Raw genomic sequence first — 54,292 nt, forward strand, 5'->3', positions numbered from 1 at the left:
TGTTATCAGGTTGTACCCCCCTCTTTAGAAAAGAGGGAAGGAGGGAGATTTGATAACGATATTGAATTTCTCACGAGGTTGAAATTACTTCTGCCAAATCTCCCCTACCCCTCTTTGCTAAAGAGGGGAACTGTAAGAGGGAAGTATACTTATAAGGAACAAAAAATGGGATTTAAATGTGGTATCGTGGGTTTACCAAACGTTGGTAAATCAACTCTTTTTAATGCATTAACCAAAGCAGGTATTGAAGCGGCAAACTATCCGTTCTGTACCATTGAACCCAATACAGGCGTGGTGCCAATGCCTGATCCACGTTTAGATGCATTAGCAGAAATCGTCAAACCTGAACGCGTATTACCTACCACAATGGAATTTGTGGACATCGCAGGCTTAGTAGCAGGTGCGAGCAAAGGCGAGGGCTTGGGTAACAAATTCTTGGCAAACATTCGTGAAACGGATGCAATTGGCCACGTGGTGCGTTGTTTCGAGAACGATGACATCGTGCACGTTGCAGGCAAAATTGACCCGCTTGATGACATCGAAACCATCAACACCGAATTAGCGTTAGCCGATTTAGATAGCTGCGAACGTGCAATCCAACGTTTACAAAAACGTGCAAAAGGTGGTGATAAAGAAGCGAAATTCGAGCTTTCTGTAATGGAAAAAATCTTACCGGTGCTTGAAAACGCAGGAATGATTCGCTCAGTCGATTTAGACAAAGACGAATTGTTGGCAATCAAAGGCTACAATTTCTTAACCTTAAAACCAACAATGTACATCGCCAACGTGAACGAAGATGGTTTTGAAAATAATCCATACTTAGACAAAGTGCGTGAATTTGCGGCAAAAGAGGGGTCGGTGGTTGTGCCTGTGTGTGCAGCGATTGAAGCGGAAATTGCAGAATTAGACGACGATGAAAAAACCGAATTCCTGCAAGACTTAGGTATTGAAGAACCTGGTTTGAACCGTGTCATCCATGCAGGCTATGCGTTGTTAAATCTGCAAACTTACTTCACCGCAGGCGTGAAAGAAGTGCGTGCATGGACGGTTTCTGGTGGAGCAACAGCCCCTAAAGCGGCTGCTGTTATTCACACCGATTTCGAAAAAGGCTTTATTCGTGCGGAAGTGATTGCTTACGATGATTTCATTCAATTCAAAGGCGAAAATGGTGCGAAAGATGCGGGTAAATGGCGTTTAGAAGGGAAAGATTACATCGTGCAAGATGGCGATGTGATGCACTTCCGCTTTAACGTGTAATTGCAAAAAATCTAAGAAAAACAGCCGCTTGTAGCAATGCAAACGGCTGTTTTACATCATATAAAATGTAGGGTGGGATTTATCCCACCGTTAAACCTTAATATCATTAAATGGTGGGATAAATCCCATCCTATAGACAAAAAATGAAACTCAATTATCTATTAGGCACACCACAACAAACAGGCAGATTAAAAGCTGAATTTGCAGATTTTATCGTGCGAGAAGAACTTGGCTATCCACTCGCAGGCGAAGGCGAATTTGTGGCTGTGAAAGTACGTAAAACCAATGCCAATACCCTTTTTGTAGGTGAACAGTTGGCAAAATTTGTAGGCATTTCCGCCAAAAATATGAGCTATGCGGGCTTGAAAGATCGCCACGCCGTGACAGAACAATGGTTTTGCCTCCATTTAGCAGGCAAAGAAACGCCTGATTTTTCTGCCTTTGAATGTGAAGGAGTAGAGATTTTAGAAGTGACTCGTCATAACCGTAAAATCCGCACAGGTGCATTGAAAGGCAACTATTTCGAGCTTTTACTACGCGATGTAGAAGAAACCGATGAACTCAAACAACGCTTGAATCAATTACAAGAGATCGGTTTCCCTAATTATTTTACCGAACAGCGTTTTGGGCGTGATGGACACAATTTAACCCAAGCACAACGCTGGGCAAGCGGTGAAATTTCAGTAAAAGATCGCAAAAAACGCAGTTTTTACCTTTCCGCCGCTCGTTCGGAAGTGTTTAATTTAGTGGTTTCGCAACGGATTGCCGATCAGCAAATGCAAACAGTGTTATTAGGCGATTATCTGCAATTGGCTGGCTCAAACAGCTTTTTTGAAGTGAAAGCGGAAGATTTAATGCGATCACAGCAACGTTTAGATGAAAAGGATGTCTTACTCACCGCACCACTGATTGGCGAAAATTCGCTCGAACAAAATGGCAATGAGTGTGAAAAAGCGATCGTTGCACAGCACAAAAATTTAATCAGCTTGATGAAAAAAGAGCGTATGAATGCCGCTCGCCGTGCGATGTTGTGTAAACCGCAAGATCTCCGTTGGCAGTTTGAACCTGAAGGATTACGTTTAACATTCTTTTTAAATTCAGGCAGTTACGCAACGGGATTGGTACGTGAGCTTATTACATTAAACGAGGAAGAATAAGGACATTATGAATATTTTAATGAGCAACGATGATGGCTTTCACGCAGAGGGCATTCAAACTCTCGCACGAATGTTGCGTGAAGCGGGTCATCGCGTCACCATTATTGCCCCAGATCGCAACCGTTCAGCGGCTTCTAGCTGCTTAACGCTCACGGAGCCGTTGCGTGTACAAAAATTTGACGAATTTAACTATGCAGTAACTTCGGGCACGCCTGCGGATTGCGTGCATTTAGCCTTAAATGGATTGTTACCCAACGATTTTGACTTGGTCATTTCGGGCATAAATCACGGGGCGAATTTAGGCGATGATATTATCTATTCGGGTACAGTGGCAGCTGCGTTAGAGGGGCGTCATCTGCCTCTTCCTTGCTTGGCGGTCTCGCTTGTGGGTAAAAAAGGAGCGGATAAACATCACGGACATCTGTTCGGCTCAAACCATTTTGAAACCGCTTCGCATGTGGTGTTAGCACTTTTACCGAAACTCAAACCAGAGATAATTACGCACCGTGAAATTTTAAATATCAACGTACCTGATCTACCGTATGAGGCACTTAAAGGTACAATGATTACCCGCCAAGGAAAGCGTTCACAAGCAGCGGAAATTGTGAAAACAGAAGATCCGCGTGGCAGCACAATTTACTGGCTTGGTGCAAATGGTACCGCCGTTGATGAGAGCGAAGGCACGGATTTTTATGCCATCAATCAAGATTGCGTGTCGATTACTCCACTACAAGTGGATATGACCGCACATCATTCACTGACTGATTTACAAAAAATTCTCTAACAAATCTTTTAAAGGCTAACAAATTTTATGCAATTATTTGGTACAATCTACGACAAAACGATGGCGTGGTCGAAGCACACTTACGCGGCTTATTGGCTCAGCTTCGTGAGCTTTATTGAAGCGATTTTCTTCCCAATTCCGCCCGATGTGATGTTAATTCCCATGTCAATGGCAAAACCGCAAAATGCATTTAAATACGCGGTTTACACCACCGTAGCCTCCGTGCTTGGCGGAATTATTGGCTACTTTATTGGATTTTATGCGTTCGAGTGGGTGCAATCGTTAATCACAGATTGGGGAATGCAAGCCAGTTTTGACCAAGCGAAGGCGTGGTTTGAAGTTTGGGGCGTAGCAGTGGTTTTCTTGGCAGGTTTCTCGCCCATTCCGTATAAAGTCTTCACGATTTGTGCGGGGGTAATGCAAATGGCGTTCTTCCCGTTTATGATTACTGCCGCTTTTTCCCGCTTTGCTCGCTTTATTTTGGTGGCGAAGCTCTCCGCGTGGGGCGGTGAAAAATATGCGGATAAAATCCGTCGTTCGATCGAATTGATTGGCTGGGGTACAATTGCCTTGGCTGTAGTCGCTTATACTATTTATCAGTTAACTAAATAAAACAGGATTCCAATATGAAAAAATCATTCCTTTTATTACCGCTTGTAGCGGCATTTGCATTAACGGCTTGTACTTCCAACAATTCAGCAGAAGTTAGCGAAAGTTCATCAGATACCCTGCCAAATGGTGGCACTTGGCAACCTGCAGATATTCAACCAACTTCAATGCCAAACGGAATGAACCAACCGATTTCACAACCAAGCTACACACCAGCACCTGTAACGACAAAACCTGTAGCAACAGCGCCAAGCTATAACAATAACGCAAGTTACGGTTCATCAGACAACATCGGCAACTGTCAAGTGGTTCGCGATGCAGCAGGCACACCGATTTATGCTCAAATGACCAAAGGCTGCTACACGGATAGCACCATTACCGTTGGCTCGCAAGATACGCTCTATTTCGTTTCTTTCCTTGCAGGTAAAACCCCAGCTGAGGTTGCCGCATTAAACAACATTAGTACGGCGACGAAATTAAAAGTGGGTCAAACGCTACGAGTACGTTAATAGGATTTTATGATGAAAAAAGTGATGTTATTTGCACTTTCTTGTGCATTCTTAACCGCTTGCAGTGCGGAAAAAGTGGCTGATCCGAATGAATTATCACCAGGTTTAATGCAGCCTGTGGATGGCTCAGGCGCAACGAACGGCAGCTTTAGCTGGGGCGATTTTCAAACAGCGCCGATGCCTGATGCGATGAAAGCGACAACAAAATAAACATAAATAAGAATAAAGAAAAAGGATTGATAATGAAAAAACGTTTTTTACTTTTGCCACTTACCGCAAGCATATTGATCGCTTGTTCGTCTAATTCTCCAGCCCCAGTAGTCAATGCTTCTGGCAGCAGTGAGCTTTCGCCAGGGGTAATGCAACCTGTAGCTGGTACTGGTGCAAGTAATAATATGGGTTGGCAAGCGGCAGATATTCAACCTGTGAATATGCCAAGCACAATGAGTACCCCGACGGTTTCGACACCAAGCTATCAACCAGCAGCAGTGCAAAACCCTGTTATTACAGCACAGCCTGAGCAACCAAAAACAACCACAAAAGTGGTAAAAAAAACCAAAACGGTTGAGAAAAAAGTCGATCAAAACTTTGAGATTCCACGCGATGCGAACAATGCTCCCATTTACAGCCAGATCCAAAAAGGCTTTTATGACGGCTCAACTTATACCGTTCGCAAAGGTGATACCATGTTCTTAATTGCTTATGTAGTCGGTAAAGATGTTAAAGAGATCGCGACACTTAACAATATGAGTGAGCCATATCAATTAACCGTTGGGCAAAAACTCAAAACAGGTAAAGCAAGTACGGAAACGGTGACTGTTGAAGAAACCGTAACCGTGCCAGTTCAACCAAAAGTGACCTACCAACAAGGGGCGAATGGCACAGTTTATTCCTCTGAAGGTGAAATTACAGGACCTGTAAAAGCAGGTGTAGGCTCTGCAAATACAGCTGTAAAACCGACTATTCAAGCTTCTGAAGGAAATGTTACTAGCTCTGCTCCTACTGTTGTAGCAACAACAGCAACAGTTGAACAACAAGCTCAGCCGCAAGTTAGAGCAACTACCGTAAACACACAAAACGCGGTGGCAGCACCAGCATCATCAATTAGATGGGTTTCACCAACTACAGGGCGTATTGTTCAAGGCTTTTCAAACTCTGAAGGTGGTAATAAAGGGATCGATATTGCAGGGCAAAAAGGGCAGGATGTTCGCTCAGCAGCGGATGGTAAAGTCGTTTATGCAGGTAACGCATTGGAAGGTTACGGTAACTTAATTATCATCAAACATAATGATGACTTCTTAAGTGCATATGCTCACAACGACCGCATCTTGGTGGATGAGCAAGATAATGTGAAAGCAGGTCAAAAAATCGCAACAATGGGGAGCACAGGCACAAGCTCAAACAAACTTCACTTTGAAATTCGTTACAAAGGGAAGTCTATCGACCCAACACGTTATTTGCCAAGACAGTAACAAAAAATTTTATGAATATGACCGCTTGCTCAAGCGGTCAATTTTTATCAACACTTTACTTAAAGGATAAAAGGTAAAAAATGGATCATTCTCAAGTAATTCGTTGTGATTGGGTTGATAGTAGCGAAATTTACACTCACTACCACGATACCGAATGGGGGAAACCTGAATTTGACAGCCAAAAGCTATTTGAAAAGCTTTGCCTAGAAGGGCAACAAGCAGGACTTTCGTGGATCACTGTATTAAAGAAGCGGGAAAATTATCGCCAAGCCTTTTTCAACTTCGATCCGCATAAAATCGCTCAGATGCAAGCAGTAGATATTGATAAATTAATGGAAAATAGCGGTTTAATCCGCCATCGTAAAAAGCTTGAAGCAATTGTAAAAAATGCTCAAGCTTATATTGAGATGGAAGCGAGCGGAGAAGATTTCGGCCAATTTATCTGGTCATTTGTAGATGGAAAACCGCAAATTAACGATGTGCCAAATTCAGCGAGCATTCCCGCTAAAACCGCAACATCATTTGCAATGTCAAAAGCACTTAAGAAAAAAAGCTTTGTGTTTGTAGGAGAAACCATCTGCTATGCTTTTATGCAATCCATGGGATTAGTCGATGATCATTTAAATGCGTGTTGGTGTAAATCTACTTCTTCTTGTCCAAGATAGTAATAAAACGTAGTTTGGTAAAAAATTTAAAAAATTAACAGCTTCTTAACTTTTGCTTAAGATTTATTTGGTTTAATACACACATCAAAGCAATACTGCTTGAGAAAACAACTTAAAAAGGAAAACGTTATGAAAAAATTCGCATTAGCAACTATCTTCGCTTTAGCAACTACTTCTGCAATCGCAGGATTTAACAGTAATAACACTCAAGGCGGCTTCCAACAAGCGGCACCTGCAGCAATCAGCGTAAAACAAGCTATGTCTGCAGCTGATAATTCAATGATTACCTTAGTGGGTAACATTACACAACAAATCGATGATGATGAGTTCTGGTTTACTGATGGTACTGGTCAAATCAAAGTTGAAATCGAACGTCAGGTGTGGAACGGTTTAAACGTAGGTCCGAATGATAAAATTCGCATTTTTGGTAAACTAGATAACGAGATGTTTGATAGAGCAGAACTTGAAGTGTTACGCATCGAAAAAGCAAACTAATTTTATATAACCACTTATATTTTTAATCACTAAACCAAACATGCCACCGTCTATAGGTGGCTAAACAAAGGAAAACATTATGAAAAAATTCGCCTTAGCAACTATTTTAGCTTTATCTACCACTTCAGCTTTTGCTGGCTTTAATGGTAACACGACACCAAATGGAGGCTTCCAATCAGGTACTCAATCAGCAATTAGCGTAAAACAAGCATTACAAGCTGCTGATAACTCAATGATTACCTTAGTGGGTAACATCACACAACAAATCGATGACGATGAGTTCGTATTTACTGACGGAACAGCACAAATTAAAGTGGAAATTAAACGCCGTGCTTGGAATGGCTTAAATGTAGGTCCGAACGATAAAATCCGTATTAGCGGTAAATTAGACAACGAAGCTTTCGAGAAAGCTGAACTTGAAGTTTATCGTGTTGAAAAAGCAAAATAATTTACTCAAAAAATAGCGAGCTCAGCTCGCTGTTTTTGTTTTTTTAACTATAAAAGAGCGGTCAATTTCTATGAGAATTTTACTAATTGAAGACGATAGCCTGATCGGCAATGGTTTACAGATTGGCTTAACCCAACTCAGTTTTGCGGTGGATTGGTTTACTGATGGCAAAACTGGGCTGGATGCGCTGACTTCTGCGCCTTACGATGCCGTGGTGCTCGATCTTACCTTGCCCAAATTAGATGGCTTAGACGTACTTCAACAATGGAGAGTGAACAATCAAGATGTGCCCGTGCTAATTTTAACCGCTCGCGACACTTTAGATGAACGCGTAAAAGGCTTGCAACACGGGGCGGATGATTATCTCTGCAAACCTTTTGCATTAGCGGAAGTAGCAGCACGTTTGCAGGCGTTAATTCGTCGCCGTTATGGGCATCACAACCCTGTGATTGAACACGCAGGCGTGAAGCTCGATCCCAATCAACGAGCGGTTTCGCTTAACGATCAGGTAATTTCACTCACCACGCGAGAATATAAATTACTGGAGCTTTTTATGCTCAATAAAGATCGCGTGCTCTCACGTGCTGCGATTGAAGAAAAACTCTCGTCTTGGGATGAAGAAATCAGCAGCAGTGCCTTAGATGTGCATATTTACAATCTTCGCCAAAAGCTTGGTAAGCAGTTTATCCGCACCGTACACGGAGTCGGGTATGCGTTAGGACAAGCATAGCAACCGCAAGCGGTCAAAAATGGAAAATAAAATGCAAAACAAACGCCTAACCCTTCGCTTAATTTACGTTCTTTCTTTTACCGCACTTTTTGTCTGGCTTGTTTCCACCGCTGTCGCTTGGTGGCAAGTGCGTAATGAAGTAAATGACGTATTTGATGCCCAACAAATTCTGTTTGCCGAGCGTCTTGCCAACTCCGATTTAAGCCATATTCTGCTTGAGCACGCCGAAGATATAAACAAAATCCAAACGCATTCATTTAAGAAAAATTATGATGATGATGCCCTTGCCTTTGCGATTTTTTCCAAACAAGGCAAGCGGCTTCTGACCGATGGACGTAATGGCGATAATTTTGTGTTCGATAACGAAATCGGCTTCGCCAAAGGCTATATGCTTAATGATGACGATGAATGGCGGATTTTCTGGCAGCCTGTGGCAAATGGCGATCTGATTATCGCCGTTGGGCAAGAGCTGGAATATCGCGAAGAGCTGATTAACGAAATGATTTTCGGGCAGATGTGGATCTGGTTTACCAGCCTGCCGATTTTAATTATTGTACTTGCGTGGCTTATTCACAAAGAGTTGCAGCCAATTAAACGCTTAAGCCAAGAAGTGCAGGGCAGAAAATCGGGCGATGTTTCACTGCTCAATACACAATCTTTGCCTCTGGAAATTCTGCCACTGGTACAAAATTTAAACCAATTTTTTGACCGCACTTCGGCAATGTTGCAACGCGAGCGCCGTTTTACGTCTGATGCCGCCCACGAATTGCGTAGCCCCTTAGCCGCTCTTCGTATTCAAACCGAAGTGGCACAGCTAGCAGGTGATAATGCTCAGCTTCGCGAGCAAGCTCTTTGCCATTTAACCCAAGGGATTGACCGTGCATCACAGCTTATCGAGCACCTGTTGATGCTTTCCAAGCTTGATAATTTGCAAGAATTGGAAGAAATTCAACCGCTTGATTGGAAAGGTATTATCCAATCGCTGATTGCCGAACGCTATTTTTTGGCAGAAAAACGGCAAATAACGTTGGCTTTTGAAAAAGAAGCTGAGCTGAAAGAAAAACAAGGGCAGCCGATTTTAATTTCCTTAATGCTCAGAAATCTGATCGATAACGCCATCAAATATTGCCCTGAAGGTGCAAAAATCTCAGTAAAAATGACCGCTTGCCAAATTATCGTGGAAGACAACGGTGGCGGCGTTGAGCCTGACGATTTGAAAAAACTCGGGCAACGTTTCTACCGCCCCGCAGGACAAAATGAAAAAGGCAGTGGCTTAGGGCTTTCGATTGTAATGCGCATTGCAGAATTGCACGGATTGAAAGTGCGGTTGGAAAATGTGATGGAAAACGGGGAAAGAATAGGATTACGAGCGATAATTTTAGTTTAAAAATAAGGTGAGCTTTGGCAAATCCAAAGCTCGCCTTTTATGTCATTATCGCTGAATCAAATAACGCAACTTCGTACCATCTTGCTCAACGCTTAACAACGTATAACCATGGTTTTTGGTGTCCACTGGAATGTTGTTAATCGATTGAGCACAGTCGCTTAATAGCTCTAAAATCTCGCCTTTTTTCAATTCTGGCATCGTTTCAAGCATTACGATAGCGGGGTATGGGCAAGGTTCGCCTAAAGTATCCAGCGTGTAATCTGGGGTGATGTCTTTCGGATCTTTATCCAATTTTTGCACAACAGTAAATGCCATAATGTTCTCCTGATATTTGAGATTGTGTATGATATTGATTAGTTACATCCGCAAGAAGCTGCAGCTACTTTCGCTTTAGCTTTGGCAAGGAAACGTTTTTCCCACCAAACGACAGCAACCAAGCAAGCGATTAATAAGCCATAGTTAACGAGCAAGCCGCCAACAGGACCAAACTCTTTGAGTAAGTTAAGTTTGTCGTAATCTAAGGCGAGTGCTGGTGCGATATCGTCCCATACGTAAGCAAGGTAGGTTGAGCCGATAACGTTACCCACACCAACCCACATAAAGTGTACTTGCCCTTCCATAGAACGATACATCCAACCTGTTTCGCAGCCACCTGCTAATACGATACCAAAACCGAATAATAAACCGCCGATAATCGCATTTGGGCCTGCCCACATAATTTTAGGAGAAACGCCTAATTGAACGTAAGAAAACACGCCTATAGTGCCCACAATAATGCCGAAGATAATCGCTTTTGCCATATAAGCGCGCCCTGTTACCCATAAATCGCGGAATGCGGAGGTAAAGCAGATTTGCGCACGCTCAATCAATAAACCAAAAACCAATCCGCAAAACATTGCAAAACCAAGTTTGATAGACGATTGCATCACATAGAGGGAAGCGGTCAAATATGCCAAAAAGATTACCATCCCAATGCGGAAGCGGCGTGTGGCTTGTTTCGGATCGGTTTCTTGGATTTTTGCTGCCCCTTTTTTGAGCTGCAATTTTACGCGAAACATTGGAAGTAGAGTGACTTTTACCCCAAAGTAAGTCCCGATTGCAGTGGCAATAGTAAAGAACCACGCATGAACGGAGAATTGTGGAATCCCGGTGAAAAGTGAGGCCAAGTTACAGCCCATCGCCAAGCGTGCTCCGAAGCCAGCCAATGCACCGCCAATTAAGGCTTGAGCAATACGACGTTTGTGTGGCTGGTTACGCCATTTCACATTGTTCGCCCAAAGTGCTGCAGAAATACAGCCAGCGAACATTCCTAGAATCATCACGCCATCAATACGGGTGAAAATTGTACCTTGCATCCCGATGATTTTATAATAGCTCCATTCGCTTACATCCACACCAAGGGCTTGTAACGCGTGACCGCCCCAGCGAGTAAATTCGCCCGTAACCGCCCAATAAGTACCCGTTACGCCGAAATAGTAAGCTGAAAGTAAACCCGCTGCGATCACCGCTGCCACAGGGTTCCAATATTTAATTAGATAATCTTGTTTGAATTGTTGCCAAATCTCTAACATTGTCCTTAAATCCTTAAGAGAGTTAATGATTTGCAAGCGAAGGTATATAATGAAAAATAGAATTGAATTGAGAAAAACAATTGGATTTGTTCACATCCTATACACAAACTTGCGATATATGAATGAATTACCGTTGAGGTGGTAAAAGTATAATCAAAAAATAGAGAGAAAACAACCCAAGATTGATAGATAGCAGATAAAATAAAACCTCAAGCTAAATAACTTGAGGTTCTGTTTTAACTGAATTAGCAAAAAATTATTTAGACTCAACTGCTTCTTTTACGGCATCTACTTTTTCGCCAACTTTGTTCATCATTTCGGATGTTTTTTCAGTCGCTTTATCTGCCATTGCATCTGCAGCTTGTTTTACTTCTTCTGCTTTATCTGCTACTACAGCTTTGGTTTCTTCAACTTTAGCTGCTGTTGCGTCTTTTACTTCTGCTGCTTTTTGAACTACAGTCTCTTTAACTTCAGTTGCTTTTTCTGTTGCAGTTTGTTTCACTTCTGTCGCGGCTGCTTGAGCTTTTTCAGCTGTTTTTTGAGCTTGATCACAAGCAGTTAACGCTAATGCTGAACCTAAAACAAGGGCTAATAATGATTTTTTCATAAGAACTCCATAAAGTTAATTTTGCATCAATTGCTCACACTTAGTATATGTTTCTAACAAAAAGTTCATTTCTTTTACTTAAATGGTCAAATTTTATTTCGTTCTAGTCATAAAATATTTCGATTTGAAAGTATAAAAACAAAGTTATCATCAAAAATTAAAGGGCTGAATATTTGATATTCAACCCTTTCAACGTTCAATTAACAACCTATTTCGCAGAATATTGTCTCAAAATTGCATAAAGCTCATCTTTAATTTTCAATTTTTCTTTTTTAAGCGTTTCAACTTCCTGTTGAGTGGCGAGTTCAATATTCGCTTCTTGGTTTTTAATTTTTTGGTCGATTTCATTATGTTTATCAAATAAACGAGCGAAATGGGCATCTTCATTTTTCAATTTAGTAATCAAATCACGATATTCAGGAAACATAGTAAACTCCTTAAATTAGGTTATTAATAGATTCAATTTCATCCTACTCCTTTTGGCTTAACTTGGTAGTGAAATATCACAAAAATTTGAACTAGATCACAAAATTTTTACCTACTTCTACTACGACAAGCCGAAAATTTAACGGTATAATGCAAACTCAACTATTCAAGAGGCAATAAGAATGCGCTACAAAGCTCTCTTTACTTTGTTATTTACCCTATTAAGTGGCAATGCTCTGTCTGATTGGAAGAAAATCAATGATTTAGATTACACGTGGGGTCCTTTTAAAATTTACAACATCTCTCTTTTCACGGAAACGGGCAAATATCAACCCAATATTCGTCCGCTTATGTTGAGCCTAAAATATGATAAGCCTGTGGATGGACGCGATTTTGCTATTTCTATCGCACGTTCTTGGGCACGTTTAGAGATCAAACTTTCCAACCAAGAAGCGATAATCGACCGCTTGCGTAAAACATTGCCCGATTTAAAACCAGGCGATATACTTTATTATGTTGCATTGGCTGATCGTGGTTATTTTATTGTGAATAATCAAGTAATTGCGGGAGAATTTGACAAAGCGACTAATGATGCTATTTTGGCCATTTGGCTTGATCCGAAAGTAGATCTAAGCCATAAATTAATTGTGAAGAAAACCAATGGTTCACAAAATATCCATATTGCTGAGTACGATCCCGAAGATTCGGATGAAATCAATGTTGTTTCACCCTTACTAGAAGAAAAAAACAGCAAACCAAGTCCTGAGCTTTCAGATAAAACCGCTACAACGGAACAAGCGGTCGATCTTGAGCCAGAAAATGTAAACGAAAAAGTAAAAATGCACAAACAACCCGTGGTTGGCGTGCCTGATAAAGCCATTGTTGAGCCTGTAAAAGTCGAATCAACGCCAGAAACAAAAACCGTACAAGCGGTTGAAAATGTAGCAGAAGTCGCAACTGAAGAAGCAGAAAAGCAACCTGCTCAAGATGCCCGTAAAGCCCAACAAGACGAGCCAAAACTAGAGCAAAAATCAGAAGATAAGGTGGATCCTGAAAATCCAGAAATCGACATTCGCCCGATTGAAGATCCAATGCCTGACAATATTCGTGCGAGTTGATTATGCAACACCCAAAACTTACCTTCATTGGCACAGGCAATATGGCTTGGGCAATCATTCAAGGCTTATTAAAAAGCGGTTATCCCGCGAGCCAAATCATCGCTTGCAACAAGAGCAATAAAACGCGTCGCAATGAATTACAAGAGATGGGTATTGCGACACAATTTACCAATCGTGAAGCCGTTGAGTTGGCTGAAGTCCTGATCTTAGCCGTAAAACCACAAATGATGGCGGAAGTTTGCACTGAATTTGTGGATATTGATTTCTCACAAAAGACCGTGATTTCAGTGGCTGCTGGCATTTCTATTGCTCGCCTTGAACAGCTTTTATCGACCGCTAAAAACATCGTTCGCACCATGCCAAATACGCCTGCATTAATTGGCGAAGGTCTAACAGGCTTATTTGCAAAATCGTCGGTTAATCAGACCGCTTGCAAATTGGCGGAGCAGTTAATGTCTGCCGTTGGGCAATGTTATTGGGTGGATGAAGAGCATAAAATCAATCAGATTATTGCGCTTACAGGTTCTAGTCCTGCGTACTTTTTCCGCTTTATGGAAGCAATGCAACACTCTGCAGAAAAAATGGGGTTTTCTGCTCAAGATGCTCGTTTTTTGGTGCAACAAGCCGCACTTGGTGCCGCAAAATTGGTGCAAGCTAATCCCGATATTCCGCTTTCACAATTGCGTGAAAACGTGACTTCAAAGGGCGGCACAACCGAAAAAGCATTAGACGTTTTCGAACAACAACATTTGGCTGAAACCATTGAGCAAGCAATGCAAGCAGCTATTTCACGTGCTACCGAAATGGAGCAATCATTATGATGAAACTTTCTCCGTTTAACTGGGCATCTTTCAACTTTTTTGGCTATTTCTGTGCTTATGGCGTGATGTTGCCATTTTTGCCTGTTTGGCTCAAACATTACGGATATAGCGCGGAAATGATCGGTTTAATCGCCTCCGTGGGGTATATTTTTCGCTTTTTAGGTGGTGTGCTCGCCTCACAACGGGTAAAACACGTCGATCATCTCATTCCAACCGCTCGTGGCTTAACTTGGCTAAATTTAGCCGTTATTCCGTTCATTTTTCTCTTTGCGGATAATATTTGGCTACTCTTCCCGTTGTTAATGATTTTTCACGCTTTCAATGCGGGGGCGATTCCGATTGCAGATAGCATTGCTTCCATCTGGCAGCAACAGGTTGGATTAGATTATGGCAAATCACGTTTATTTGGCTCAGTCGCCTTTGTGGTGGGCTCGTTGAGTTGCGGCTATTTGGTCGGCTTTTTAGGTGAAAGCTCGGTGCTTTTCATTTTCGCTGGCTTTATGTTATTGCTCGCCTTTGGACAATCACTCAAGCCTTTGATTGCGTTACAACAAAACAGTGAACATCACGTAACAAATTCGCCAAGCTCTTGGGAAATTTTCAAAGAACCTACCGCTTGCCGAATGCTGATTACCGTTTCGCTCATTCTGGGATCGCACGCTGCCTACTACACTTACAGCACGCTCTATTGGTCATCACTTGGTATTTCAACAGAGATGATCAGCCTGCTTTGGGGCATTGCAGTTGTAGCTGAAATCTGTATGTTCTTCCTTGCTAAACGTTTTTTAGGCAAGGTTAAAATTCACTATTTGATGATGATTGCCGCAACAGTCACCATTTCTCGTTGGATTTTACTGGCAAACATTAGCGATCCGACGCTGTTTATTTTTGAGCAATGTTTGCACTCATTTAGCTTCGCGATGACCCACTTTGCGATGATCCGCTATATTTCAAGCCAAGAAGTCGAGAAAATCGCCAAACTGCAAGGGCTCTATTTTGGCTTATCAAACTGCGCCATTGTTGCCATTTTCACTTTTATTTCAGGCTTGCTTTATCAATACAATCCAAGCTATATGTTTATTTTGATGGCAATAACTGTCGTACCAACCTTTTTCTTAGTACCACAAATAGCACCTAAAATAATATCTAAGCATTAACGCATAAGCCAGTTACGTAGCATTTCCTTGCCATACTCGGTAATAAAAGATTCGGGGTGGAACTGCACCCCGTAAATTGGCAGAGTTGCGTGTTTGAATGCCATTAACACCGTTTGATCGCAAACTGAAGTTGCCACAAGCGGTGTTTTTTCAAGGGAGCTTTGCGAAATTGCCCACGAATGATAAAGCCCAATATTAAAACTTTCAGGCAAACTATCAAACAGCGGATTCTCTTCAAGCTGGCTTAATGGGCGTTGTTGCCCATGCCGAACCTCAGCAAGATTATATAGCTCGCCACCAAAAAATTCCGCAATGGTTTGATGCCCTAAGCAAACACCTAAAATAGATTTACGCTGAGAATAACGTTCTAACATCGCAAAATTATTTGGATAAGCCCGCGGCACATCAGGTCCTGGCGAAATCAGAATATGGCTAAAATTGTCTACTTCATCCAAATCCAATTCCTCACTAAACACAATTTGCATCGGAATATTGAGTTCACGACAAAGGGGGCGAAGTAGATCGACGAGGTTGAAAGTAAAAGAGTCGTGGTTGTCGATGATAAGGAGATTTTTTGAATCAAACATTCTATTCTTTATCCAGTTATCTTTTGGCAAAGGTCGTTAAGTATATCAAAATCTTAAGATTACTCCGCCCAAGCTTCTATCGTTAATTTCTTGCCAAAATGGCTTTCAATAAGGCGTTCGGTAATCGCGTGCTGTGGATGTAACAATACCTCTTTGGTTGTGCCATATTCTAAAATCTCACCTTCGTGCATCACGAGTAATTTGTCGCTGACGTGTTTGATCAAGCCGAGATGCTGCCCAATGTAGATAAATGAAAGGGCGAGACGTTGTTGAAGCTCAAGCATTAAGTTGATCATTTGCGTTTTGACTGAGAAATCCAAAGTGCTAGAGGTGTCATCAATAATTAGGATTTCTGGTTCTAAAATAAGGGCTCGTGCAAGGGCAACACGCTGTTTTTGGCTGTTGGAGGCCAGTGAAATGGGGGTTAGCACGTGATCTTTATAAAGCCCAACTAATTTGAGCGTTTGGAAAATGCGTTCATTACGTGCCTCTTCAGATAGCTGAGTTGCCATTCGAAGCGGGGCATCTAAAATCTGTCCGATGTTGTGATTGGGATCAAACGCATCATTCGGATCTTGAAACACCATTCGGATATGTTGGGCTCGGAAAGCGTAATCACCAAAAGCAAGCGGTTTATTTCGGAATAAGATTTGCCCAGAAGTCGGCTCAACCTGCCCAATGATCATTTTGGCAAGCGTGGATTTTCCTGAACCATTTTCACCGATAATTGCAAGGGTTTCACGGCGATTTAGGGTAAAGGAAGCATCTTTTACCGCATAGAAATCGTACTTGTGGAACAGGCTGCTACGTTCGATAAAGCGTTTGCTTAAGTTTTGAATGTCTAGTAATGCCATAATTGATAATCAAATTTGCATTCATTAAAAACATTCGTAGGGGCACTCTTTCTAGAAAGAAGAATCGGGCGTGTGCAACATGCCCCTACGAAAGAAAATAATGGTGCTTCGAAAACTATAAAAAAGACCGCTTTTGCAAGCGGTCTAAATTTGCGAAAAGTTTACAAATTATAATACGTTTACGCAGTTTAAGTCTTCGAAAGATTGCTCTAAGCGTTTAGACATAGATTCTTCCATTTTACGTAACCAAACGCGTGGATCGTAGTATTTTTTGTTTGGCGAATCAGGACCTTCTGGGTTACCTAATTGGCCTTGTAGGTATGCTTCGTTCGCTTTGTAGAAGTTTAAGATACCATCCCAAGATGCCCATTGTGTATCAGTATCAATATTCATTTTGATTGCACCGTAGCTGATTGCTTCACGGATTTCTTCGCGAGATGAACCTGAACCACCGTGGAATACGAAGTTGATTGATTTTGCAGGTAAGTTACGTTCTTTAGAAACGAACTCTTGTGAAGCACCTAAGATAGATGGTTTTAATTTTACGTTACCTGGTTTATAAACACCGTGTACGTTGCCGAATGCTGCTGCAACGGTGAAACGTGGGCTTACAGGGTTTAATTGGTCGTAAACGTATAAAACATCTGCTGGCTGAGTGTATAAACGTGATTCATCAACATCTGAGTTATCTACGCCATCTTCTTCGCCACCTGTGATACCGATTTCGATTTCAAGGGTCATTCCCATTTTGTCCATACGAGCAAGGTATTCACGGCAGATAGCCATATTTTCTTCCATGGGCTCTTCAGATAAGTCGATCATATGTGAAGAGAATAATGGACGACCTGTTTCTGCGAAGTGTTTTTCGCCTGCATCTAATAAACCATCGATCCAGGGTAATAATTTTTTCGCTGCGTGGTCAGTGTGAAGGATTACGGGTACACCGTATTCTTGTGCAAGAGCGTGAACGTGTTTAGCCCCTGCGATTGCACCTAAAACATCTGGACGTGCACCTGAAGTTGGTTTGATACCTTTACCTGCATAGAAAGATGCACCACCGTTTGAGAACTGTACGATAACTGGTGCTTTAACACGTGCAGCTGTTTCTAATACTGCATTGACAGAGTCAGAACCTACACAGTTTACCGCTGGAATTGCAAAGTTATGTTCTTTTGCATACGCAAAGATTTTTTGAACATCATCACCTGTAACCACACCTGGTTTAACAATATCTAATAAACCCATTTTTTGTTTCCTCTAAATGTTAAAAATTTGATTTTTGATCCCCACTCTTTAGCAAAGAAGGGAGATTAAATTAGAAATTAACCTTTCGCACGTTGTTCTAAAATTTCAACCGCTGGTAATACTTTACCTTCAACGAATTCTAAAAACGCACCACCACCAGTTGAGATGTAAGAGATTTTATCTGCAATACCGAACATATCAATTGCTGCTAAAGTGTCACCGCCACCAGCGATAGAGAATGCACCGTTTGCAGTTGCATCAACGATTGCTTGAGCTACAATTTCTGTCCCTTTACGGAAGTTAGGGAACTCAAATACGCCCACTGGACCATTCCAAAGAATAGTTTTCGCACTGCGGATAATGGCTGCTAATTCTTCTGCTGATTTATCACCGATGTCGAAGATTGACTCATTTTCAGCCACTTCATTTACCGCTTTTTCAACTGCAAATGCAGTTTCAGAGAATTCTGTACCTACACGCACATCAACTGGCACTGGAATATTCGTTGCTTTTGATAAGCTCTGTGCTTCAGGGATTAAATCTGCTTCGTATAAAGATTTACCTACATTGTGACCTTCAGCCGCAATGAAAGTATTTGCGATACCGCCACCCACAATAAGTTGATCAGCGACTTTTGATAAACTGTCTAAAACAGTTAATTTGGTAGAAACTTTTGAACCACCTACAATTGCCAACATTGGACGTTGTGGTTCTTTTAATGCTTTGCCTAATGCGTCTAATTCAGCCGCTAATAATGGACCTGCACAAGCAACCGGTGCAAATTGTGCTACGCCGTGAGTTGAAGCTTGAGCACGATGGGCCGAGCCGAATGCGTCCATTACAAATACGTCACAAAGTGCTGCGTATTTTTTAGATAATTCTTCTTCGTTTTTCTTCTCACCTTTGTTCACGCGTACGTTTTCTAAAACAACGATTTCGCCGTCTTTTACATCCACGCCATCTAAGTAGTCGCGCACTAAACGTACTGGCACACCTAAATCTGATGCATTTAAGTAATCAACGACAGGTTGTAGAGAATCTTTCTCTTCAAACACGCCTTCAGTTGGACGCCCTAAGTGTGAAGTTACCATCACTTTAGCACCTTTTTCTAACGCTAATTTTAATGTAGGGATAGTTGCACGAATACGTGCATCTGAAGTAACTTTGCCCTCTTTAACTGGAACGTTTAAATCCGCACGGATAAATACGCGTTTACCTGCTAAATCAAGGTCTGCCATTTTGATAACTGACATAGTGAGTTCCTCTTTTTAATCAAATTTTAAAATATAAAAACGGCTTGATTATACCATTTTTTGATTAGATTTTATGAATATAGATCAAATAATGCTTTATTTTCTTCGATAAAAGAAAATAATTTGACTACTCAACTCGTAAAATATTTTACTTTTTCGACTGCTTGAATAGAAAATTGTTCTTACGTTATACGCCAAATTAGTTATAAATACAACGCCATTACGATGGCATGTTCTTTTTTTCCATCAGGTAAAGGGTAATAATGCTTGCGAACGGTGACTTCGTTAAAGCCTAGCTGGGTATAAAGCTGTTGAGCTTTAATGTTGGATTCCCGTACCTCAAGCCAAAGCGTTAGCACGCCTTTCTGGCTTAGTTCTGTAATTAAACCTTGCAACAACGCCTTGCCATAGCCTTTGCCTTGCTCTGCGGGATCGACTGCAATATTAAATAGCGTAGCTTCATCCAACACGACATTGCAAATAGCAAAGCCGACGATTTTGCCTTGTTCAAGCAATTTTAGGTTTAAATAACGCTCACCTTGGTTATTCAACAACGTGCCTTTTGACCACGGCACAAGATGTGCTTTCTGTTCTATTTCGAATAGACGGTCGAAGTCAGTTTCGATAATATGTTCAATCATAATCTTTTTTCTATAAAAAATAAGCGGTTAAATTTTATGTAAATTTTGCAAAATCTACAATAAATTCAACCGCTTTATGAACGCTTAACGATTAGTAAAACTCTACGCCTTCAACACACTTTGTCACGCGCGTTCCCGCTTTGCCAGCTACAATATCTTGAATTTGAGCAAGTGAGCCAATCGCCGCATCTTTGCCTGTCGCTTTAACGAAGTTGATTACTGCCTGTACCTTTGGTCCCATTGAACCTGGGGCGAACTCGGAAGCCAAGGCTTCGAGTGCTTCTGGGCTGCCTTTAGCGATTTTGCGTTGGGTCGGTTTTTGGAAATCAACACAAGCGGCATCCACATCAGTGGCAATAATAAATAAATCAGCATCCAAGTTTTCTGAAATCACCGCCGTCGCTAAATCTTTATCTACCACCGCTTCCACGCCTTGTAATTCGCCTTTTTCATTGCGGAAACTTGGCACACCACCACCTCCGCCACAAATCACGATTTGATCTTGTGCAAGTAATGCTTTCACCGCTTCAATGCCAGTAACGCCGACAGGTTTCGGACTTGGTACAGCACGGCGGAAATATTGTCCGTCAGCCATCACTGTCCAGCTTTTTTCCGCGGCTAATTTTTCCGCTTCCGCTAGACTATACACCTGGCCAATCGGTTTACTTGGTTTAGCAAATGCAGGATCGTGTTTATCGACAATCACTTGAGTCACCAAGGTTTGCGTTGGGTGTTCAGGAATTAGGTTGGTTAATTCTTGTTGTAACATATAACCAATCATTCCCACAGTTTGTGAAACCAAAATATCTAACGGATACGGTTCAATTTTCGCATCTTGAGCGTGATAAGCTGCGTGTTGTAAGGCAAGTAAACCGACCTGTGGACCATTCCCATGTGAAATTACAAGTTCATTATTAGGTTTGATTTTAGCAAGCTGTTCTGCTGCAACGCGAATATTCGCCGCTTGGTTTTGTGCCGTCATCGGCTCGCCACGCTTTAATAATGCATTGCCACCGAGTGCTACTACGATTTTCATTTTTCTTCCCCTTACGCCAAACTCGCCACCATCACCGCTTTAATTGTATGCATACGGTTTTCTGCTTGTTCGAATGCCACATTTGCTGGTGATTCAAACACATCTTCTGTTACTTCAATACCATTTGCCAAAGCGGGGTATTTTTCTGCAATTTGCTTACCAATTTTGGTTTCGCTATTGTGGAACGCAGGCAAGCAGTGCATAAATTTTACTTTCGGGTTGCCCGTACGTTTCATCAACTCAGGGGTCACTTGATAAGGCATCAACATATCAATACGTTTTCCCCACGTTTCTAACGGCTCACCCATTGAAACCCACACATCAGTATGCACGAAATCCACACCTTTCACTGCTGTATCAATATCGTCGGTTACCGTAATTCGAGCGCCCGATTCTGCCGCAAATTTTTGACACATTTCAACCAGCGAATCTTCTGGTAACAATGCTTTTGGTGCACAGATACGCACATCCATCCCGAGTTTCGCCCCAATTAACAAGAGTGAATTCCCCACATTGTTACGTGCATCACCGATATAGACGTAGCTAATTTGGCTCAATGGTTTTTCGCAGTTTTCAATCATTGTTAGCACATCGGCAAGCATTTGTGTTGGGTGGAATTCATCAGTTAAGCCATTGAATACTGGTACGCCCGCATATTCTGCTAACTCATTGACAACTGATTGTTTAAAGCCACGATATTCAATCGCATCATACATTCTACCCAATACGCGAGCGGTATCTTTCATCGATTCTTTATGCCCAATTTGTGAAGAGGTTGGGTCAATATAGGTTACGTGTGCACCTTGATCGTAAGCTGCCACCTCAAATGCACAGCGAGTACGGGTGGAGGTTTTCTCAAAAATTAACGCAATATTTTTACCTTTTAAACGAGGCTGCTCTGTGCCAGCATATTTCGCACGTTTTAAATCGCGTGATAAATCTAACAAATACTTAATTTCACGTTCGGTGTGGTTTACTAAACTGAGTAAATGTCTGTTTTTGAGATTAAATGCCATAATGTGTACTCCTACTGTTGTGAGTTGAAAAATTAAGCTATTCTAGCAAAGCAAACGGTTGCCTTCAAATAACACTTTCTTATAAAGAAATTTTAATATTGAAAAATTATGCATTTATTTTTCATTTTTATTCACTTTAATACAAGAGGAATTTTAATGAAATTATAAAGAAAGGAAGAGTTTATTTTTTACTCTCTCATCTTGTGAGGAAACAGGAGAAGTTGAGAACGAAGAAACGTATAAAAAAACGCTCCCTTTCAGAAGCGTCTGTTTATTACAAGCGGTCTATTTATTCGCTAATTTTGCATCTAATGATAGAGAACCTGCACCTTTCACTAAGAAAAGTAAGAATGCCATACAATACATAATTGCTATTTCGCCTTTGTTTGATAACGGATCTAATACCGTTTCTGGTGTCATATGCATAAAGAAATATGCATATGCCATTTGACCTGCTAACAAGAATGAAATGGGGCGAGTGAATAAGCCTAATGCTAATAATAAGCCGCCGCCGATTTCTAAGATACCGCCTAACCCATACATTGAGAACAGAGGAACACTACCGTTTCCTCCTGTCATTGAGAAGGGAAACTCAAAGAATTTCGCTGTACCGTGTAATAAGAACATATAGCCGATAACCACTCGTGCTAATAAAAATACTACTGGGCTAAGTTTTTCGAATTTTTCAAATGCTTGATTCATCATTTTTCCTATCTAAAGTTAAAGAAATGTAATAAAAATATGGCGTACATTGTAATTGAATCTTTCTGCTTGATCATTCCGCTTTTTCTAAATAAACTTTTTAGCTCAGCTTAATAATATAAAATACGTAAGATGAATGATTTTAAAGCGATGTCAGTTTTTGTGACCGTGATTGAACAAGGTTCAATGCAAGCTGCAGCAGAAAAGTTGGCGATGACCCCATCTGCAATTACCCAGTCGATCCAAAAGCTAGAACAGCAACTCAAAATTAAATTATTAAATCGCACCACCCGCAAAATATCGCTTACAGAAGCAGGTGAAGCCTTTTATCAACATGCCAGCCAAATGCAGAAAAGTGCTGAAAATGCGATGAAAAGCGTCGAGCTGTTGCGATCTTCTCCAACAGGTACGCTCAGAATTTCTTGCCCTTCAGGTTTAACCCGTTCTCCGTTTATTCAAGCCTTAAAATTAATTCTGGAAGAACATGCTGATTTCAATATGGAGCTTTCATTTAAAGATGAAGCTGTCGATTTAATTGAAGAAAGAATAGACATTGCTTTACGTATTGGTACGCGTGCATTGGGAGACAATATGATTGCTCGCCATATTTATGATGTGAAATTGGCAATCGTGGCACATAAAGATTACCTCAAAAAGCATTTTTTGCCGTAAACGCCTGATGAGCTGTATCAATTGGATTGGATTTATTTTGCTTCGCTTGATCCCGACTATTTACAATTTTCTAGCCCTTTAGGCAAAGCTCATATTAAACCTAACTATCGTATTAAAACCAATACACTTTTGGCAAGCCGAGACTTAACGCTGCAAGGCTTAGGAATTTCCATTCAGCCTATCCTTGAGATAGAAAAAGAGCTTGCTGATGGCACGTTGGTACAACTTCTGCCCGAATGGGAATTGCCGAAGAATCCGATGTATTTAGTGACACTTCAGCGGGTGCAGTCGGAAAAAGTGAGAATAGCGGTGGAAGCGATTGTAGATTATTTTGAGAGGTTGAAAAGCTAGGCTCTTGCCAACGTCCAAACTTGGACTTCTTTCACGCCTGTACGTTTAACCTCGCGACAAATCGCATTAAGCGTTGAGCCTGTGGTCACAACATCATCCACGATTGCAATTCGCTCGTAAAAAGTGCCCGCTTGTGGCTTAAAACAAAAGGCGTTTTTCAGGTTCAAACGCCGTTCTTGTGCAGTTAATTCACGCTGTGAAGCAGTATGCCGAATACGGCTAAGGCTTTGCGTATCAAGTGGAATATCCAACCATTGAGAAAGATGCCGAGCAATCAACTCCGATTGATTATAGCCTCGCCGCCAATGGCGCTGCCAAAAAAGTGGCACGGGCAAAATGGCCTCTGGGAGAGCCAAACCATGCTCCCGTTGAGCCTGTTTTACGGCTAATAACAACAGCCTTGCTAACGGTTGATCCAACCAATATTGCTGATGAAATTTAAAGCGATGAATCCAATCTGTAAGCGGTTTTTTATAGACAGAAATTTGCACCATTCGCTGCCATTTTGGCTCATTTTGCAGACATTCGCCGCAAGATAGTGCATTTTCCGCCAACAAGCCACCACAATGCCCGCAATAAGGCGAACGTGCTAAAAGCTTGACGCATCGGCTACAAAAGCCATGATGCACTATCGCCAACGGCTTATCACAATGAAAACAGCGGAAATCTAATCTATTCATACATCCTCCGCTATTTACTCTACCAAATTGGCAAAAATGATTTTTCGAGCGCGTTCGAAAAATGAGGAAATATTTTTATTTTAACCAGCTTTTCACAAACTCTGCCACTTCATCCACATCATTGATATCCAATCGATTTTCCCGTTCAATCGGGTAATCGGTGGCGGTGGCAATCGTCCATTTATCAAGCTCTGGCAATGGCTTTTCAATCCCTTTTCGATGAAGCTGGATTTTTGGCAAAGCTTCATGCTTAAACCCTTCCACCAGCACCAAATCAACCTCCTTGAAATTGGCAATAATTTGCTGAAAATTGACCGCTTGTTCGGGCGTTTCTATCATCAATGCCCAACGCTCATCGCACGCAATCGCTGTTGGATTCGCTCCAGCCAAACGCAAACGGTGGCTATCTTTGCCTTTTTTATCCACATCAATATTGTGATGAGAATGCTTGATTAAACCCACTTTGAGGTTGCAAGCGGTCAATTTTGGAATTAGTTTTTCCAACAGCGTGGTTTTGCCCGTGCCGCTGTAGCCTGTAATGGCAAGCACAGCAGGTTTGGTACGAGGCATTTCAGCTGTTGCCAATTCTTCTAAGGTATTAAAATTCCGAAACGCTTCTTTCTGCTCGGAAAAATCTACCGCAACGCTTTTTTGTTGTTGGAAGAATTGGTATAAGCGACGTTCGCCCATTTGCAGGTAATCATTCAGTGCTTTTGCGACATTGCGATGAATTAACGCAAAAGTCGGGTGCGGCCGTTCGCCATCGTGGGCGTAAGCAATCTCTGCTTGGTTGATTTGTAATGCAGTAAGCAGTTTTTGTAATAAATTGCTTGGTAAGAACGGTGAGTCGCATGGCACGAACAGCAAATAGTCGCTTTCAATGTTGCGTAATCCTGTAAGCATGCCACTTAATGCACCTTGGAAATCAGGGATTTCATCTTGATAAAAAGGTAGGTGAGGGAAAAGCTGCTGATATTCCGCCTCCGAGCGGTTGATATTCAAATAAACTTTGCCATTTACTGCTGATAATTGCGGGCTAATACGTTCCAAAATATGTGCGATAAGCGGGCGATGTTGTAGCTTTTGTAAGCCTTTTTCTACGCCATTCATTCGGCGAGCCAAACCGCCTGCGAGAATTACAGCGTGAATTTGAGGTGAAATTTTTTCTGTCATAAATAAGGGCTTTTCTTTGCAAAAAGAGTGCTAAAAGTATATGATCCAAGTCAATTTTCAACAAGATTTTTTAAGGATTTTCCAATGAAATGCAAACGTTTAGAAGAGTTATTAGAGCTATTAGGCGAGCACTGGCGTAAAAATCCAGATTTACACTTAATGGATATTTTACAACAGCTTTCGGTAGAAGTAGGTGAGCCAGATAACTACCCAGCGTTACGCGATGAGGTGTTGATTTATCAATTAAAAATGCGTAATGCTGATAAACACGAGCCCATCCCCGGATTAAAAAAAGATTACGAAGATGATTTCAAAACTGCATTATTACGTGCTCGCGGAATTTTAAAAGACTAATGTGGTCGAACGGAAACCATTATTTTTACAAGGAACACAAAATGAAAAAAATGTTATTAAAGACCACATTCATTGCACTTTCTGCACTTTTCGCGGTAAATTCAACCGCTTTCGCAGCAAATCCTGTTGAAGGCAAAGAGTACACTACCGTTCGCCAAGCCCCTTCTGCACAAAAAGAAGTGTTAGAATTTTTCTCATTCTACTGCCCACACTGCTACGATTTTGAATTGAATTACAAAATCCCTGCACAAATCAAAGCAAATCTGCCTGAAGGCACAAAATTAGTACAATATCACGTCAATTTCTTAGGACGTCAATCTGAAAACTTAACGCGTGCGTGGGCATTTGCTATGGCTCAAGGTGTGGAAGATAAAGTGAAAACTGCATTATTTGAAGGTGCTCAAAAAGATGCATTTAAGTCAATGGACGACATCAAGGCGGTATTCGTGGCAAATGGCGTGAGTGCAGCAGATTTCGATAACGGCATTAACAGCTTCGTGGTAAATGGCTTGGTAAACAAACAAGTTCAAGCAGCAGAAGAGTTTAAAATTCGTGGCGTACCCGCTTTCTTTGTAAACGAGCAATATGAAATCAATTTAAGCGGTTTCTCAGATTCAACTTCAACCAATGATTTCATCAAACGTTATGTTGATGCAGTCACTTTCTTAATTAAAAAATAAATCTGAAATATGATCATAAGGGGCGTTTGCCCCTTTTTTGCAATATTTCCCTAAGATATAAAGAGAGAAAAATGAAATTTTCCCCCGCTGTTTTATTTGCAATTTTGGGCATCAATCTGACCGCTTTAGCACAAGCTGAAGTAGCCCAGCCTAAAAATGATCTGACCGAACATTTTCAAGTTGCTCAGCCGAAAATAAAGAGTGCTCCTGTTCCTGAACAAACTGAGAAATCTGGCACTGTGTCGATGACCAAAGAAGAGTTGGCTCAGCACCCCGATTTAATTGTGCGCGGGTTAATTCCAGCTGTGTTGCAAAACAACGAACAAGCGGTTGAATTATTACTGCCGATGTACAAAAACTTGCCGAATCAAGATCCATTCTTGCGTGACTGGGCAGAGGCGATTTCTGCTAAATCACAGGGCAATTTTGCGGATGCTGTAGCACGCTATCGTTCTCTTTTTGCACAAAAATCAGATATTCCTGCCTTGCGTTATCAACTCGCTCAAGCCCTTTTTTTAAATAACAATAATGAGGCGGCTAAAGATCAATTCCAAAAATTGCGTGCAGAAAATTTATCGCCCGATTCAGTTGCAATTATCGACCAATATTTGACCGCTTTAAATAAACGCGATCAGTGGAAATTTAGCGGTGGAATGAGCTTCCTTAATGAAACTAACATCAATAACGCACCGAAAGCGGGTACAAAAGTAGGCAGTTGGGAAGCCTGGAAAAAAGAGAGTGCACAAGGTTTTTCTTACTACTTCAATACTGAGAAAAAATGGTCGTTACCAAATCAATTTTTCACCAAAATGGAACTGAATGCTTCGGGTAAATATTATTGGAATAACAAAAAATATAATGAACTCAATGTACGTGCAGGTGCAGGCTTAGGATATCAAACTGCACGTTTTGAAATTGCCCTCACTCCATTTACCGAAAAACGTTGGTATGCGGGTGGTTCATCCGGTAGTGAATCGCTTAAACAATATTCAAAAAACTCAGGCGTTCAGCTTGAAAGCAGTTACTGGTTGAATGAAAAATGGCAACTTTCAAGCGTGTTGGAATATGGCGAACAGCGTTATGATTGGCGTAAGCACTTAAACGGCAACAACTATTTGTGGTCAAACACGCTCTTATATGTACCAAAAAGCGGGCAATATTGGTTTGTTGGCGTAGATTACAACCGAGAAAATACCCGCGATAAAGACAACGCTTACCAACGCACCACTGCTCGTTTAGGCTGGGGGCAAGAGTGGGGCTGGGGCATCTCAAGCCGTGTTTCCCTTTCTTATGCGAAACGGACTTATCAGGCTCATCCTGCGCCCGATTTAATCGGTAAAATACAAAAAAATGATGAATATTCAACTGCTTTAACCTTTTGGCATCGTGATTTACACTTCTTTGGTGTGACGCCAAAAGTGACTTGGCAATATCAGAAAGTAAGCAGTAACCACCCGTTTTATAGCTATGACAAAAATCGGGTTTATTTTGAGATGAGTAAAACGTTCTAGGGTTGATGCGATGTTAAAGATAGAGAATCTTTCTCAGCCTTACGGACTAAAAAAGATAACCTGCTCTTTTCCTGAAGGAAAGTTGATCGGCATTATGGGAGCGAATGGTGCAGGCAAATCGACCTTGCTTAAAACGATAGCGGGTATTTTACCCATTACAAGCGGTGAAGTTTGGCTCAAAAATACCCAATTGAGCCAAATGAATGCTCTTCAGAGAAGTCAGCAAATAGCTTATTTGGCTCAAAATACCAATATTCATTGGGATCTTTGTGTTTATGATGTAATTGCACTAGGTTTAGAGGTGCCGCATTCTTTTACTAAAGGGCAGTCACTCATTTATCGCATTGCACAAAAATTTTCTGTTGAGCATCTGTTAGATAAATCATTTCAGAAACTTTCGGGCGGCGAAAAAGCACGAGTGCAGCTCGCCCGCTGTTGTATAAAAAACGCCCCATTGTTACTTGTGGATGAACCGATCGCTCCGCTCGATCCTTATTACCAAATCGATATTATGGAGCAACTAAAATCCCTTACGCCAAATCAAACTTGTGTAGTTGCCATTCATCACTTATCGCTTGCCTATCAATTTTGTGATGAAATTATTTTGCTTAATAAAGGCAGAATTATTGCAAGTGGCGAAACACAAGCGGTTTTAAATGCAGAAAATTTAGCAGTTGCGTTTAATGTGAAAGCAGAATTTGATACAGAGAAAAGAGAGATTCTGGGGATAAGAAAATTAGAGAAGTAATAGTAAAAAAGCTAAGTCTCGTAAATTACAAGACCTAGCTCTTATATTGAAAATGCTTTTGGGATTAGATCATAACAACTATTTTCTATTTCCCACCATCTCTCAAAAACCTATTTCACCTGCATACCAGGGCGAACACCTTCATCGCCTGAAAGTAAGAATAGATCCGCACCGCCAGTGCCTGCCGATAAAATCATCCCTTCTGATACGCCGAATTTCATTTTGCGAGGGGCAAGGTTCGCGACCATAATTACAAAACGCCCGTTCAGCTCTTCAGGGTTGTTGTAGGCAGCTTTAATACCTGACAACACTTGGCGTTGATGGTCGCCTAAGTCTAATTGGAATTTTAACAATTTATTCGACTCTGGAACGGCTTCGCAGCTGATCACTTTCGCTACGCGTAAGTCTAATTTCGCGAAATCATCAATGGTGATTTCTGGAGCAATCGGTTCGATTGCAGAATTTTCTTGATTTTCCACCGCTTGTTTTCCTTTTTTCGGTTCATTTTTAGTTTGTTCGGCAAAAAGCTGTTTCGTTTCTTCAATCACCGCATCAATCTGTTTTTTCTCAAGACGAGAGAACAATGATTTAAATGGTGAAACTGTTTTGCCTAATAATGGTTGGGCAATGGTTTCCCAGCTTAATTCTGTTTGTAAGAACGCTTCAGCACGTTCTGCAAGCTGTGGTAAAACGGGTTTTAAATAACTCATTAACACACGGAATAATTCAATACCCATTGAACAAACGGTTTGTAATTCCGCTTCTAGACCTTCTTCTTTAGCAATAACCCAAGGTGCTTTGTCATCAACATATTTGTTTGCGCGGTCAGCTAAATCCATAATTAAACGAATTGCTTTATTATATTCACGTGCTTCAAAATGTGCTGCAACTTGCTCTGATTGTGCAACAAATTCTGCGAAAAGCACTTCATCTTCAAGTTTATCCGCTAATTTTCCTTCAAAACGTTTTGCAATAAAACTTGCATTACGAGAAGCTAAGTTCACTAATTTGTTTACGATGTCGCTATTCACACGCTGTACAAAATCTTCAAGGCTTAAGTCTAAATCTTCAATACGCTCGTTTAATTTCGCCGCATAATAGTAACGTAAACATTCTGGATCGATATGTTTTAAATAGGTGCTAGCTTGAATAAAGGTTCCACGGGATTTCGACATTTTCACGCCATCCACAGTCACATAACCGTGAGCAAACACATTGGTTGGTTTACGTTGTTCGCAGCCATCTAACATCGCCGGCCAAAATAGGCTATGGAAGTAAACAATATCTTTACCGATAAAATGATAAAGCTCTGTTGTTGAATCTTTTTTCCAGAACTCGTTGTAGTCAATGCCTGTGCGATCGCAAAGATTTTTGAATGATGCCATGTAGCCAATAGGTGCATCTAACCACACATAAAAGAATTTGTTGTCTGCATCTGGAATTGGGAAACCAAAGTAAGGCGCATCACGGCTGATGTCCCATTGTTGTAATCCGCTTTCAAACCACTCTTGCATTTTGTTGGCAATTTCAGGTTGAAGTGAACCAGAACGTGTCCATTCTTTCAGCATACTTTCAAAACTTGGTAAATCGAAGAAGAAATGTTCTGATTCTTTCACAATAGGGGTTGCGCCTGAAACGGCTGAACGTGGATTGATAAGATCCATCGGGCTATAAGTAGATGCACAGACTTCACAGTTATCACCATATTGATCTTCTGCTTTACATTTCGGGCAAGTCCCTTTTACAAAGCGATCTGGCAAGAACATCTCTTTTTCTGGGTCGAAAAGCTGTGAAATCACACGACTTTTAATAAAACCGTTCTCTTTCAGCTTTAAATACATTGCAGTCGTAATTTCACGGTTTTCTTCGCTGTGGGTCGAGTGGTAGTTATCAAAACTGATATTAAAGCCTTTAAAATCGGCAACGTGATCGGTTTTCGCTTTTTCAATCAATTGCTCAGGGGTAATACCTTGTTTTGCTGCATTAAGCATAATCGGTGTGCCGTGTGCATCATCTGCACAAACAAAATGCACTTCGTTGCCACGCATACGTTGGAAACGCACCCAAATATCCGCTTGAATATGCTCAAGCATATGACCTAAGTGAATCGCCCCATTCGCATAAGGCAGGGCACAAGTGACCAACATTTTTCGTTTTTGATTTGACATTGTTCTTCTCATAAATCTAGTAAAAAATCGTGGGGATTGTAGCTCAAAAAGGGCGTTTTTTCTAGGTGGAAGAAGGAATAAGCGGTCTTTTTTCTGTAAAAGTTTACGAAATTACGACCGCTTGAAAATGTCAGTTAGCATGCTGAATTGCTCGTTTGCTTTTCCTAAAAGTTATCTAATTGTAAATTTTTAGTTTCAGTTTTTTTACCACTTGAAACCTTCTTGATTAAGATCAAAAATACCTCTTGTGAGTGAGTAAATTTAGGTGCAAATCTTTTACAGTTGGATAATAATTTCATCAGTTAAAGAATTTTAGATTTTTAATTTTTAGAGGAAACCAAACTATGGCTAAAGCAACTCAAACTGCTCAACCTTATGATGCTCAAGCGGAAGTGAATGCACTTGTTGAAAAAGGCTTGAAAGCCCTTGATGAGTTCCGTCATTTAAACCAAGAGCAAGTGGATTACATTGTCGCAAAAGCGTCTGTAGCGGCATTAGATAAACACGGTGTGTTGGCAATGCACGCATATGAAGAAACGGGTCGTGGCGTATTCGAAGATAAAGCCACCAAAAACCTGTTTGCCTGTGAATATGTCGTGAACAATATGCGTCACTTAAAAACAGCTGGAGTGATCAGTGAAGACGATGTAACAGGTATCACTGAAATTGCTGACCCAGTCGGCGTTATCTGCGGTATCACACCAACCACCAACCCAACTTCAACCACTATCTTCAAAGCGTTAATCGCCCTTAAAACACGTAACCCAATCGTTTTTGCTTTCCACCCGTCTGCTCAACAATCTTCAGCTCATGCGGCACAAGTTGTACGTGATGCGGCTGTCGCTGCGGGTGCACCAGAAAACTGCGTGCAATGGATTACCGTTCCATCTATGGAAGGCACTTCTGCGTTAATGAAACACCCTGGCATTGCAACGATTCTTGCAACTGGCGGTAATGCAATGGTAGAAGCGGCTTACTCTTGCGGCAAACCAGCATTAGGCGTGGGGGCAGGTAACGTGCCAGCTTATGTGGAAAAAACCGCAAAACTGAAACAAGCGGTCTACGACATTGTGATGTCAAAATCATTCGATAACGGTATGATTTGTGCTTCTGAACAGGCTGCAATTGTCGATAAAGAAATCTATGCGGATTTCATCAAAGAGATGCAATCTTACGGCGTTTATTTGGTGAATAAAAAAGAGAAAGCCTTGCTTGAAAAATTCATTTTCGGCGTGGATAAAGCTCACGATGAAAACTGTGCTGGTGCAAAATTAAATGCGGCTGTGGTGGGTAAACCAGCAGCGTGGATTGCTGAACAAGCAGGCTTTACCGTTCCACCAAAAACCAACATTCTTTTAGCAGAATGTGCTTTCGTGGGAGAGGGCGAACCGCTTACTCGTGAAAAACTTTCTCCTGTGCTTGCGTTATTAAAATCTAACAGCACAGAACAAGGCTTGGAATTAGCGGAAGCGATGGTGAACTTCCACGGTTTAGGTCACTCTGCGGCAATTCACACGCAAAATGCAGAATTAGCAAAAACTTTCGGCGAACGCGTTAAAGCGATTCGTGTAATTTGGAACTCACCATCAACATTTGGTGGTATCGGTGATGTGTATAACTCCTTCCTGCCTTCATTAACGCTTGGTTGTGGTTCTTACGGTAAAAACTCCGTGGGCAACAACGTGAGTGCAGTGAACTTAATTAACATCAAACGTGTAGGCAGACGGAGAAATAATATGCAATGGTTTAAAGTGCCATCAAAAATCTACTTTGAGCGTGACTCAATTCAATACCTTAAATCCATGAGCGATGTTCACAAAGTGATGATCGTAACCGACCGTTCAATGGTAGATTTAGGCTTTGTGGATCGTATTACCGAACAATTACGCCTACGCCGTAACAAAGTGATGATCCAGCTTTTCACTGATGTAGAACCAAACCCAAGCCTACAAACCGTACAACGCGGTACAGAATTGATGCGTAGCTTCCAACCTGACACCATCATCGCATTAGGTGGTGGCTCACCAATGGATGCAGCGAAAATTATGTGGTTATTCTATGAACAACCAGAAGTAGATTTCCGCGATTTAGTGCAAAAATTTATGGATATTCGCAAACGTGCGTTCAAATTTCCACAATTAGGTCGCAAAGCGAAATTCGTGGGCATTCCAACCACATCAGGCACAGGTTCTGAAGTGACTCCATTTGCGGTAATTACGGATGGCGACATTAAATATCCATTAGCGGACTACTCATTAACCCCAACAATCGCGATTGTTGACCCAGCATTAGTGATGTCTGTGCCTTCACACGTTGCGGCAGATACAGGTTTAGACGTATTAACTCACGCAACAGAGGCTTACACGTCGATTCTTGCGAACGACTATACCGATGGCTTAGCCTTACAAGCGATTAAATTAGTTTTCGAAAACCTTGAAAAATCGGTGAAAGAGTTTGACGAAACCGCACGTGAAAAAATGCACAACGCTTCAACAATGGCAGGTATGGCTTTCGCCAATGCGTTCTTGGGTATCTGTCACTCAATGGCACACAAAATCGGCGGTAAATTCCACACCATTCACGGCCGTACCAATGCGATTTTACTGCCGCACGTAATCCGCTACAACGGCACACGCCCAACCAAAGTGGCAACCTGGCCGAAATATACCAACTATGTAGCAGATATTCGTTTCCAAGATATTGCACGTATGCTTGGCTTACCAGCTTCAACTCCAGAAGAAGCCGTGGAATCTTATGCAAAAGCGGTGCACGACTTGGCAGTGCGTTGTGGCGTGAAAATGTCCTTACGTGACCAAGGTGTCGATGAAAAAGAATTCATCGGTTCATTGCGTGAATTAGCGTTAAACGCATTCGAAGACCAATGTACGCCAGCGAACCCACGCTTAGCGATGATTGAAGATATGGAAGAGTTGATGAAAAAAGCGTATTACGGTGAGTAATCAACACTAATCACATTTGATTAACGAATCCAAGCGGCTAAATTTCTTGAACGTTTTGCAAAAAATTCGAGGAATTTAACCGCTTTTTATTAGACTTTTGCCATTTAAAAAAGATTAATGCTCTAGCATATTTTTACTTAAAATTGTGATCTAGATCACAATTTTATGCTTGAATTGTATCTCTGATAAGCTCATAATTTTTATGAGCAAATCACTCAAATTTTTTACTACCTTACATAAGGACTATATTATGAAATTTAAAACGTACTGCAATAGCATTATTTGTAGGTGGTGTTATTTCAACTTATGCATCTGCAGATGGGCAACTTGATGCTGCATTTGGGACTATTAAAACTGCGATTGAAACAAACAAAACGGCATTAGAATCTAAAGCAGATAAAGCATTAGTAGACGAACTTGACGAAGATGTAGGTAAGCTAGAAGATAAAGTTAATGGTATAGCTGAAACAGCTGCAAATAAAGAGGATTTAGGTAAATTAAATGATGCCGTAGAAACTCTTCGTGATGATGTAAATAATAATACCGATATTCTTAGTCAAAATAGCGAGGATATCGCAGCGAACAAAGAGGCAATTGAAGCGAATAAAACTGCGATTGAAACAAACAAAGCTGCCATTGATGAAATTAAAAATCTTCAAGGTTACGACTCTTTAACTAAAGTAGAAAACATTGTTAGCAATAAAGCAGATCAAGATTATGTGGAAGGTTTAGAGCGTGACGTTAAAGCTAATACTCAAGATATTAAAGAGTTATCAGAAGGTATTAGAGATAATATCTTACCAGCAATTGAAGCAAACCGTACAGACATTGATGCAAATAAAGCAGATGTTGATACATTGAAAAATAAAGTAGCTGGAGCAGCTGCTGCTGTTGACTTGCTTACTCAAAATATTGCGTTAAACAAAACTAATATAGAGTCTAAAGCAGATCAAGATTATGTAGAAGGTTTAGAGCGTGACGTTAAAGCTAATACTCAAGATATTAAAGAGTTATCAGAAGGTATTAGAGATAATATCTTACCAGCAATTGAAGCAAACCGTACAGACATTGATGCAAATAAAGCAGATGTTGATACATTGAAAAATAGAGCAGATGGAGCAGCTGCTGCTGTTAACTTGCTTGCTCAAAATATTGGCTTAAATAAAACCAACATAGAGAAAAAAGCAGATAAAGCAGATGTAGATGCTTTGAAAAATAGAGTAGATGGAGCGGCGGCAGCAGCTAATTTACTTGCTCAAAATATTGGCTTAAATAAAACCAACATAGAGAAAAAAGCAGATAAAACAGATGTAGATGCAAATAAAGCAGCGATTGGTGATCTAGCAACAGTAATTGATGAAGCAGTCACAAATCTAGACGGAGTAGTAAATGATTTACATGGAGATTTATCAGTAACCAAACATACTGTAGCAGAAAATCGTAAGGACATTGACAAAAACGCTTCACGTATTACAAATACTCGTAATAAACAAGTTCTTCAAAATGCTCGTTTAGATAATCACAGTAATAGAATTGGTGTGAATGAAGCTGCAATCGCAACTAACAAAGCTGATATTGAAACTAACAAAGCTGATATTGAAACTAACAAAGCTGATATTGCAACTAATAAAGCTGATATTGCAACTAACAAAGCTGATATTGCAACTAACAAAGCTAACATTATCACTAACAGAGCTAACATTGCAGCTAACACAGCGGCAATTGCAACACACAATCAACGCCTTGATCATTTAGATAATAGAGTTAATAAACTTGATAAAGATCTTAAACGTGGTCTTGCTACTCAAGCTGCTTTAACAGGTTTATTCCAACCATATACTGTAGGTAAAGCAAACTTTACGGCTGCTGTTGGTGGTTATAAATCTCAAACTGCGGTTGCTATTGGTACAGGTTACCGTTATAACAAGCATGTTGCAACTAAAGCAGGTATCGCATTTACTCAAGGCGGTGCTGCTTATAATGTTGGTGTGAATTTTGAATGGTAATAGATAACGAAGTTTATCTAATGACTTAAAATCAATACCTGTTTTTGAATGATTTCAGAAACAGGTATTTTTTATCAGCCCTGTGCCGTAAAACTCCGTCCTTCAGGGCAGAGATATAAGGCACAGGGCTGAAAAAAAAGCATAGTAAATGGTTTTACTATGCCCCAAATGTAAGATTAAATTAGCCTAAAATCTTCGCTAATTCGGCACTCACTTCTTCAACTGGTTTTGTACCATCTAAACGTTCATAGCGGGTGTTACCTGCTTCGGCTTCAGCGGTGTAGTAAGCGATAAGTGGTTTGGTTTGTTTGTGGTAAATCGCTAAACGCTCTAACACGGTTTCAGCTTTGTCATCTGGACGAATGATTAAATCTTCGCCAGTTACATCATCTTTACCTTCCACTTTTGGTGGGTTGTAAACCACGTGGTAAGTACGGCCAGATGGTTGGTGTACACGGCGACCGCTCATACGTTCTACGATCACTTCATCAGCCACATCAAACTCTAATACTAAGTCGATTTTAACGCCTGATTCTTTTAATGCGTCTGCCTGTGGAATGGTGCGTGGGAAGCCATCTAATAAGAAACCATTTGCGCAATCTGGTTGGGCAATGCGGTCTTTCACTAATGCAACGGTTAATTCATCTGGTACTAATTTACCTTCGTCCATCAACGCTTTGGCTTGTTTGCCAAGCTCTGTGCCTTCTTTGATTGCAGCACGGAACATATCGCCTGTTGAGATTTGTGGGATACCAAATTTGTTCATAATAAACTGTGCTTGCGTGCCTTTGCCTGCACCTGGTGCACCTAAAAGAATAATTTTCATAAAAACCTCTTTGTGATTAAAAACCTCTCTATTTTATAAGGGAATGGCGTATTAGTCTATAAAGTAATATGCTGAGTAGATATCGCTCGGCTCTCGTCAAATGGGTTCATAGCGTTAATCATCATCACTTTTTCATATTGATGAATTTCATCGGTGTAGATCTCTTTTAATTGAACTCGATTTTCACTTAATAATCGGCTTAATTGTGTACCTTTTAAAAGATAATTTTTCGGGCCATACCAAATTCCATCTTTAAAAAAAATCAGATTACCAATTCGGCAATCAGTAACCTTTTTATCTTGAATAATAACTGCCTCATCTTTTGTCATCTTTATATCTTCAAATATTGTTCTGTTAGTATATTTGAAAGTATAATCTAAGTTATCCAAATAAACACATTGATAGTTTCTTATTTCTCTTCTTTGGTAAACCGAAAAAATAATATTAAGATCTTGTTGATTATAATCAATTCGGCATTTTATCAATCCATTCTGATATTCTGTTGGCACCTGTATAATTTCTTCTAAATTAAATACCGACGTTTTCTGAAATAATTTCTCTATCGTATTATCCATTCTTGCCTGATGGAAAGCTAAATTTTGCGGAATGCCATCTATAATCGCAATGGTTTCAAACACAGGAAATAGGGACATACACTTTCTCCAAAATTTCTTTATACTCTTCTTCTAGGCTACTTTGTGAAGTAATGCCACCGCCGCTGCGGAATTGCATTTCACCTTGCTCGTTCTTTTCAATGTAGCGAATTGCCACCGCACTTTCTAAACTTTCGCCATCAAAATAACCAAAAATACCCGTGTAGTAGCCTCGTTTTTCACCTTCGGCTTGTTGAATAATCTGCATAGTTTTCTCTTTAGGAGCACCGCTAATAGAACCAGCGGGCAAGAGCTTACTCAAAAGTGAGCCTATTTCTATCTGCCAATTTTCATCTAATTCGCCACAAATTTCAGAACTCGTTTGATAAATTGCCCCACGGTGGGTTTCAATTCTTTCAACATAGCGATATTTTGTCACTTGAATATTTTGGGAAACAATAGCTAAATCATTTCGAATTAAATCAACAATGGTGTTATGTTCTTCAAATTCTTTTTTTGAATCTAATAATCTTTGTTTTGCATTTTCTTCACTTGCATTAATTGTGCCTTTCATTGGGTAAGAATAGATTTTATTATCTTTAATATGAATAAAAGTTTCAGGCGAAAAGCAGACAAATTTATCTTGATAGAGTAATTTATATTTTGCTTTGCTTTTAATAAAAATCTCTTTAAGCGAATAATTTGTTTGAATTTGGGTAGGAAAGGCAAGATTTAATAAATAACTATTACCTTTTTGAATTTCATTTTTTACCAATTCAAAGGCAGTTTGATAGCGGTCGAATTTTAATGGTCTTCTGCTAAATTCAAATTGCTTATTAAAATCAGAGAATGAAACGTTATTGCAGGTCGGAAATTGAAAAAATATTTGATGTGAGGAGCATTCTGCTAATGGCAGCAAAACGGGCTGCTTTTGTTCAAAATCAATCAAGAAGAAAAACGGTTTTCTGGCTGAACTAAAGGCATTAGCTTGTTTAATAAAGGATTGCATAGATAAAACCTAAATTGATACCATAAAAAAAGCCCCTCAAAGTGAGGGGCATAAAACCAAAAGGGTTTAAAAAATATACAGGAAGTGAAATGAGTAAAAATCAAAGGTTTTTACTCTAGTCTAGTTTCCTAGACCAATATGCAAACACAACATCATACTTAAAATTAGAAATAGTAAAATTACTATCACTATCCGTCTAAGTACGGCAAGGATTATAGAGATATCGGAGCAGTTAAACAAGCGAGAAATTTTTATTTAGACTATTAGAAAAAATAATGCAATAATAGCAGGGATAATAAAGAAACGCTATTTCATTAGGAATAGCAAAAACGAGCTTGATTATGCGCCTTTATAAGTGGCGTTTCAAGCTGAAAAAGGAAATTTTATGAATAAAAAACTCCCACCACTCAATGCGTTAAAAGCCTTTGAAGCGGCAGCGCGCCACCTTAACTTTACAAAAGCAGCGGAAGATCTTTTTGTAACTCAAGCTGCAGTGAGCCATCAAATTAAAATTTTGGAAGATTTTTTAGGCGTGAAACTCTTTCATCGTAAAAATCGTTTACTTGAACTTACTGAAGTAGGTTCGCAATATTTTGCTGAAATTCAACCGCTTTTAGAGAAAATCGCGATAGCAACGGAAAAGGTCAAACTTAAAACTGCTCGCCAAATTTTGGCAATCAGCACCACGCCTTCATTTGGTATGCACTGGCTTGTACCACGTTTAAATGATTTCCACCAACGCTATCCAGATATTGAAGTGCGTTTAACCACCATGCCACAAGATGAAGGCTTATTCGGCAAAGATACCGATGTTGCGATTTATTACGGCAACGGTAATTGGAACAATTTGGAAGCGATTGAGCTGGTAAAAGCGCGCATTATGCTGCTCGCTTCGCCCGAATATTTGAAAGATAACCCAATTGAAAGACCAGAAGATCTAGCGGGTAAAAACTTGATCCACGTTTGCTCTTCCACCAAATGGAAACAGATGGTAGAGCATCTCAAGCTAGAGATGGACATCGAAACAGGCCCGATGTTCGGTACAACCTCAATGGGCATCCAAGCAGCAAAACATGGACAGGGCGTCGTGGTCGCAAACCGAATGCTTGCTCAAGATGAGATCGAAGAAGGTTCGGTGGTTGAGCCGTTAATGACCAATGTTTACGATGAAAAAGCATTCTACGTGGTTTATCCTCCACAAATGGCGGAAAGTACCAAAGTGAAATGCTTTGTCGATTGGATTACTGAAGAGATTAAAAATAGCTATAAATAAGGAAAATAATGAGATATAACTGGGTTCTTTTTGACGCGGATGAAACACTCTTTTCGTTCAATTCCTACTTAGGCTTAACTGCAATGCTCAAGCGTTATGGCATTGATTTTACACGTGAAGATTATGATGCTTTTCAAGCGGTCAATAAATTGCTTTGGGTTGCATACCAAAATAATGAGATCACCGCAGAAGATATTCAAATGCGTCGTTTTGCCAAATTAGCTGAGCAAACAGGCGTGCACCAAATTCAGCTTAATCAGGAATTGATGGCAGAAATGGCAAAAGTCAGCAAGCCGCTTGATGGCGTGATGGAAATGCTGGAAGCTCTTTATCCTGAAGTTAAAATGGGCATTATTACCAACGGTTTTACCGAACTACAACAGCAACGTTTGCAAAACACCCAAACCAAAAAATTCTTCGAAATTGTCGTAGTTTCCGAACAAATTGGCGTGGCAAAACCAGACCGAAAAGTGTTTGATTATGCCTTTTCGCAAATGGATGAACTAGATAAAACCAAGATTCTTATGGTGGGCGATACCCTCGCTTCTGACATTCTAGGCGGCTACAATTCCGGCATTGATACTTGCTGGTTTAATCACGCGAATCTTGTAAATGACACAAAAATCCAACCAACTTATGAGATTAAAGATATTCTTGAGTTGGTGGGGATTGTGAAAGGGTAAATTCCAAGCATATAAAAAATGGCTTAGTACTTTAAGTTCTAAGCCATTTTTAGTTTACTGTATGCTTTCCGTTTCCATTCGTTTCAGCCAAATGCAATTCTCTTTTGACTTTTTATTGATCAACGCTATAAAAGCCTCGTGGGCTTCAAGCTCAGAAGAGGTGGCTTGGAAAACAATAGTTCCGCTGGAATCCACGTCTTCTCTTGCAATTTCTTCTTGAGATTCAACCGCTTGTACGTTCTCTTCTGTTTCATCTGCTAGCAAGGCAATTTGACCGCCTGTCATCATTAGGAAGACATCAGCCAGAATTTCCGCATCCAGTAATGCCCCGTGGAGGACACGCTTGCTATTGTCGATGCCTAAGCGATCGCAAAGTGCATCCAAGTTGTTTCGTTTACCTGGGTACATTTTACGAGCCATTGCAAGGCTGTCGGTAACAGTGCACATCTCAGCTGTTTTTGGTGGCGGATTTTTCAAGAATGAAAATTCATGATCTATAAAGCCCACGTCGAAGGGCGCATTATGAATAACAAGTTCTGCACCTTTAATAAAATCCACGAACTCGTGAGCAATTTCGGCAAAAGAGGGCTTATCTTGCAAGAACTCGTTAGTAATGCCGTGAACTTTAATCGCCTCTTCTTCAACTTCGCGAGGAGGCTTGATATAAACGTGATAGGTTCGCCCTGTTAAGCGGCGATTGATGACCTCAACCGCCCCAATTTCGATAATATTGTGCCCAATGTGCGGTGCACCGTTAAAGTTCATCCCCGTGGTTTCGGTATCTAGCACCACTTGTCTGTGTATTTCTTGTTCTTGCATTATTCTTTATTCATCGAATTCATCATCGTTGTCATTATAATCTATTTCCATCAAATGACTAAAATGATCCTGATAAAATCCACGGCTGACCATAAATCGCCACATTTTCTGCTTTGCTTTGATGTCCCAAACACGTGGGCATTTTCGCTCAAAAACTCGCTCGGCAATTTCATAAAAATCAATCTCTTCTTCGGCTTCGTCCATCGCAGCTGCAATTAAGCATTCTGGCACGCCCTTCATTTTCAGTTCTTGCTTTAAGCGACGCGGTCCAATTCCTTGTTGGGAACGATAACGAATAAAAGAGGTACAAAAACGTTCATCGCTTTGCCAGTTGTGCTCTTGTGCTTTTGTAATAGCTTTATCAATTTCGACCGCTTCATACTCTTTAAGTTTGAGCTTTGAACGGAGCTGCTTCTCGGTGTAATCTCGTTTCGAAAGAAGATAAAGCGTATAGTTTAAAGCACTGTATTTATGTACTTTTTTATCGGTAATTTTTTGTTCTGTCATTATTGATTTGGTATAGAAAAAATGCGACATTTCTGTCGCATTTGCTCATGATTATGATTAAAGCTCTTCTTCGTTGAATTCTTCTTCGATTTCTTCAATATCTTCTAATTCTTCGATATCAGTATCTACTTCTTCAACATCATCTGCACCTTTGCCTTTTTTGCCTTTTTTCGGACTAGGAGCTAATGCAGTGTTTGGATTTTTCATAAATAATTCACGAAGATCTGCTTCAATTTTCGCAGCCACTTCAGGATGCTCAGCTAACCATTTAATTGCATTATTTTTACCTTGACCGATTTTCTCGCCTTCGTAAGAGAACCAAGCACCAGATTTATTGATGAAGCCTTGTTTTTCAGCCAAGATAAGTAATTCATTGGTGCGTGCAATACCTTCGCCATACATAATATCAAAGTTTACTTCACGAAATGGGGGAGCTACTTTATTTTTCACCACTTTTACTTTCGTTTCGCTACCAATGATGTTATCGCCATCTTTCACCACACCTGAACGACGAATATCTAAACGCACAGAAGAATAGAATTTCAACGCATTACCACCTGTCGTGGTTTCTGGGTTACCAAACATCACGCCAATTTTCATACGGATTTGGTTGATGAAGATTACCAAGCAGTTAGTCGCTTTGATGTTAGCCGTTAATTTACGTAATGCTTGAGACATTAAACGAGCTTGTAAACCCATATGTGAATCGCCCATATCGCCTTCAATTTCTGCTTTTGGTGTTAATGCCGCTACAGAGTCCACGATAATCACATCCACTGCGCCAGAACGTACTAATGCATCACAAATTTCTAATGCTTGCTCACCGTTATCTGGCTGAGAAATTAACAAGTCATCAGTATTAACGCCTAATTTTTGTGCATAAACTGGATCAAGTGCGTGCTCCGCATCAATAAAGGCACAAGTTTTACCCGCTTTTTGTGCTTGAGCAATGGTTGATAACGTTAAGGTTGTTTTACCTGACGATTCTGGCCCGAAGATCTCAACGATACGCCCCATCGGTAAACCGCCAATCCCTAACGCCATATCTAAACCGATCGAACCTGTTGAAACTGCTTCAATATCCAAGTTCTCTGTTTGACCCAATTTCATAATTGAGCCTTTACCAAATTGTTTTTCAATTTGCGCTAATGCCGCTGCAAGGGCTTTCTCACGTTGTACTGGATCTGTCTGTTTTACCACAACGTTTTTATTACTTTTTTTCTCTGCTGCCATGGGTTAATCCTTGTGTCATAAATTAGTTTAAAAATGGCTATATTCTGTTCAATTTTGAACAATTTAACTGGATGCCAGTATAGTGGTTTACTATACAGTTGCAAGTTTTTTTGCAGAAAAAATTAGAAAATGGAGAGTATTTGATTAGATAACCAGCAAAATAATGGATAAAATGATTAAATTTTAATCTTTTTATGATCGAAAATTTATCATATTTTAAATAAATCCCCTCTCCCTTGGTGAGAGAGGGGGAGGGATAGGGGGAAATCAATACCCACTCAATACCTTCGCAGGCTCTAATTTTGCTGCACGTGATGCCGGGTAGAGGCTTGCGCATAAGCTCAACACAATGGTGGCAAGCAATACATAAACAATATCTTGCCAATGCAATTCGCTTGGTAGGAAATTGACAAAATAAACGCCTTCAGAAAGCACTTGAATGCCAAGTAGATTTTCTAGCCCCTTGATAATACTGGTTAAATTCAAAGCTAACCCCACACCAAGCAGAATGCCTAACACCGCCCCTTTCATGCCTGAAAGTAAGCCATACCAGAGGAAAATCCGTTTAATAAAACCGTTATTTGCCCCAAGTGTTCGCATAATCGCGATATCACCTTGCTTATCTTTTACCGCCATCACCAGCGTTGAAATAATGTTAAAACACGCTACGCCTATGACAAGCACCATTGCAATATACATCACTGTGCGAACTAGCTGGATGTCGTTATACATATAGCCAAATTTATTGACCCAAGTGTTCAAATAAAGCGGTTGATTAAAGTGATTTAATTGCGAAAGATCCAACTGCTGCACATCAAAGGGAGAACGCAAAGCCAACTCCACGCCCGTCACTTCGCCTTGTTCGTAATCTAACAATTCTCGTGCTTTTTCAATCGGTAGCAAGGCATAGCTGTAATCCAACTGCCCCTCTAATTTCAAAATGCCCGTAATTGGTAAGTTAAAACGCAACGGCTGAGCCAAGCGGTCGTTTTCACTTGCTTGTGGCAGCAACAAAGTCACCTCATCGCCTACATCTACTTCGAGTGCTTTCGCAATGCCTGCTCCTAAAATCAAGCCGCCTTCTTTTTTAAAAACATCCCATTGATTACCTTGCACAAAATGCCCAAGCTGGCTCACGCTCTCTTGCTTTTGCGGATCAACACCTCGCACTTGAGCAATTTTGAGCTGCGTGCCGTTTTCAATCAAAGCTGTAAAGGTAATAAATGGCGCGGTGGCAAGCACGTTTTCACTCTGTTTAACCAATTTTTCGAGCTGAACAGGATCTCTAATCACGCCCTCTTTATTGCCATCGTATGCATAAACTTCCGCGTGTGGCACAACGGAAAGCACACGCTGATTAAGCTCACGCTCAAAGCCATTCATTGCACTTAAACCAATAATCAACACTGCCACGCCCAAGGCAATTCCTATTGTCGAAAACCACGAAATCAGAGATACAAGGCGATTTTTCTGCTTACCTTTTTGATAACGCCAACTAATAAAAAACGGAGTGTTCATCAGCCTTCCTCACGCAATACGCCATCTCGCATCACGAAACGACGCGAGAGTTTTTGGGCCAAATTTAGATCGTGGGTCACCAATAAAAACGCGATATTTTGTTCTGCATTGAGCTGTTTGATCAGATCAAAAATGCTCTCGGTGGTTTTTTGATCCAAATTCCCTGTTGGCTCATCTGCAAGTACTAAATCAGGATTATTCACTAAAGCACGAGCAATTGCCACACGCTGACGCTCGCCGCCTGAAAGCTCTGATGGACGATGCGTAATTCGGTGAGATAATCCGACCGCTTGCAACATCTTTTCAGCACGATCTTTTGCTTCCGATTTGTTCTGTTTTCCAATTAACATCGGCATCATCACGTTTTCCAATGCAGTGAAATCCGCCATCAAATGATGGAACTGATACACAAAGCCTAAATGCTGATTTCGTAAGCTCGCAAGTTTATTTGCACTCAGTTTTTGCAAGGATTGATCTTGAATCCATACCTTGCCCGAACTCGGTTGGTCTAATCCGCCAAGCATATGTAAAAGCGTACTTTTGCCCGAACCTGAACTCCCTACAATTGCCACCAGCTCGCCAACATTCATTGAAAAAGAAACCTCTTTTAATACCTGAACTTTGTGATCGCCCTCGTCATAAAATTTACTTATGTTTTCACAGCGGAGTAATGTTGTCATTATGATTTACCTTTTCTTGCTACAGCATCTTTAATCGCTTTTTCGATATCATTGTCAATTAATTTATATTTATCAAACAGATTTATATTGTCATTTTTTATATGTAACTGACCTTCATTACCATGATTTCCGCGATGCTGTCCTTTTGAAAATAACTCATGAGAGGCAACTTCATCTGAATTTAAAACCCATAGAATAATTTCATCACGAAATACCGCTAGCCAAATAAACACATCACAACATTGAGGCTTTAATTGTTGAAAATTCATTAAAAAGCGTTTATGAGTATTACTTGATAATGCTTTAATATATAAAGGTTCATCGCTATCAGAATCTACAGCTCTTGAAGCCTTAACTTCAATTTTGATTCCATCTAGCCATAAATCATATTCACCTTTAAAATCAGCATCTAATTTTTTAGATGGGGAAAGCAATTTATTACTTTTCCCTTTTACATAAGTTTGTGCAAATTTCTCACCAAAACCTCGAGGTGCTGAGATTTCAAATATCCATAAGTTTGGATTTGAATTGATATATTCTGTTCTAATATCAATGTATTGCTCGTAAGTTAAACCTTTCTTCTCAATAAAAGAAATAATAAGATGCTCATACTCATTGAAAGGATAGACTGCTCTATCATCTTCTATCATTTGTAAAACATCCATAAGATCTTTTTCACTACCAGAGAAAGAAGAGATAATTCTACTTTTTAATTCTGAAAGTTCCATTTTTTTCCTTAACTAAACCTAATAATGATAAATATTCAATTTCATTAAATAAGTTATCCTTTATAAATTGAGGGTAGATAGGCAATTGCTCTAAATCACCTCTTAATACTTTATGGGTATTAAATAACTTATGAAAAACCCAATTCATAAAACTACTATTAAATAAATCAGATAACACTTGCATAGAAACCGGAAAACCTTTCTCAACTATTATCATATTAGCGCTATTCAATACATAATACTTGTCTTTATCATAGTAGAAACATAAGTTAGAAGAAATAAATTTATAAATTAACTTTTGTTCTGCTTCAAATATTTCTCTAGGTGCGACCTGCTGATATTGTGAGAAATCGTTTGATAAAAAATTGGTTGCAGATTTTAATCCTTCTTTCGTAATATCAGAACCTTTAAACACAGGAATAGAATCAGTAAATGGTTGTTTTTTCAGGAATTTTTCATTATTTCCAGTTACAATACCTAATCCCCATTTAGCTCTATGTTCTAATGTTTCATATGGTAAACTAAATAAATATTCAATAACCTTGGATTCTTGAGCATCACAATTTAAATTAAAAATTAATTTTGGATTAGAAATAAATGATTTTGCACTTCTATTAAAGATATTTCCTTTATAATTACAAATAATATCTTTATCTGAATTTGATTTTCTTTTATTCAAAACAAAAGAAACTGCTCCAGTTTGTAAACCTTTAAATGCTTTACCATAATCTGTTAGGTTTAAAATGTCATACTTTAACATTTCCTGCCTAGCTGCTTCGAATGCCGCAACATTGAAAAATGCTTCAGGTAAAAGCAATCCTAAATTACCATTTTTCTTTAGTAAAGAAAGAGACGCGAAAAAGAATAAAGAGCAAGTGTCATTACTTGTTCCTGCATTTAATAAATTTGCATAAAACTCTTTATCTTTCTTATCTATTTTTTTGCCCCATGGAGGATTAGTATAAATAAGATCATATTCTTCTAAACCATTTTCTTTATACTTTTCTAAGAAATCAGCACAAATAATATTTTCTGAAATATACCCTGTCTTTTCTTTTATACGTTTCTTAGTAATTTCTACTGCAAGTGGATCAATATCTATGCCATAAATATTTTCTGGTTTCACACCTAGTTCTATAGCACGCATAATAAAGTTTCCAGAACCACAACAAGGATCTAGAAATGTTTTTGTTGATAAATCACCTTTTATATTGAGTAAATCATTAACTATTTCTTCAGGAGTGTAGTAAATTCCTTCTTTATTTCTATAAGAATCAGATAAGCTTTCTTCATATCTCTTACCAAGATAGGCAATATTATTACTCTCTATCTCTTGAAGAATAAATTTGGTGAGTTCTTGATGGTTATGGCTATCCTTCTGGGATTTGTTTGCCCGAGAAGTTAATTTCTCTTTTCCTAATTTATTCGCTTTAAATTCAAATACAGATTGTTTATCAATTTTCCCTTTTCCGATTAAAGATAGATAGCCAGTTTTAACCCAATTTCGAATTGTTGCAGTTGATACAGAAAAAAATTCAGCGGTTTCTGCAATAGTAAAAGCATTATTCTGCATTTTATTCATACCTCAACGCCTGAGCTGGTTCAATTTTCGATGCACTAAATGCGGGATAAAGCGTACACGCGAGCGATAATAAAATCGATACCACCGCAATCACCGTAATTTGCGTTGGAGAAATCAAAGTTGGCAACACAATCGCAGGGTTAATCATTGCAATCAATGTATCTAAATTCATTGCGGCAACTACACCTAAAACGACACCTAAAATCGAGCCAATAATCCCCACAATTGAGCCTTGGAAAATAAAAATTTGCATCACTTGCGGTTTGGTTAAGCCTTGAGTTTGTAAAATCGCAATTTCGCCCTGTTTATCTACCACCATTAAACTTAGTGAGGTAATAATGTTGGAAATCGCCACCACAATAATCAAGCTCACCAGCAAGCCCATCATATTTTTTTCCATTTTCACCGCTTGGAAAAACTCGCCTTTCTGCTCGCGCCAATCGTGGATTTGGTACTGTTCTTCAGGGAAGTAACGGCTTAATTCGGTAACTTGGAACGGGTCGTTTAAATACAAGCGTATGCCTTGAATATGCTCGTTATCGATCCTGAGCAGTCGCCCCACATCCACTAAATTCGCAAATAGCGTATATTCGCTGCCATTACTATTCGCATAATAGAACCCTGAAATATGAAACAGACGTTGCATCGGTACTCGTCCCATCGGTGTGTATTGGCTGTTTTCAGTAATCATAATGCGGATTTTTTCACCTACATTCAGATTCAATTTTTGAGCCAATTGCCAGTTAATTAGCACGTTAAATTCGCCTTCGGGCAGAAGCTGCGCCACATTTTCGCCATTTAAAAGCGGATCATCTTGGGTATTTTCCACACCAATTAACGAGCCTGCTTCAATCCCTTGCTGACTTTGAATAATGATATTCGTACGGTTAATTGGATTAGCTTGAGTCACAAAATCTGGTTGGGGCTGTTGCTCATTTTTTGCAAAATGTCCATCAATTGGCATCACAACCGCATGTGGCAGTGTAGAAAGCAAATTACGCTTTTGCATATTTTCCAAGCCGTTCATAATGGAAAGCACAATCACCAATGCCATTACGCCTAGCACAATGCCAAAGCTGGCGAGATTGGTCACCAGTCGCCCAAAACGATCGGCACTTTTCGTTTGCCAATACCGCCAAGCGATAAATAGGGAGGTAAAGTTCATATTATATAAATCATGCGAAGTACTTCACTCCCTCCATTTACGGAAGGGGGAAGTAAAAAATAAAGGGAAGACTATCTTACCATCTTCCCTCTTTTTGCTAAAACATTAATTACTTGCCCGTTTTTACAAACTCTTCAATATTTTGAGCAACTTTATTAACCAATGTTGTGACCGCTGAATCGCTTGCCCACGCAATGTGTGGGGTAATCAACAAATTCGGTAAGCGTTTTGCCGCTTGAACTAACGGATCATCAATCGCAGGCGGTTCTTTTACCAGCACATCTAACGCAGCGCCTGCAATTTGGCAAGTTTCTAACGCATTCAACAATGCTTTTTCATCTACCACAGGTCCACGACTGCAGTTAATCAAATAAGCTGTTGGTTTCATCAATGCCAAGGTTTCTGCGTTAATTAAGTTTTGAGTTTGTTCCGTAAGCGGGCAATGTAACGTGATCACATCCGCCTGTTTGAACACCTCTTCAAATGGGGTGTAACCTTCACGAATCGTGGTCGCACCTTTGTGCTCTGCAAAAATTACGTTCATTCCGACCGCTTGTGCAAGGCGTGCCACTTCAGCTCCAGTGTTCCCTCTACCGAATACACCAAGCGTTGCACCACGAATATCGGTAATCGGATAATCGGTGTAGCAGAACTGCCCACAAATCGCCCAACGGTCGCTGGTCACTTGGTCGTGATGGTAACTCATTAAGCTATGTTTAAGCGAAAAAATCATCCCCAATACGTGCTCTGGTACAGTAACAGAAGAGTAACCCGTCACATTTTTCACACAAATGCCAAGCTCTTTTGCTGCCACTAAATCCACGTTATTTGTGCCTGTTGCCGTAATGGCAATCAGTTTTAATTTAGGTAATTTCGCTAATAATTCACGCCCAAGTAATACTTTACTGGTCACGATAATATCAGCATCTTTGGCACGCTCGAAGGTTTCATCCGCGCTAGTTCGGTCATACTCCACCCAATTATGCGGAAAGCTTAGACGAGGAATATTGTGTGTGGCAGGAATGCCTGTGCGGTCTAAAAATACAATGTTTAGCATAGCAAGCTCCTTTTTCTTTTGTGTTGTAAGGGATATGCAAGCGGTCGAGTTTACAAAAAATATTGCAAATTCGACCGCTTGTTATTGATGTGTAAGGGTAAATTGCCCTTACTTTATTCTGATTAACTATTTTTTCTTCGCGTATTTCAATGAGTCAATTGCTACTGCTAAGACGATGATACCGCCTTTGATGATGTATTGCCAGTAAGGGTTTACGCCGATGTAGGTTAAGCCGTAGTTGATAACGGTGAAGATTAACACCCCTGTTACTACACCGATAATTGTACCCACACCACCTGCGAATGACACACCACCTACTACGCAAGCTGCGATTGCGTCCATTTCATACATAAAGCCTAAGTTGTTGGTTGCGCTACCAATACGACCTGCTTCTAACATACCTCCGAAGGCATAGAAGATACCAGACACCATATAGATGCCCATTAAGTTCAGTGCAACGTTTACGCCGGATACTTTCGCTGCTTCTGGGTTACCACCAATAGCGAATACGTTTTTACCGAAGCGGGTTTTGTTCCATAAAATCCACATAATCACGGTTGCAATCGCTGCATAAATAGTGATGTATGAGAGCTTAAAACCACCAATTCGGAAGAAACCTTGTGTGAAGTCGGAGAAACTTTCGCTAAAGCCTGCGATTGGTGATGAACCTACAGCATCATAGTAAAGTGAGTTGATACCGTAGATGATGATCATTGTCCCCATTGTGGCAATGAATGGTGTTACGTTTAAGTAAGCAATCACAAAGCCATTAAACAAACCGATAATTGCACCGATACCGCAGATGATAAGCACAACCACCGGGATTGGCATTTCAGCAAGGTTCGGGAATACTTTGTTCATATTATCCATTGCTTGTAAGAGCGTAGCAGAGATTACCGCAGCAAGACCGACCTGACGACCAGCGGATAAGTCGGTACCTTGGGTAACAATCAGCCCTGCGACACCAAGAGCGATAATTAAACGTACTGAAGATTGGGTTAAGATGTTACTAAAATTTCGTAAACTCAAAAAGCTAGGATCTTGTGCGATGATGATAATAAGTAAAATCAATAACACAAAATAGATGGCATTTTGTTTCAGAAAATTAAGTGCTTTGTTAGGTTGTACAGCAGACATAATTCACTCCTGATTTATAAGTATTTTGCCGCAAGTTGTAAGATTTCTTCTTGGGAGGTTTTTGCCGTTTCGACAATGCCCGCCACTTTACCATTACTCATCACGATAATTCGGTCGGTAACACCAAGTAGTTCTGGCATTTCCGATGAAATCATAATGATACCTTTTCCTTTATTGGCAAGTTCAAGGATCAGTTGGTAAATCTCAAATTTCGCCCCGATATCGATACCACGGGTTGGTTCATCTAGCATTAACACTTCTGGTTGGGTTAATAACCAACGTCCGATAATGACTTTTTGTTGGTTACCGCCTGAAAGTGAGCCAATCGATGTGCCGTGCGATGGGGTTTTTACATTCATTGAATCGATTACCCATTGGGTATCGCTTTTCATTTTTTTATTACTGAGTAAGCCGAATTTGCCCAAATAAGATTTCATATTTGAAATCAATGAGTTAAATTCGATGCTTAAATTCGCATAAATCCCTGTGGAACGGCGCTCTTCGGTTACTAACGCAAAGCCGTTGTTAATCGCTTCAAAGGCGTTGTGGTTACGAATTTCTTTGCCATGAAGTTTAATCACACCGCTTGCTTTTTCACGCACACCGAAGATAGTCTCTACAATATCGGTGCGTTTTGCACCTACCAAGCCTGCTACGCCAAGCACTTCACCTTTACGTAATTCAAAGGTAACATCCTGAATCGAAGGTTGATTTTTCGCGGTTAAATGTTCCACTTCTAAAATCACTTCTTGTGGTACGTTGGTTTTTTCTGGGAAACGTTGGGTTAATTCACGCCCTACCATCATAGAAACCACTTGATCCATTGAAGTGTCTTTAATTGCAACCGTGTTGACCCATTTACCATCACGTAAAATCGTAATTTCATCACAAATTTTGAAGATTTCATCCATTTTGTGTGAAATATAGATGATGCCACAGCCTCTATCTTTTAATTTTTGAATGATTTTAAATAAATGTTCTACCTCTTTTTCAGAGAGCGAAGAGGTTGGCTCATCCATAATTACAATTTTCGCATTGTAAGAGAACGCTTTGGCAATTTCGATCATCTGCATTTCAGACACAGAGAGTTTTGCTACTTTTTCTCTTGGATCAACATCAATGTCTAATTCATCAAAAATCGCTTTTGTATCGCGATACATTTTATCGTGATCCACAAATGGGCCTTTTAATGGATAACGTCCAAGCCATAAGTTATCCATTACGCTTACTTGTTTAACCAGGTTCAACTCTTGGTGAACCATTGAAATACCGTTTTCAAGTGCCTCTTTAGAAGTTTTGAAATTAACGGGCTTACCTAAAAACAGGATTTCACCTTCATCTTTTGCATAAATACCAAACAAGCATTTTAAAAGGGTCGATTTCCCCGCACCGTTTTCACCCATTAAGGCGTGTACGCTGTGCGATTTTACCGTTAGATTGGCGTGGTCTAAGGCTTTTACCCCAGGAAACGACTTGCTAACGTTTGTCATTGTGAGTAGTACTTCGCTTGTCATATCTCACTCCGTGTAAAAAATTGAGGCACGGCGAACACGCCTGTGCCTCGTGTTTTAATAATTTATTTTAAGAATTTATCTAAGTTGCTTGCATCAACACCTAAATAAGGAATACGAGCGACTTTATCTTTTAATTTAATTTCTGTACCTGCAGTTGCATCTTTACCTGCTGCAAGGTTAGTTGATAATGCGATAACTGCTTTCGCTTGACCCACACCATCATTTAACACAGTACCTGCAATTTCACCTTTTTTGATAAGTTGTAATACTTCAGGTAACGCATCCACACCGAAGATTGGTAATTTTTTACCGTGTGCTTTAGTCGCTTCTAATGCACCCATTGCCATACCATCGTTGTTTGAAATAATCACTTCAATTTGGTCTGCTTTCGGGCTAGTTAACCAAGCGTCAGTTTTATCTTTCGCCATTGCCGCATCCCACATACCAGTATCGATGAATAATTGCTCAGTTTGAATACCTTGTTTATTTAATTCATCTACAACGTATTTTGTACGCGCTTCCGCATCTGGGTGACCTGGTTCACCTTTTAATAATACGTATTGGATTTTACCGTCTTTATTTAAGTCTAACGCAGGGTTCGCTTTCCATTGTTTCGCAATTAAGTCACCTTGAATCACACCTGATTCTTTCGGGTCTGTACCCACATAGTAAGCGTGTTCATAACTACCAATCGCTTTCGCACCTGGGTCTTTATTGAAGAAGATCACCGGCACATCATCCCCTTTTGCTTTACCAATAATGGTTGGCGCTGCTGATGGGTCTACTAAGTTGATAGCTAATGCTTTCACACCTTTAGAAAGTAAGCCATCAACTTGGTCGTTTTGGATAGATTGTGTGTTTTGAGAGTCATTCATTAACAACTCGACATCTTTATGTTGAGCCGCTTCTTTTTCGATTTCTTTACGCATTAACGCCATAAAGTTATCGTCATATTTATAAATGGTCACACCGATACGATCTTTCGCTTGAGCAGTACCTACTGCTGAACCTAATGCAACCGCGAATGCTACAGCACTTAAAATCATTTTTTTCATAGAATTTCCCCTTAAGTGGAATGACATAGAGAGATTTTAGAGAGTCATTAAATTGTTATACCTAACAACTTGCTCCAGATAATATAGATTTATGGAGGAATAATCCGTGATCTGCTTCACAAAATTTAATATTTGATTTTCTTTTTGCTGAAATTTTCGCCAAATTTGCAAAATTTTTGGCTTTTTCGAACGCTTGTTTTATAGTACACGCCTTTAATGATTGGCTTTTATCCTATTTATTTTATGAAATTAACCAAAAAAATGATTAACCTGCTGATTTTTCTCTTTGCGATTATTGTTTCTTACTTTTTAAATCAGCAAGAAAAATCAAAACCTGCTCAAACAACCACTTCCAACACCGCCCAACAAGCGGTCAAAAACAGTTACGATATTGTAATGGCAGACGACAAATACGGACAAAATGCCACCGCACCTGTTGATTACTATATGCTTGTACTCTCGTGGTCGCCTTCCTTTTGCGAGGCTCAACGTGAAAAGAACAATGGTAAAATTCCTGAAAAGGCAACCTATCAATGCTCTAGCTATAAAAAATTTGGTTGGGTCATTCATGGGCTTTGGGCACAGAATAAAAATGCTAGAACAGTTGAAGATCACCCTCGTTTTTGCCAAGGCGACTTACCGTCTGTTTCACCACAGATTATCGAAAAATATTTGCCCGAATCCCCTGGAGCTTCACTCTTACAAGGCGAATGGGAAAAGCACGGTGCTTGTGCTTTCAACGATCCTGAAAGCTATTTCGCCAAACAAAAAGCCTTGTTTGATGATTTAGTCTTGCCTGATACGTGGATGCGAAATAATGAGCTTTTCCGATGGATGCGTAAAAATAATCCACAATTAGACCGCGTGTATTTGGGTGCAAGCAAGAATGAGCTTTATATTTGCTATGACAAAAAGTGGAATGTGATGGATTGTCCGAGGTAATATAAAGTAATTTCTTCGTTAATTAAGACTGCCACAAATGCTTGCATTTGAACATTGCTTTAGCAACGGCACGAAGTGTTAGCATAGCGAATAAATCTCCCCTACCCCTCTTTGCTAAAGA

At 40.2% G+C, this 54,292-nt stretch carries 54 protein-coding genes and 1 pseudogene; 25 read left to right on the plus strand and 30 right to left on the minus strand.

Annotated features, from left to right (window positions below; translation table 11 throughout):
* The first annotated feature begins 165 nt into the window (after positions 1-165).
* The 12 genes from ychF to qseC all read left to right on the plus strand — a co-directional run bounded on the left by ychF (position 166) and on the right by qseC (position 9,513).
* Positions 166-1,257 (plus strand): redox-regulated ATPase YchF, encoded by a 1,092-nt coding sequence (gene ychF, locus B0184_RS00005; RefSeq protein WP_005708304.1) that lies wholly within the window; start codon positions 166-168, stop codon positions 1,255-1,257.
* Positions 1,258-1,400: 143 nt separating this feature from the next.
* Entirely contained in the window at positions 1,401-2,414 is a 1,014-nt protein-coding gene (truD, locus tag B0184_RS00010; RefSeq protein ID WP_005708282.1) for a tRNA pseudouridine(13) synthase TruD, read from the plus strand.
* A 7-nt stretch (positions 2,415-2,421) separates the two neighbouring features.
* Complete coding sequence (surE, locus tag B0184_RS00015; RefSeq protein ID WP_005708289.1) at positions 2,422-3,198, plus strand: 5'/3'-nucleotidase SurE; 777 nt, start codon at positions 2,422-2,424, stop codon at positions 3,196-3,198.
* Positions 3,199-3,225: 27 nt separating this feature from the next.
* Complete coding sequence (locus B0184_RS00020; RefSeq protein WP_005708303.1) at positions 3,226-3,810, plus strand: YqaA family protein; 585 nt, start codon at positions 3,226-3,228, stop codon at positions 3,808-3,810.
* Between the two features lie 14 nt (positions 3,811-3,824).
* Positions 3,825-4,316, plus strand: coding sequence for a LysM peptidoglycan-binding domain-containing protein (locus B0184_RS00025; protein WP_005708283.1), 492 nt, complete (start codon positions 3,825-3,827; stop codon positions 4,314-4,316).
* Between the two features lie 12 nt (positions 4,317-4,328).
* Entirely contained in the window at positions 4,329-4,526 is a 198-nt protein-coding gene (locus tag B0184_RS00030) for a hypothetical protein (RefSeq protein WP_039851155.1), read from the plus strand.
* A 32-nt stretch (positions 4,527-4,558) separates the two neighbouring features.
* Positions 4,559-5,788 (plus strand): murein hydrolase activator NlpD, encoded by a 1,230-nt coding sequence (gene nlpD / locus B0184_RS00035; protein WP_005708301.1) that lies wholly within the window; start codon positions 4,559-4,561, stop codon positions 5,786-5,788.
* A gap of 80 nt (positions 5,789-5,868) precedes the next feature.
* Complete coding sequence (locus tag B0184_RS00040) at positions 5,869-6,453, plus strand: DNA-3-methyladenine glycosylase I (RefSeq protein ID WP_005708311.1); 585 nt, start codon at positions 5,869-5,871, stop codon at positions 6,451-6,453.
* A gap of 129 nt (positions 6,454-6,582) precedes the next feature.
* Positions 6,583-6,948 carry a YgiW/YdeI family stress tolerance OB fold protein gene (locus tag B0184_RS00045; RefSeq protein ID WP_005708314.1) on the plus strand — a complete coding sequence of 122 codons (366 nt, stop codon included), beginning with the start codon at positions 6,583-6,585 and terminating at the stop codon, positions 6,946-6,948.
* 79 nt (positions 6,949-7,027) lie between these two features.
* Positions 7,028-7,396: a YgiW/YdeI family stress tolerance OB fold protein gene (locus B0184_RS00050; RefSeq protein WP_005708319.1), complete on the plus strand. Its 369-nt coding sequence runs from the start codon at positions 7,028-7,030 to the stop codon at positions 7,394-7,396.
* A gap of 70 nt (positions 7,397-7,466) precedes the next feature.
* Positions 7,467-8,126 carry a response regulator gene (locus B0184_RS00055; protein WP_005708295.1) on the plus strand — a complete coding sequence of 220 codons (660 nt, stop codon included), beginning with the start codon at positions 7,467-7,469 and terminating at the stop codon, positions 8,124-8,126.
* 31 nt (positions 8,127-8,157) lie between these two features.
* On the plus strand, positions 8,158-9,513 hold the full coding sequence (gene qseC / locus B0184_RS00060; protein ID WP_039851162.1) for a quorum sensing histidine kinase QseC: 1,356 nt from the start codon (positions 8,158-8,160) through the stop codon (positions 9,511-9,513).
* 45 nt (positions 9,514-9,558) lie between these two features.
* Here the strand turns inward: qseC and yedF are convergent, their stop codons facing one another.
* The 4 genes from yedF to B0184_RS00080 form a co-directional block, all read right to left on the minus strand.
* Complete coding sequence (yedF, locus tag B0184_RS00065; protein WP_005708306.1) at positions 9,559-9,828, minus strand: sulfurtransferase-like selenium metabolism protein YedF; 270 nt, start codon at positions 9,826-9,828, stop codon at positions 9,559-9,561.
* Positions 9,829-9,866: 38 nt separating this feature from the next.
* Positions 9,867-11,084, minus strand: a complete 1,218-nt coding sequence (gene yedE / locus B0184_RS00070; protein ID WP_005708300.1) for a selenium metabolism membrane protein YedE/FdhT — start codon at positions 11,082-11,084, stop codon at positions 9,867-9,869.
* Between the two features lie 256 nt (positions 11,085-11,340).
* Complete coding sequence (locus B0184_RS00075) at positions 11,341-11,691, minus strand: hypothetical protein (protein WP_005708287.1); 351 nt, start codon at positions 11,689-11,691, stop codon at positions 11,341-11,343.
* A gap of 208 nt (positions 11,692-11,899) precedes the next feature.
* Positions 11,900-12,118: an HP1242/YdcH family protein gene (locus B0184_RS00080; protein WP_005708313.1), complete on the minus strand. Its 219-nt coding sequence runs from the start codon at positions 12,116-12,118 to the stop codon at positions 11,900-11,902.
* A gap of 181 nt (positions 12,119-12,299) precedes the next feature.
* Here B0184_RS00080 and B0184_RS00085 point away from each other — a divergent pair, with 181 nt between their 5' ends.
* Genes B0184_RS00085 through B0184_RS00095 form a run of 3 tightly spaced genes read left to right on the plus strand, consistent with a single transcriptional unit; the run spans position 12,300 to position 15,213 of the window.
* Positions 12,300-13,235 carry a hypothetical protein gene (locus tag B0184_RS00085; RefSeq protein ID WP_005708318.1) on the plus strand — a complete coding sequence of 312 codons (936 nt, stop codon included), beginning with the start codon at positions 12,300-12,302 and terminating at the stop codon, positions 13,233-13,235.
* 2 nt (positions 13,236-13,237) lie between these two features.
* A complete protein-coding gene (gene proC / locus B0184_RS00090) occupies positions 13,238-14,056 on the plus strand; it encodes a pyrroline-5-carboxylate reductase (protein WP_005708285.1) in 819 nt (272 codons plus the stop codon).
* Positions 14,053-15,213, plus strand: coding sequence for a 3-phenylpropionate MFS transporter (locus B0184_RS00095; protein ID WP_005708305.1), 1,161 nt, complete (start codon positions 14,053-14,055; stop codon positions 15,211-15,213). Before proC ends, B0184_RS00095 begins: the two co-directional genes overlap by 4 nt.
* On the opposite strand, the gene B0184_RS00100 is transcribed toward B0184_RS00095, so the two are convergent.
* The 8 genes from B0184_RS00100 to B0184_RS00135 form a co-directional block, all read right to left on the minus strand.
* The gene (locus B0184_RS00100; protein ID WP_005708281.1) at positions 15,210-15,800 is read right to left on the minus strand and encodes an anthranilate synthase component II; all 591 of its coding nucleotides are present in this window, start codon (positions 15,798-15,800) and stop codon (positions 15,210-15,212) included. The two genes, B0184_RS00095 and B0184_RS00100, sit on opposite strands and share 4 nt — an antisense overlap.
* 59 nt (positions 15,801-15,859) lie before the next feature.
* Positions 15,860-16,654 carry a peptide ABC transporter ATP-binding protein gene (locus B0184_RS00105; RefSeq protein WP_005708315.1) on the minus strand — a complete coding sequence of 265 codons (795 nt, stop codon included), beginning with the start codon at positions 16,652-16,654 and terminating at the stop codon, positions 15,860-15,862.
* A 168-nt stretch (positions 16,655-16,822) separates the two neighbouring features.
* Positions 16,823-17,899, minus strand: a complete 1,077-nt coding sequence (gene fbaA / locus B0184_RS00110) for a class II fructose-bisphosphate aldolase (protein ID WP_005708298.1) — start codon at positions 17,897-17,899, stop codon at positions 16,823-16,825.
* 77 nt (positions 17,900-17,976) lie between these two features.
* Positions 17,977-19,152 carry a phosphoglycerate kinase gene (gene pgk, locus B0184_RS00115; protein ID WP_005708302.1) on the minus strand — a complete coding sequence of 392 codons (1,176 nt, stop codon included), beginning with the start codon at positions 19,150-19,152 and terminating at the stop codon, positions 17,977-17,979.
* 203 nt (positions 19,153-19,355) lie between these two features.
* Positions 19,356-19,793 (minus strand): ribosomal protein S18-alanine N-acetyltransferase, encoded by a 438-nt coding sequence (rimI, locus tag B0184_RS00120; RefSeq protein WP_005708284.1) that lies wholly within the window; start codon positions 19,791-19,793, stop codon positions 19,356-19,358.
* 91 nt (positions 19,794-19,884) lie between these two features.
* Positions 19,885-20,829, minus strand: a complete 945-nt coding sequence (arcC, locus tag B0184_RS00125; protein WP_005708317.1) for a carbamate kinase — start codon at positions 20,827-20,829, stop codon at positions 19,885-19,887.
* An 11-nt stretch (positions 20,830-20,840) separates the two neighbouring features.
* Positions 20,841-21,845, minus strand: a complete 1,005-nt coding sequence (locus B0184_RS00130; RefSeq protein WP_005708293.1) for an ornithine carbamoyltransferase — start codon at positions 21,843-21,845, stop codon at positions 20,841-20,843.
* A 285-nt stretch (positions 21,846-22,130) separates the two neighbouring features.
* A complete protein-coding gene (locus B0184_RS00135) occupies positions 22,131-22,547 on the minus strand; it encodes a DoxX family protein (RefSeq protein ID WP_005708288.1) in 417 nt (138 codons plus the stop codon).
* A 150-nt stretch (positions 22,548-22,697) separates the two neighbouring features.
* On the opposite strand from B0184_RS00135, the pseudogene B0184_RS00140 reads away from it, so the two are divergent.
* Positions 22,698-23,570: pseudogene (locus B0184_RS00140) on the plus strand (LysR family transcriptional regulator).
* Here the strand turns inward: B0184_RS00140 and B0184_RS00145 are convergent.
* On the minus strand, positions 23,567-24,250 hold the full coding sequence (locus tag B0184_RS00145; RefSeq protein WP_039851153.1) for a DNA utilization protein GntX: 684 nt from the start codon (positions 24,248-24,250) through the stop codon (positions 23,567-23,569). The pseudogene B0184_RS00140 and the gene B0184_RS00145 overlap by 4 nt on opposite strands.
* 75 nt (positions 24,251-24,325) lie before the next feature.
* On the minus strand, positions 24,326-25,423 hold the full coding sequence (gene mobA, locus B0184_RS00150; protein ID WP_005708280.1) for a molybdenum cofactor guanylyltransferase MobA: 1,098 nt from the start codon (positions 25,421-25,423) through the stop codon (positions 24,326-24,328).
* 84 nt (positions 25,424-25,507) lie between these two features.
* On the opposite strand from mobA, the gene B0184_RS00155 reads away from it, so the two are divergent.
* From B0184_RS00155 to B0184_RS00170, 4 genes are all read left to right on the plus strand, one after another.
* Positions 25,508-25,777 (plus strand): YihD family protein, encoded by a 270-nt coding sequence (locus B0184_RS00155; RefSeq protein WP_005708312.1) that lies wholly within the window; start codon positions 25,508-25,510, stop codon positions 25,775-25,777.
* Between the two features lie 41 nt (positions 25,778-25,818).
* Positions 25,819-26,457, plus strand: coding sequence for a thiol:disulfide interchange protein DsbA (gene dsbA / locus B0184_RS00160; protein ID WP_005708294.1), 639 nt, complete (start codon positions 25,819-25,821; stop codon positions 26,455-26,457).
* A gap of 71 nt (positions 26,458-26,528) precedes the next feature.
* A complete protein-coding gene (locus tag B0184_RS00165) occupies positions 26,529-27,968 on the plus strand; it encodes a surface lipoprotein assembly modifier (protein WP_005708296.1) in 1,440 nt (479 codons plus the stop codon).
* Positions 27,969-27,978: 10 nt separating this feature from the next.
* A complete protein-coding gene (locus tag B0184_RS00170) occupies positions 27,979-28,716 on the plus strand; it encodes an ABC transporter ATP-binding protein (protein ID WP_005708310.1) in 738 nt (245 codons plus the stop codon).
* A gap of 110 nt (positions 28,717-28,826) precedes the next feature.
* Here the strand turns inward: B0184_RS00170 and metG are convergent, their stop codons facing one another.
* Positions 28,827-30,884, minus strand: a complete 2,058-nt coding sequence (gene metG / locus B0184_RS00175) for a methionine--tRNA ligase (RefSeq protein ID WP_005708320.1) — start codon at positions 30,882-30,884, stop codon at positions 28,827-28,829.
* Positions 30,885-31,228: 344 nt separating this feature from the next.
* On the opposite strand from metG, the gene adhE reads away from it, so the two are divergent.
* The gene (adhE, locus tag B0184_RS00180; protein WP_005708291.1) at positions 31,229-33,844 is read left to right on the plus strand and encodes a bifunctional acetaldehyde-CoA/alcohol dehydrogenase; all 2,616 of its coding nucleotides are present in this window, start codon (positions 31,229-31,231) and stop codon (positions 33,842-33,844) included.
* A 719-nt stretch (positions 33,845-34,563) separates the two neighbouring features.
* Positions 34,564-35,850, plus strand: a complete 1,287-nt coding sequence (locus tag B0184_RS10775) for a YadA C-terminal domain-containing protein (protein WP_232609932.1) — start codon at positions 34,564-34,566, stop codon at positions 35,848-35,850.
* A gap of 181 nt (positions 35,851-36,031) precedes the next feature.
* Here B0184_RS10775 and adk read toward each other — a convergent pair whose 3' ends face one another.
* From adk to B0184_RS00200, 3 genes are read right to left on the minus strand one after another with little or no spacing between them, the layout of a single operon-like run.
* Entirely contained in the window at positions 36,032-36,676 is a 645-nt protein-coding gene (gene adk / locus B0184_RS00190) for an adenylate kinase (protein ID WP_005709021.1), read from the minus strand.
* Between the two features lie 56 nt (positions 36,677-36,732).
* Entirely contained in the window at positions 36,733-37,329 is a 597-nt protein-coding gene (locus B0184_RS00195; RefSeq protein WP_005708995.1) for an aminotransferase class IV family protein, read from the minus strand.
* Positions 37,307-38,278 carry an aminodeoxychorismate synthase component I gene (locus tag B0184_RS00200; RefSeq protein ID WP_005709005.1) on the minus strand — a complete coding sequence of 324 codons (972 nt, stop codon included), beginning with the start codon at positions 38,276-38,278 and terminating at the stop codon, positions 37,307-37,309. The genes B0184_RS00195 and B0184_RS00200 overlap by 23 nt, the downstream gene beginning before the upstream one ends.
* A 385-nt stretch (positions 38,279-38,663) precedes the next feature.
* Here B0184_RS00200 and B0184_RS00205 point away from each other — a divergent pair, with 385 nt between their 5' ends.
* Both B0184_RS00205 and yjjG read left to right on the plus strand, forming a co-directional pair.
* Positions 38,664-39,551: a transcriptional regulator GcvA gene (locus B0184_RS00205; RefSeq protein ID WP_005709015.1), complete on the plus strand. Its 888-nt coding sequence runs from the start codon at positions 38,664-38,666 to the stop codon at positions 39,549-39,551.
* Positions 39,552-39,559: 8 nt separating this feature from the next.
* A complete protein-coding gene (gene yjjG, locus B0184_RS00210; RefSeq protein WP_005709007.1) occupies positions 39,560-40,234 on the plus strand; it encodes a pyrimidine 5'-nucleotidase in 675 nt (224 codons plus the stop codon).
* 54 nt (positions 40,235-40,288) lie between these two features.
* Here the strand turns inward: yjjG and dnaQ are convergent, their stop codons facing one another.
* The 12 genes from dnaQ to mglB form a co-directional block, all read right to left on the minus strand.
* Positions 40,289-41,053 carry a DNA polymerase III subunit epsilon gene (gene dnaQ, locus B0184_RS00215; protein ID WP_005708998.1) on the minus strand — a complete coding sequence of 255 codons (765 nt, stop codon included), beginning with the start codon at positions 41,051-41,053 and terminating at the stop codon, positions 40,289-40,291.
* Between the two features lie 6 nt (positions 41,054-41,059).
* A complete protein-coding gene (gene recX / locus B0184_RS00220; protein WP_050855471.1) occupies positions 41,060-41,560 on the minus strand; it encodes a recombination regulator RecX in 501 nt (166 codons plus the stop codon).
* 57 nt (positions 41,561-41,617) lie between these two features.
* A complete protein-coding gene (gene recA, locus B0184_RS00225; RefSeq protein WP_005709016.1) occupies positions 41,618-42,793 on the minus strand; it encodes a recombinase RecA in 1,176 nt (391 codons plus the stop codon).
* A gap of 267 nt (positions 42,794-43,060) precedes the next feature.
* Positions 43,061-44,311 carry a lipoprotein-releasing ABC transporter permease subunit LolE gene (gene lolE, locus B0184_RS00230; protein ID WP_005709043.1) on the minus strand — a complete coding sequence of 417 codons (1,251 nt, stop codon included), beginning with the start codon at positions 44,309-44,311 and terminating at the stop codon, positions 43,061-43,063.
* Complete coding sequence (gene lolD / locus B0184_RS00235; protein WP_005709029.1) at positions 44,311-44,991, minus strand: lipoprotein-releasing ABC transporter ATP-binding protein LolD; 681 nt, start codon at positions 44,989-44,991, stop codon at positions 44,311-44,313. The genes lolE and lolD overlap by 1 nt, the downstream gene beginning before the upstream one ends.
* Entirely contained in the window at positions 44,991-45,719 is a 729-nt protein-coding gene (locus B0184_RS00240; protein WP_005709031.1) for a hypothetical protein, read from the minus strand. The genes lolD and B0184_RS00240 overlap by 1 nt, the downstream gene beginning before the upstream one ends.
* Positions 45,694-47,301 carry a TaqI-like C-terminal specificity domain-containing protein gene (locus tag B0184_RS00245; protein WP_078177594.1) on the minus strand — a complete coding sequence of 536 codons (1,608 nt, stop codon included), beginning with the start codon at positions 47,299-47,301 and terminating at the stop codon, positions 45,694-45,696. The genes B0184_RS00240 and B0184_RS00245 overlap by 26 nt, the downstream gene beginning before the upstream one ends.
* The gene (locus B0184_RS00250) at positions 47,294-48,466 is read right to left on the minus strand and encodes a lipoprotein-releasing ABC transporter permease subunit (RefSeq protein ID WP_005709014.1); all 1,173 of its coding nucleotides are present in this window, start codon (positions 48,464-48,466) and stop codon (positions 47,294-47,296) included. The genes B0184_RS00245 and B0184_RS00250 overlap by 8 nt, the downstream gene beginning before the upstream one ends.
* A 109-nt stretch (positions 48,467-48,575) precedes the next feature.
* Positions 48,576-49,523, minus strand: coding sequence for a 2-hydroxyacid dehydrogenase (locus B0184_RS00255; protein WP_005708994.1), 948 nt, complete (start codon positions 49,521-49,523; stop codon positions 48,576-48,578).
* 126 nt (positions 49,524-49,649) lie between these two features.
* The gene (gene mglC, locus B0184_RS00260; protein WP_005709003.1) at positions 49,650-50,660 is read right to left on the minus strand and encodes a galactose/methyl galactoside ABC transporter permease MglC; all 1,011 of its coding nucleotides are present in this window, start codon (positions 50,658-50,660) and stop codon (positions 49,650-49,652) included.
* A gap of 14 nt (positions 50,661-50,674) precedes the next feature.
* On the minus strand, positions 50,675-52,174 hold the full coding sequence (mglA, locus tag B0184_RS00265; protein ID WP_005709009.1) for a galactose/methyl galactoside ABC transporter ATP-binding protein MglA: 1,500 nt from the start codon (positions 52,172-52,174) through the stop codon (positions 50,675-50,677).
* A gap of 62 nt (positions 52,175-52,236) precedes the next feature.
* On the minus strand, positions 52,237-53,229 hold the full coding sequence (gene mglB, locus B0184_RS00270) for a galactose/glucose ABC transporter substrate-binding protein MglB (RefSeq protein ID WP_005709023.1): 993 nt from the start codon (positions 53,227-53,229) through the stop codon (positions 52,237-52,239).
* Between the two features lie 243 nt (positions 53,230-53,472).
* Here mglB and B0184_RS00275 point away from each other — a divergent pair, with 243 nt between their 5' ends.
* Complete coding sequence (locus B0184_RS00275) at positions 53,473-54,171, plus strand: ribonuclease T2 family protein (protein WP_039851456.1); 699 nt, start codon at positions 53,473-53,475, stop codon at positions 54,169-54,171.
* Positions 54,172-54,292: the final 121 nt, after the last annotated feature.

This window comes from Haemophilus paraphrohaemolyticus, assembly GCF_002015045.1.
GTDB classification, from domain to species: Bacteria; Pseudomonadota; Gammaproteobacteria; order Enterobacterales; family Pasteurellaceae; genus Haemophilus_A; species Haemophilus_A paraphrohaemolyticus.

What these genes read in the sequence shown, in the direction of transcription:
- ychF (WP_005708304.1), top strand. Translation starts at nt 166, where the DNA reads ATGGGATTTAAATGTGGTATCGTGGGTTTACCAAACGTTGGTAAATCA.
- truD (WP_005708282.1), top strand. Translation starts at nt 1,401, where the DNA reads ATGAAACTCAATTATCTATTAGGCACACCACAACAAACAGGCAGATTA.
- surE (WP_005708289.1), top strand. Translation starts at nt 2,422, where the DNA reads ATGAATATTTTAATGAGCAACGATGATGGCTTTCACGCAGAGGGCATT.
- B0184_RS00020 (WP_005708303.1), top strand. Translation starts at nt 3,226, where the DNA reads ATGCAATTATTTGGTACAATCTACGACAAAACGATGGCGTGGTCGAAG.
- B0184_RS00025 (WP_005708283.1), top strand. Translation starts at nt 3,825, where the DNA reads ATGAAAAAATCATTCCTTTTATTACCGCTTGTAGCGGCATTTGCATTA.
- B0184_RS00030 (WP_039851155.1), top strand. Translation starts at nt 4,329, where the DNA reads ATGAAAAAAGTGATGTTATTTGCACTTTCTTGTGCATTCTTAACCGCT.
- nlpD (WP_005708301.1), top strand. Translation starts at nt 4,559, where the DNA reads ATGAAAAAACGTTTTTTACTTTTGCCACTTACCGCAAGCATATTGATC.
- B0184_RS00040 (WP_005708311.1), top strand. Translation starts at nt 5,869, where the DNA reads ATGGATCATTCTCAAGTAATTCGTTGTGATTGGGTTGATAGTAGCGAA.
- B0184_RS00045 (WP_005708314.1), top strand. Translation starts at nt 6,583, where the DNA reads ATGAAAAAATTCGCATTAGCAACTATCTTCGCTTTAGCAACTACTTCT.
- B0184_RS00050 (WP_005708319.1), top strand. Translation starts at nt 7,028, where the DNA reads ATGAAAAAATTCGCCTTAGCAACTATTTTAGCTTTATCTACCACTTCA.
- B0184_RS00055 (WP_005708295.1), top strand. Translation starts at nt 7,467, where the DNA reads ATGAGAATTTTACTAATTGAAGACGATAGCCTGATCGGCAATGGTTTA.
- qseC (WP_039851162.1), top strand. Translation starts at nt 8,158, where the DNA reads ATGCAAAACAAACGCCTAACCCTTCGCTTAATTTACGTTCTTTCTTTT.
- yedF (WP_005708306.1), bottom strand. Translation starts at nt 9,828, where the DNA reads ATGGCATTTACTGTTGTGCAAAAATTGGATAAAGATCCGAAAGACATC.
- yedE (WP_005708300.1), bottom strand. Translation starts at nt 11,084, where the DNA reads ATGTTAGAGATTTGGCAACAATTCAAACAAGATTATCTAATTAAATAT.
- B0184_RS00075 (WP_005708287.1), bottom strand. Translation starts at nt 11,691, where the DNA reads ATGAAAAAATCATTATTAGCCCTTGTTTTAGGTTCAGCATTAGCGTTA.
- B0184_RS00080 (WP_005708313.1), bottom strand. Translation starts at nt 12,118, where the DNA reads ATGTTTCCTGAATATCGTGATTTGATTACTAAATTGAAAAATGAAGAT.
- B0184_RS00085 (WP_005708318.1), top strand. Translation starts at nt 12,300, where the DNA reads ATGCGCTACAAAGCTCTCTTTACTTTGTTATTTACCCTATTAAGTGGC.
- proC (WP_005708285.1), top strand. Translation starts at nt 13,238, where the DNA reads ATGCAACACCCAAAACTTACCTTCATTGGCACAGGCAATATGGCTTGG.
- B0184_RS00095 (WP_005708305.1), top strand. Translation starts at nt 14,053, where the DNA reads ATGATGAAACTTTCTCCGTTTAACTGGGCATCTTTCAACTTTTTTGGC.
- B0184_RS00100 (WP_005708281.1), bottom strand. Translation starts at nt 15,800, where the DNA reads ATGTTTGATTCAAAAAATCTCCTTATCATCGACAACCACGACTCTTTT.
- B0184_RS00105 (WP_005708315.1), bottom strand. Translation starts at nt 16,654, where the DNA reads ATGGCATTACTAGACATTCAAAACTTAAGCAAACGCTTTATCGAACGT.
- fbaA (WP_005708298.1), bottom strand. Translation starts at nt 17,899, where the DNA reads ATGGGTTTATTAGATATTGTTAAACCAGGTGTGGTTACAGGTGATGAT.
- pgk (WP_005708302.1), bottom strand. Translation starts at nt 19,152, where the DNA reads ATGTCAGTTATCAAAATGGCAGACCTTGATTTAGCAGGTAAACGCGTA.
- rimI (WP_005708284.1), bottom strand. Translation starts at nt 19,793, where the DNA reads ATGATTGAACATATTATCGAAACTGACTTCGACCGTCTATTCGAAATA.
- arcC (WP_005708317.1), bottom strand. Translation starts at nt 20,829, where the DNA reads ATGAAAATCGTAGTAGCACTCGGTGGCAATGCATTATTAAAGCGTGGC.
- B0184_RS00130 (WP_005708293.1), bottom strand. Translation starts at nt 21,845, where the DNA reads ATGGCATTTAATCTCAAAAACAGACATTTACTCAGTTTAGTAAACCAC.
- B0184_RS00135 (WP_005708288.1), bottom strand. Translation starts at nt 22,547, where the DNA reads ATGAATCAAGCATTTGAAAAATTCGAAAAACTTAGCCCAGTAGTATTT.
- B0184_RS00145 (WP_039851153.1), bottom strand. Translation starts at nt 24,250, where the DNA reads ATGAATAGATTAGATTTCCGCTGTTTTCATTGTGATAAGCCGTTGGCG.
- mobA (WP_005708280.1), bottom strand. Translation starts at nt 25,423, where the DNA reads ATGACAGAAAAAATTTCACCTCAAATTCACGCTGTAATTCTCGCAGGC.
- B0184_RS00155 (WP_005708312.1), top strand. Translation starts at nt 25,508, where the DNA reads ATGAAATGCAAACGTTTAGAAGAGTTATTAGAGCTATTAGGCGAGCAC.
- dsbA (WP_005708294.1), top strand. Translation starts at nt 25,819, where the DNA reads ATGAAAAAAATGTTATTAAAGACCACATTCATTGCACTTTCTGCACTT.
- B0184_RS00165 (WP_005708296.1), top strand. Translation starts at nt 26,529, where the DNA reads ATGAAATTTTCCCCCGCTGTTTTATTTGCAATTTTGGGCATCAATCTG.
- B0184_RS00170 (WP_005708310.1), top strand. Translation starts at nt 27,979, where the DNA reads ATGTTAAAGATAGAGAATCTTTCTCAGCCTTACGGACTAAAAAAGATA.
- metG (WP_005708320.1), bottom strand. Translation starts at nt 30,884, where the DNA reads ATGTCAAATCAAAAACGAAAAATGTTGGTCACTTGTGCCCTGCCTTAT.
- adhE (WP_005708291.1), top strand. Translation starts at nt 31,229, where the DNA reads ATGGCTAAAGCAACTCAAACTGCTCAACCTTATGATGCTCAAGCGGAA.
- adk (WP_005709021.1), bottom strand. Translation starts at nt 36,676, where the DNA reads ATGAAAATTATTCTTTTAGGTGCACCAGGTGCAGGCAAAGGCACGCAA.
- B0184_RS00195 (WP_005708995.1), bottom strand. Translation starts at nt 37,329, where the DNA reads ATGTCCCTATTTCCTGTGTTTGAAACCATTGCGATTATAGATGGCATT.
- B0184_RS00200 (WP_005709005.1), bottom strand. Translation starts at nt 38,278, where the DNA reads ATGCAATCCTTTATTAAACAAGCTAATGCCTTTAGTTCAGCCAGAAAA.
- B0184_RS00205 (WP_005709015.1), top strand. Translation starts at nt 38,664, where the DNA reads ATGAATAAAAAACTCCCACCACTCAATGCGTTAAAAGCCTTTGAAGCG.
- yjjG (WP_005709007.1), top strand. Translation starts at nt 39,560, where the DNA reads ATGAGATATAACTGGGTTCTTTTTGACGCGGATGAAACACTCTTTTCG.
- dnaQ (WP_005708998.1), bottom strand. Translation starts at nt 41,053, where the DNA reads ATGCAAGAACAAGAAATACACAGACAAGTGGTGCTAGATACCGAAACC.
- recX (WP_050855471.1), bottom strand. Translation starts at nt 41,560, where the DNA reads ATGACAGAACAAAAAATTACCGATAAAAAAGTACATAAATACAGTGCT.
- recA (WP_005709016.1), bottom strand. Translation starts at nt 42,793, where the DNA reads ATGGCAGCAGAGAAAAAAAGTAATAAAAACGTTGTGGTAAAACAGACA.
- lolE (WP_005709043.1), bottom strand. Translation starts at nt 44,311, where the DNA reads ATGAACACTCCGTTTTTTATTAGTTGGCGTTATCAAAAAGGTAAGCAG.
- lolD (WP_005709029.1), bottom strand. Translation starts at nt 44,991, where the DNA reads ATGACAACATTACTCCGCTGTGAAAACATAAGTAAATTTTATGACGAG.
- B0184_RS00240 (WP_005709031.1), bottom strand. Translation starts at nt 45,719, where the DNA reads ATGGAACTTTCAGAATTAAAAAGTAGAATTATCTCTTCTTTCTCTGGT.
- B0184_RS00245 (WP_078177594.1), bottom strand. Translation starts at nt 47,301, where the DNA reads ATGAATAAAATGCAGAATAATGCTTTTACTATTGCAGAAACCGCTGAA.
- B0184_RS00250 (WP_005709014.1), bottom strand. Translation starts at nt 48,466, where the DNA reads ATGAACTTTACCTCCCTATTTATCGCTTGGCGGTATTGGCAAACGAAA.
- B0184_RS00255 (WP_005708994.1), bottom strand. Translation starts at nt 49,523, where the DNA reads ATGCTAAACATTGTATTTTTAGACCGCACAGGCATTCCTGCCACACAC.
- mglC (WP_005709003.1), bottom strand. Translation starts at nt 50,660, where the DNA reads ATGTCTGCTGTACAACCTAACAAAGCACTTAATTTTCTGAAACAAAAT.
- mglA (WP_005709009.1), bottom strand. Translation starts at nt 52,174, where the DNA reads ATGACAAGCGAAGTACTACTCACAATGACAAACGTTAGCAAGTCGTTT.
- mglB (WP_005709023.1), bottom strand. Translation starts at nt 53,229, where the DNA reads ATGAAAAAAATGATTTTAAGTGCTGTAGCATTCGCGGTTGCATTAGGT.
- B0184_RS00275 (WP_039851456.1), top strand. Translation starts at nt 53,473, where the DNA reads ATGAAATTAACCAAAAAAATGATTAACCTGCTGATTTTTCTCTTTGCG.